The sequence below is a fragment of the Marinobacter sp. MBR-99 genome (assembly GCF_040547575.1).
Taxonomy (GTDB): Bacteria; Pseudomonadota; Gammaproteobacteria; order Pseudomonadales; family Oleiphilaceae; genus Marinobacter.
Genome location: NZ_JBEPPY010000001.1, coordinates 1 through 56673, shown reverse-complemented (window position 1 = coordinate 56673; position 56673 = coordinate 1). Strand labels below are relative to the sequence as shown.

General features: G+C 57.4%; 57 protein-coding genes (1 of these 57 only partly in view). 38 read left to right on the top strand and 19 right to left on the bottom strand.

Translation table 11 applies throughout. The annotated features are described in order from the left end of the window. On the bottom strand, nucleotides 1-2233 hold the 5' portion of the coding sequence (locus ABIE59_RS00285; RefSeq protein ID WP_354443208.1) for a DNA internalization-related competence protein ComEC/Rec2. 224 nt of this gene lie to the left of the window's left edge; the window shows 2233 of its 2457 coding nt (coding positions 1-2233); it begins with the start codon at nucleotides 2231-2233; its stop codon lies off the left edge, out of view. Nucleotides 2234-2313: 80 nt separating this feature from the next. On the opposite strand from ABIE59_RS00285, the gene ABIE59_RS00280 reads away from it, so the two are divergent. Continuing rightward, nucleotides 2314-2859 (top strand): DUF2062 domain-containing protein, encoded by a 546-nt coding sequence (locus ABIE59_RS00280; protein ID WP_354443206.1) that lies wholly within the window; start codon nucleotides 2314-2316, stop codon nucleotides 2857-2859. Here the strand turns inward: ABIE59_RS00280 and ABIE59_RS00275 are convergent. Then, a complete protein-coding gene (locus ABIE59_RS00275; protein ID WP_354443204.1) occupies nucleotides 2847-3554 on the bottom strand; it encodes an ABC transporter ATP-binding protein in 708 nt (235 codons plus the stop codon). The genes ABIE59_RS00280 and ABIE59_RS00275 overlap by 13 nt on opposite strands. Continuing rightward, the gene (locus ABIE59_RS00270) at nucleotides 3547-4791 is read right to left on the bottom strand and encodes a lipoprotein-releasing ABC transporter permease subunit (protein ID WP_354443202.1); all 1245 of its coding nucleotides are present in this window, start codon (nucleotides 4789-4791) and stop codon (nucleotides 3547-3549) included. The genes ABIE59_RS00275 and ABIE59_RS00270 overlap by 8 nt, the downstream gene beginning before the upstream one ends. A gap of 120 nt (nucleotides 4792-4911) precedes the next feature. On the opposite strand from ABIE59_RS00270, the gene ABIE59_RS00265 reads away from it, so the two are divergent. The 9 genes from ABIE59_RS00265 to infA all read left to right on the top strand — a co-directional run bounded on the left by ABIE59_RS00265 (nucleotide 4912) and on the right by infA (nucleotide 11747). Next, on the top strand, nucleotides 4912-5502 hold the full coding sequence (locus ABIE59_RS00265) for a PilZ domain-containing protein (RefSeq protein ID WP_354443200.1): 591 nt from the start codon (nucleotides 4912-4914) through the stop codon (nucleotides 5500-5502). Between the two features lie 101 nt (nucleotides 5503-5603). Continuing rightward, nucleotides 5604-5906 (top strand): hypothetical protein, encoded by a 303-nt coding sequence (locus tag ABIE59_RS00260; RefSeq protein WP_354443198.1) that lies wholly within the window; start codon nucleotides 5604-5606, stop codon nucleotides 5904-5906. Between the two features lie 99 nt (nucleotides 5907-6005). Then, the gene (locus tag ABIE59_RS00255) at nucleotides 6006-7058 is read left to right on the top strand and encodes an agmatine deiminase family protein (RefSeq protein WP_354443196.1); all 1053 of its coding nucleotides are present in this window, start codon (nucleotides 6006-6008) and stop codon (nucleotides 7056-7058) included. Further along, nucleotides 7055-7978, top strand: a complete 924-nt coding sequence (locus ABIE59_RS00250; protein ID WP_354443194.1) for a carbon-nitrogen hydrolase — start codon at nucleotides 7055-7057, stop codon at nucleotides 7976-7978. The genes ABIE59_RS00255 and ABIE59_RS00250 overlap by 4 nt, the downstream gene beginning before the upstream one ends. A 7-nt stretch (nucleotides 7979-7985) precedes the next feature. Then, on the top strand, nucleotides 7986-8897 hold the full coding sequence (locus ABIE59_RS00245; protein WP_354443192.1) for an AAA family ATPase: 912 nt from the start codon (nucleotides 7986-7988) through the stop codon (nucleotides 8895-8897). A gap of 152 nt (nucleotides 8898-9049) precedes the next feature. Continuing rightward, complete coding sequence (gene trxB / locus ABIE59_RS00240) at nucleotides 9050-10003, top strand: thioredoxin-disulfide reductase (RefSeq protein WP_354443190.1); 954 nt, start codon at nucleotides 9050-9052, stop codon at nucleotides 10001-10003. 16 nt (nucleotides 10004-10019) lie between these two features. Beyond that, a complete protein-coding gene (gene aat / locus ABIE59_RS00235) occupies nucleotides 10020-10733 on the top strand; it encodes a leucyl/phenylalanyl-tRNA--protein transferase (protein WP_354443188.1) in 714 nt (237 codons plus the stop codon). Next, nucleotides 10734-11447, top strand: a complete 714-nt coding sequence (locus ABIE59_RS00230) for an arginyltransferase (protein ID WP_354443186.1) — start codon at nucleotides 10734-10736, stop codon at nucleotides 11445-11447. It abuts the gene before it with no gap. A gap of 81 nt (nucleotides 11448-11528) precedes the next feature. Then, nucleotides 11529-11747, top strand: a complete 219-nt coding sequence (gene infA, locus ABIE59_RS00225) for a translation initiation factor IF-1 (RefSeq protein ID WP_058089554.1) — start codon at nucleotides 11529-11531, stop codon at nucleotides 11745-11747. Between the two features lie 78 nt (nucleotides 11748-11825). On the opposite strand, the gene ABIE59_RS00220 is transcribed toward infA, so the two are convergent. The 3 genes from ABIE59_RS00220 to clpS form a co-directional block, all read right to left on the bottom strand. Continuing rightward, nucleotides 11826-12875, bottom strand: a complete 1050-nt coding sequence (locus tag ABIE59_RS00220; protein ID WP_354443183.1) for a putative solute-binding protein — start codon at nucleotides 12873-12875, stop codon at nucleotides 11826-11828. A 210-nt stretch (nucleotides 12876-13085) separates the two neighbouring features. Beyond that, the gene (gene clpA / locus ABIE59_RS00215; RefSeq protein ID WP_354443181.1) at nucleotides 13086-15356 is read right to left on the bottom strand and encodes an ATP-dependent Clp protease ATP-binding subunit ClpA; all 2271 of its coding nucleotides are present in this window, start codon (nucleotides 15354-15356) and stop codon (nucleotides 13086-13088) included. 18 nt (nucleotides 15357-15374) lie between these two features. Continuing rightward, nucleotides 15375-15734 (bottom strand): ATP-dependent Clp protease adapter ClpS, encoded by a 360-nt coding sequence (gene clpS / locus ABIE59_RS00210; RefSeq protein ID WP_061330994.1) that lies wholly within the window; start codon nucleotides 15732-15734, stop codon nucleotides 15375-15377. A 344-nt stretch (nucleotides 15735-16078) separates the two neighbouring features. On the opposite strand from clpS, the gene ABIE59_RS00205 reads away from it, so the two are divergent. From ABIE59_RS00205 to ABIE59_RS00170, 8 genes are all read left to right on the top strand, one after another. Then, nucleotides 16079-16390 carry a cold shock domain-containing protein gene (locus ABIE59_RS00205; protein WP_354443179.1) on the top strand — a complete coding sequence of 104 codons (312 nt, stop codon included), beginning with the start codon at nucleotides 16079-16081 and terminating at the stop codon, nucleotides 16388-16390. Between the two features lie 132 nt (nucleotides 16391-16522). Continuing rightward, the gene (locus tag ABIE59_RS00200) at nucleotides 16523-17152 is read left to right on the top strand and encodes a pseudouridine synthase (protein ID WP_354443177.1); all 630 of its coding nucleotides are present in this window, start codon (nucleotides 16523-16525) and stop codon (nucleotides 17150-17152) included. A 2-nt stretch (nucleotides 17153-17154) separates the two neighbouring features. Continuing rightward, nucleotides 17155-17604: an NUDIX hydrolase gene (locus ABIE59_RS00195; protein WP_354443175.1), complete on the top strand. Its 450-nt coding sequence runs from the start codon at nucleotides 17155-17157 to the stop codon at nucleotides 17602-17604. Between the two features lie 50 nt (nucleotides 17605-17654). Next, nucleotides 17655-18833 (top strand): tRNA 2-thiouridine(34) synthase MnmA, encoded by a 1179-nt coding sequence (mnmA, locus tag ABIE59_RS00190; RefSeq protein ID WP_354443173.1) that lies wholly within the window; start codon nucleotides 17655-17657, stop codon nucleotides 18831-18833. After that, nucleotides 18830-19450: a high frequency lysogenization protein HflD gene (hflD, locus tag ABIE59_RS00185; protein ID WP_354443171.1), complete on the top strand. Its 621-nt coding sequence runs from the start codon at nucleotides 18830-18832 to the stop codon at nucleotides 19448-19450. Before mnmA ends, hflD begins: the two co-directional genes overlap by 4 nt. A gap of 80 nt (nucleotides 19451-19530) precedes the next feature. Next, nucleotides 19531-20898, top strand: a complete 1368-nt coding sequence (purB, locus tag ABIE59_RS00180; RefSeq protein ID WP_058089546.1) for an adenylosuccinate lyase — start codon at nucleotides 19531-19533, stop codon at nucleotides 20896-20898. A 14-nt stretch (nucleotides 20899-20912) separates the two neighbouring features. Further along, the gene (locus ABIE59_RS00175) at nucleotides 20913-22064 is read left to right on the top strand and encodes a ribosomal protein uL16 3-hydroxylase (RefSeq protein WP_354443168.1); all 1152 of its coding nucleotides are present in this window, start codon (nucleotides 20913-20915) and stop codon (nucleotides 22062-22064) included. A gap of 3 nt (nucleotides 22065-22067) precedes the next feature. After that, nucleotides 22068-23033, top strand: coding sequence for a GNAT family N-acetyltransferase (locus ABIE59_RS00170; RefSeq protein WP_354443166.1), 966 nt, complete (start codon nucleotides 22068-22070; stop codon nucleotides 23031-23033). Here ABIE59_RS00170 and ABIE59_RS00165 read toward each other — a convergent pair. After that, nucleotides 23022-24032, bottom strand: a complete 1011-nt coding sequence (locus ABIE59_RS00165) for a LysR family transcriptional regulator (RefSeq protein ID WP_354443164.1) — start codon at nucleotides 24030-24032, stop codon at nucleotides 23022-23024. The genes ABIE59_RS00170 and ABIE59_RS00165 overlap by 12 nt on opposite strands. A gap of 242 nt (nucleotides 24033-24274) precedes the next feature. Here ABIE59_RS00165 and ABIE59_RS00160 point away from each other — a divergent pair, with 242 nt between their 5' ends. Then, the gene (locus ABIE59_RS00160) at nucleotides 24275-25045 is read left to right on the top strand and encodes a hypothetical protein (protein WP_354443162.1); all 771 of its coding nucleotides are present in this window, start codon (nucleotides 24275-24277) and stop codon (nucleotides 25043-25045) included. A 110-nt stretch (nucleotides 25046-25155) separates the two neighbouring features. Beyond that, nucleotides 25156-27438, top strand: coding sequence for an ATP-binding protein (locus tag ABIE59_RS00155; protein WP_502915309.1), 2283 nt, complete (start codon nucleotides 25156-25158; stop codon nucleotides 27436-27438). On the opposite strand, the gene ABIE59_RS00150 is transcribed toward ABIE59_RS00155, so the two are convergent. Beyond that, entirely contained in the window at nucleotides 27389-27856 is a 468-nt protein-coding gene (locus ABIE59_RS00150; protein WP_354443158.1) for a MarR family winged helix-turn-helix transcriptional regulator, read from the bottom strand. The two genes, ABIE59_RS00155 and ABIE59_RS00150, sit on opposite strands and share 50 nt — an antisense overlap. A gap of 1 nt (nucleotide 27857) precedes the next feature. Next, nucleotides 27858-28343, bottom strand: a complete 486-nt coding sequence (locus ABIE59_RS00145; RefSeq protein WP_354443156.1) for a glutathione peroxidase — start codon at nucleotides 28341-28343, stop codon at nucleotides 27858-27860. A gap of 250 nt (nucleotides 28344-28593) precedes the next feature. Between ABIE59_RS00145 and ABIE59_RS00140 the strand changes: the two genes are divergently transcribed. The 3 genes from ABIE59_RS00140 to htpX all read left to right on the top strand — a co-directional run bounded on the left by ABIE59_RS00140 (nucleotide 28594) and on the right by htpX (nucleotide 31268). Further along, nucleotides 28594-29808, top strand: a complete 1215-nt coding sequence (locus tag ABIE59_RS00140; protein WP_354443154.1) for a pyridoxal phosphate-dependent aminotransferase — start codon at nucleotides 28594-28596, stop codon at nucleotides 29806-29808. Between the two features lie 11 nt (nucleotides 29809-29819). Then, on the top strand, nucleotides 29820-30293 hold the full coding sequence (locus ABIE59_RS00135) for a hypothetical protein (RefSeq protein WP_354443152.1): 474 nt from the start codon (nucleotides 29820-29822) through the stop codon (nucleotides 30291-30293). Between the two features lie 93 nt (nucleotides 30294-30386). Next, the gene (gene htpX / locus ABIE59_RS00130) at nucleotides 30387-31268 is read left to right on the top strand and encodes a protease HtpX (RefSeq protein ID WP_072677521.1); all 882 of its coding nucleotides are present in this window, start codon (nucleotides 30387-30389) and stop codon (nucleotides 31266-31268) included. Between the two features lie 75 nt (nucleotides 31269-31343). Here htpX and pdxB read toward each other — a convergent pair whose 3' ends face one another. Genes pdxB through ABIE59_RS00115 form a run of 3 tightly spaced genes read right to left on the bottom strand, consistent with a single transcriptional unit; the run spans nucleotide 31344 to nucleotide 34389 of the window. Continuing rightward, entirely contained in the window at nucleotides 31344-32498 is a 1155-nt protein-coding gene (gene pdxB, locus ABIE59_RS00125) for a 4-phosphoerythronate dehydrogenase PdxB (RefSeq protein WP_354443149.1), read from the bottom strand. Nucleotides 32499-32521: 23 nt separating this feature from the next. After that, entirely contained in the window at nucleotides 32522-33802 is a 1281-nt protein-coding gene (gene rhlB / locus ABIE59_RS00120) for an ATP-dependent RNA helicase RhlB (protein WP_354443147.1), read from the bottom strand. Then, entirely contained in the window at nucleotides 33799-34389 is a 591-nt protein-coding gene (locus ABIE59_RS00115; protein ID WP_354443679.1) for an elongation factor P hydroxylase, read from the bottom strand. The genes rhlB and ABIE59_RS00115 overlap by 4 nt, the downstream gene beginning before the upstream one ends. A gap of 132 nt (nucleotides 34390-34521) precedes the next feature. On the opposite strand from ABIE59_RS00115, the gene dsbD reads away from it, so the two are divergent. Continuing rightward, the gene (gene dsbD / locus ABIE59_RS00110) at nucleotides 34522-36414 is read left to right on the top strand and encodes a protein-disulfide reductase DsbD (RefSeq protein WP_354443145.1); all 1893 of its coding nucleotides are present in this window, start codon (nucleotides 34522-34524) and stop codon (nucleotides 36412-36414) included. 9 nt (nucleotides 36415-36423) lie between these two features. Here the strand turns inward: dsbD and tusA are convergent, their stop codons facing one another. Continuing rightward, a complete protein-coding gene (gene tusA, locus ABIE59_RS00105; protein ID WP_354443143.1) occupies nucleotides 36424-36666 on the bottom strand; it encodes a sulfurtransferase TusA in 243 nt (80 codons plus the stop codon). An 82-nt stretch (nucleotides 36667-36748) separates the two neighbouring features. Here tusA and ABIE59_RS00100 point away from each other — a divergent pair, with 82 nt between their 5' ends. After that, a complete protein-coding gene (locus ABIE59_RS00100; protein WP_354443141.1) occupies nucleotides 36749-37042 on the top strand; it encodes an antibiotic biosynthesis monooxygenase family protein in 294 nt (97 codons plus the stop codon). A gap of 11 nt (nucleotides 37043-37053) precedes the next feature. Here the strand turns inward: ABIE59_RS00100 and rlmM are convergent, their stop codons facing one another. Further along, nucleotides 37054-38130, bottom strand: coding sequence for a 23S rRNA (cytidine(2498)-2'-O)-methyltransferase RlmM (gene rlmM, locus ABIE59_RS00095; protein WP_354443139.1), 1077 nt, complete (start codon nucleotides 38128-38130; stop codon nucleotides 37054-37056). A 129-nt stretch (nucleotides 38131-38259) separates the two neighbouring features. Between rlmM and ABIE59_RS00090 the strand changes: the two genes are divergently transcribed. After that, entirely contained in the window at nucleotides 38260-40137 is a 1878-nt protein-coding gene (locus tag ABIE59_RS00090) for a sensor domain-containing diguanylate cyclase (protein ID WP_354443137.1), read from the top strand. Here ABIE59_RS00090 and ABIE59_RS00085 read toward each other — a convergent pair. After that, the gene (locus ABIE59_RS00085; RefSeq protein WP_354443135.1) at nucleotides 40104-40766 is read right to left on the bottom strand and encodes an alpha/beta family hydrolase; all 663 of its coding nucleotides are present in this window, start codon (nucleotides 40764-40766) and stop codon (nucleotides 40104-40106) included. The genes ABIE59_RS00090 and ABIE59_RS00085 overlap by 34 nt on opposite strands. A gap of 221 nt (nucleotides 40767-40987) precedes the next feature. Here ABIE59_RS00085 and ccoN point away from each other — a divergent pair, with 221 nt between their 5' ends. The 9 genes from ccoN (at nucleotide 40988) to ABIE59_RS00040 (ending at nucleotide 49654) form a co-directional block, all read left to right on the top strand. Beyond that, nucleotides 40988-42418: a cytochrome-c oxidase, cbb3-type subunit I gene (ccoN, locus tag ABIE59_RS00080; RefSeq protein ID WP_354443133.1), complete on the top strand. Its 1431-nt coding sequence runs from the start codon at nucleotides 40988-40990 to the stop codon at nucleotides 42416-42418. Nucleotides 42419-42431: 13 nt separating this feature from the next. Beyond that, entirely contained in the window at nucleotides 42432-43040 is a 609-nt protein-coding gene (ccoO, locus tag ABIE59_RS00075) for a cytochrome-c oxidase, cbb3-type subunit II (RefSeq protein ID WP_354443131.1), read from the top strand. Between the two features lie 4 nt (nucleotides 43041-43044). Further along, nucleotides 43045-43236, top strand: coding sequence for a cbb3-type cytochrome oxidase subunit 3 (locus ABIE59_RS00070; RefSeq protein WP_354443129.1), 192 nt, complete (start codon nucleotides 43045-43047; stop codon nucleotides 43234-43236). Further along, nucleotides 43233-44123: a cytochrome-c oxidase, cbb3-type subunit III gene (gene ccoP / locus ABIE59_RS00065; protein ID WP_354443127.1), complete on the top strand. Its 891-nt coding sequence runs from the start codon at nucleotides 43233-43235 to the stop codon at nucleotides 44121-44123. Before ABIE59_RS00070 ends, ccoP begins: the two co-directional genes overlap by 4 nt. A 128-nt stretch (nucleotides 44124-44251) precedes the next feature. Next, entirely contained in the window at nucleotides 44252-45685 is a 1434-nt protein-coding gene (gene ccoG / locus ABIE59_RS00060; RefSeq protein ID WP_354443125.1) for a cytochrome c oxidase accessory protein CcoG, read from the top strand. A 46-nt stretch (nucleotides 45686-45731) separates the two neighbouring features. Beyond that, the gene (locus ABIE59_RS00055) at nucleotides 45732-46247 is read left to right on the top strand and encodes a FixH family protein (protein ID WP_354443123.1); all 516 of its coding nucleotides are present in this window, start codon (nucleotides 45732-45734) and stop codon (nucleotides 46245-46247) included. Continuing rightward, complete coding sequence (locus ABIE59_RS00050) at nucleotides 46244-48691, top strand: heavy metal translocating P-type ATPase (protein ID WP_354443121.1); 2448 nt, start codon at nucleotides 46244-46246, stop codon at nucleotides 48689-48691. The genes ABIE59_RS00055 and ABIE59_RS00050 overlap by 4 nt, the downstream gene beginning before the upstream one ends. A 36-nt stretch (nucleotides 48692-48727) precedes the next feature. Next, on the top strand, nucleotides 48728-48967 hold the full coding sequence (gene ccoS / locus ABIE59_RS00045) for a cbb3-type cytochrome oxidase assembly protein CcoS (protein WP_354443119.1): 240 nt from the start codon (nucleotides 48728-48730) through the stop codon (nucleotides 48965-48967). Next, a complete protein-coding gene (locus ABIE59_RS00040; protein ID WP_354443117.1) occupies nucleotides 48968-49654 on the top strand; it encodes a sulfite exporter TauE/SafE family protein in 687 nt (228 codons plus the stop codon). Nucleotides 49655-49662: 8 nt separating this feature from the next. Here ABIE59_RS00040 and ttcA read toward each other — a convergent pair whose 3' ends face one another. Next, complete coding sequence (ttcA, locus tag ABIE59_RS00035; protein ID WP_354443677.1) at nucleotides 49663-50538, bottom strand: tRNA 2-thiocytidine(32) synthetase TtcA; 876 nt, start codon at nucleotides 50536-50538, stop codon at nucleotides 49663-49665. Nucleotides 50539-50644: 106 nt separating this feature from the next. Here ttcA and ABIE59_RS00030 point away from each other — a divergent pair, with 106 nt between their 5' ends. Genes ABIE59_RS00030 through ABIE59_RS00020 form a run of 3 tightly spaced genes read left to right on the top strand, consistent with a single transcriptional unit; the run spans nucleotide 50645 to nucleotide 53045 of the window. After that, complete coding sequence (locus ABIE59_RS00030; RefSeq protein ID WP_354443115.1) at nucleotides 50645-51298, top strand: TetR/AcrR family transcriptional regulator; 654 nt, start codon at nucleotides 50645-50647, stop codon at nucleotides 51296-51298. A 36-nt stretch (nucleotides 51299-51334) separates the two neighbouring features. Then, nucleotides 51335-51982: a DNA-J related domain-containing protein gene (locus ABIE59_RS00025; protein ID WP_354443113.1), complete on the top strand. Its 648-nt coding sequence runs from the start codon at nucleotides 51335-51337 to the stop codon at nucleotides 51980-51982. Between the two features lie 34 nt (nucleotides 51983-52016). Next, nucleotides 52017-53045 (top strand): polysaccharide deacetylase family protein, encoded by a 1029-nt coding sequence (locus ABIE59_RS00020; RefSeq protein ID WP_354443111.1) that lies wholly within the window; start codon nucleotides 52017-52019, stop codon nucleotides 53043-53045. 4 nt (nucleotides 53046-53049) lie between these two features. Here the strand turns inward: ABIE59_RS00020 and ABIE59_RS00015 are convergent, their stop codons facing one another. From ABIE59_RS00015 to ABIE59_RS00005, 3 genes are read right to left on the bottom strand one after another with little or no spacing between them, the layout of a single operon-like run. After that, nucleotides 53050-54069, bottom strand: coding sequence for a MalM family protein (locus ABIE59_RS00015; RefSeq protein WP_354443109.1), 1020 nt, complete (start codon nucleotides 54067-54069; stop codon nucleotides 53050-53052). Between the two features lie 22 nt (nucleotides 54070-54091). Then, nucleotides 54092-55717 (bottom strand): OmpP1/FadL family transporter, encoded by a 1626-nt coding sequence (locus ABIE59_RS00010; protein ID WP_354443107.1) that lies wholly within the window; start codon nucleotides 55715-55717, stop codon nucleotides 54092-54094. 38 nt (nucleotides 55718-55755) lie between these two features. Beyond that, nucleotides 55756-56610, bottom strand: coding sequence for a transporter (locus ABIE59_RS00005; protein ID WP_354443105.1), 855 nt, complete (start codon nucleotides 56608-56610; stop codon nucleotides 55756-55758). Nucleotides 56611-56673 lie beyond the last annotated feature (63 nt).

Sequence of the window (56673 nt, the reverse complement as noted above, 5' to 3'; positions counted from 1 at the left end):
AGTCGGGCGCGACAAGATTGACCCAGGGTGCAGAAGACGATGTTTTACTGCCGTGGTGTGGTGCAAGCACCAAACGGAAATCCACCGCCTTGCGTAACCACGGCACCGCGCCGGGGGCAAGCATCTCTGCCTCTACCCGTTTGCTGATATCCCCGGTAAGCAGCACGTCAGAGCCACTGGCGGCATGGTGAACCCGGACCACACAGGATGCATCGTTTCCGGTGCGTTCAGCGCGGGATTCCCAGAATTCGAACACCATACCGTGCCATTCGAACGGTTCTGACCAACACCCTTTTACCGATGCCCCCGGCACGTCGTCCAGAATCCCGGCCACGACTTCCGGCTCACCGCTCTGTATCTGCCCCACCTCTACGGCTTGCACCAACTGCACGAGGCCACCGGCATGGTCACTGTCACCGTGGCTGATCACCAGGCGATCAAGCCTGTTAATCCCCAGGGCCCGGAGGTTCGGAAGCAGTGTCGAGTCAACAGCCGAAAACACACCCCGTACTTCCGGCCCTGTGTCGTAAACCAGTGCCTTGCGCCCCACGCGCACCAGAACAGACAGACCCTGGCCGACATCCCAGACACGAATTTCCGGCGCCACCACCTCCGGATTAACGGCCGCAGGCCTTGTCAGCACCGCCATGGCCGCCCAGGCTCCAACCAACGCCACGGTCATCAGGCGAAATACCCTGTCAGGAAAGCGAAGCAGCGCAACCACCACAGCCGCCAATATTGCCAGCAACAAGGGAGATGCCTCTGGCGTTATTTCGGACACTGGAGCCGCCAGTTGCTCTACCCACTGCAGCCAGGCCATCAACGGCCCCAGCACTGCATCAAGCAGCAAACTCACCCAACCCGCCACCGCGCCACCGGATACCAGCACCAACAAAGCGCCTGCGAACAGCACCGGCATCACAACCAGCGATACCCAGGGAATCGCCACCAGGTTCGCCATCAAACCGGCGAGCGGCTGACTTTGCCCAAGCCCGGACAACAGTGGCCACAAGCCTGCAAACACCGCTAGTTGTGCCAACACAAGGCCGTTGAGCCAGCCGGGGCCTGACAGGCGCCCGCTGAATACCGCCAGCAAAACCGCCACCGCACCAAAGGACAACCAGAATCCCTGATCCAGCGGCGCGAACGGGTCAAGTAACAGCACCAGAAACAAGGCTGAGCAGAATGGCCGCCAGACACTGGCCTCCCGGGCCAGAAGCAGATACCAACCGCCAACCAGAACCATGATCAGGGCCCGGCGGGTTGGCACGGTAAACCCGGCAATCAGCGCATAGAACAGGCAACACAGGATAACCAGCGCAAAGCCTGCGATGCGCCTGCGACGCTCATCAAGCCGGTGCGCAGGCATGGACAAGGTGAATCGGCGGGCAACCAGGCCGGCACCCACCGCCACCAGTCCCAGGTGCAACCCTGATATCGCTACCAGGTGAATCGTGCCGGTTGCCCGGAGCGTTTGCCAATGCCGATCCGTTAGATAACCGCGATGACCAATCAGTAACGAGGCAATCAATGGGTATTCACTGGCATCGGAAAAACGCTGGTGGACCTGCTCAGCGACCGTTTGATGCCAGGCGTGGTACCGGCAATGCCAGCTACAATGCAGATCCTGGTCCAGGGCCACCGCCTGCACGCTTCCGGTAGCCCGGTAACCTTTCCGGAACAGCCAGTCCTCATAACGAAACCCCTCGGGGTTCAGGTTACCGTGCGGCCGTTTAAGAACCACTTCCAGCCTCAGCCGGTGGCCGGGCAGCGCCTGATCGCTTCGGCCATACCAGGAGAGACGCAGTCTGCGGGGAAGCACCTGTGCGGCATCCTGTTGGTCTTCACTGTACCAACTGACAACACACACGCTGAATCGCAAACTGTTGAAACTGCCACTCGTCGGAAGCTCACAAACATACCCTGAAAGTTCCAGACGCTTGCCTTCCATACCCGCCGGCAGTCGCTCCGCCAGGCGCGCTTCCGAATGCCAGCCAGCCCAGGCCAGGCCCAACAAAACCAGCGCCATTAACCGGACCAGGCGGCGCATGGCGCCATGGCTGATCAGGAGAGACACACTGACAACCAGCAGCCCGGCCAAAAACAGCCACCTGGACGGTGGTAAAAGCGTCAGTTGATACAGTAAGATAACGCCGCACGAGAACGCGACAATGCCGGGCGCGCCGACTACGCTGTGTTCAGGCGTTTGGTGAGTATGAAACAGACCGGACAATCCTTGTCCTCCAGTGCATTAGCCCGGCGCGCTCAGGGTGCCGGACGTTATCCATTCCGAAGCAACAGGCCGAACTTCCTATGCCCAAGAAGTTCATGAAACGGTATCTGCCTACCCCGGAAAAAGTGCAATCTATCGAATCGTTGCGCTTTCTGGGCGATATCCTTCATGAACCCAACCTGTGGCACATCAATCGGCACAGCGTCTCCCGCGCTTTCCTGATCGGGCTTTTTCTCAGTTTTATTCCGATGCCGTTCCAGATGGCGGCTGCAGCGGCCATGGCCATCTGGATCAACGCCAACCTGCCGTTATCCGTCGCTCTGGTTTGGATCAGCAATCCGTTAACCATGCCGCCCATCTTCTACTTCAACTACAAAGTCGGCGCCTGGATTCTGGACCGCCCCGTGCTGGCTTTTGACTTCCAGCTCTCCTGGTCCTGGCTGAGCAGCCGCCTGATGGAGATTGGAGTACCACTCTATGTCGGGTCAATTGTGGTGGCGACCGCTGCGGGTTGCAGCGCCTACCTGATCATCCAATACCTCTGGCGCCGTAAAATCCGCACTGACTGGCAGGTTCGGCGCTTATCCAGAAAAGCCCGCAAAAAGGCCCGCAATCAGGCCTCCTGAACCAACCGCCCCTGCTCCAGTCGCAATACCCGCCCCAGGCTGCGGGCCATCCGCATATCGTGGGTGACCATAACAAAGGCAATGCCTGACTGCGCTCGCAAATCCTCAATCAGAGCCCTGATACCTTCCCCGGTGTGCTCGTCCAGGTTACCGGTTGGCTCGTCCATCAACACACATTGCGGCTCGTTGACCAGTGCCCGGGCAATGGCCACCCGCTGGCGTTCACCACCAGACAGTTCTGAGGGCTTATGCTTCAATCGCTCGCCCAGGCCAACGCGGACCAACAACGCTTCGGCTTTCTGCCTTGCCACAGCCAGTGCCTGACCGCCCAGCGCGCAGGGCATCATCACATTCTCCAACGCAGTAAACTCGGGGAGCAGGTGATGGAACTGGTAGACAAACCCAAGATGGCCATTGCGGAACCGTGCCCGCCCAGCCTCCGACAAGCGGTGAATATCCTCACCACAGATATGAATCTGGCCGAATGATGGCCGGTCCAGCCCCCCCAGCAAGTTCAACAACGTGGTTTTGCCCGCACCACTGCTGCCCACGATGGCAACCGTTTCGCCTGCCGAGACCTCCAGGGAAATATCAGAGAAAATTGTCAGTGTCTCCGGGCCCTGGTCATAGGTGCGGGTAACCTGTCGGCAATCAATCACCAAAGGCTTGCTGGTGGTCATTTCCACTTCACTCATAACGTAACGCCTCTGCCGGTTCGACCCTGGATGCCCGCCATGCCGGATAGATGGTTGCCAGCAGACTCATCACCATTCCGGCACTGCTGATGATGGCCACATCCTGCCACTGCAACTGGGACGGCAGATAACTGATGAAGTACACGTCGGCACTCAGGAACTGGTGCCCCATCAACCCCTCAAGCCACGAAATAAAACCGCTGATATTAAGCGCACCGAAGATTCCGAGTGCGGTTCCCATCAGGGTGCCGAAGATACCGATTACAGCGCCCTGAATAATGAAAATTCGCATAATGCGCCCGGGGGTGGCCCCCATGGTTCGCAGAATCGCAATGTCTGCGGTTTTGTCGGTAACAACCATGACCAGGGTGGACACAATATTGAAAGCGGCTACGGCCACAATGAACATCAGCAACAGACCAATCATCGTCTTTTCCATCCGGATGGCCTGGAACAGGTTGCCATGAGTGCGGGTCCAGTCTGACACGTAATAACGCCCACCCAGATCCCGCGCAATCTGGTTGACCACTCTTGGCGCCGCAAACAGATCATCCACCAGAAGGCGCACACCCTCGGCACGGCCGCCGGTTCGCATCAGGCGCGCCGCATCATCCATATGAATGAGTGCATAGTTACCATCCAGTTCAGCGCCAACACTGAAGATACCTTTAACGGTAAAACGCTTGAGCCTGGGCAGCACCCCCGCCGGGGTTACCGAGGCCTCAGGCAGAACGACGGTCAGCTTGTCTCCAACCTGAAGCCTCAGGCTGTTGGCCATCAACCGGCCGATGATAATGCCGAACTCCCCGGACTTGAGCTGATCAAGGTTGCCTTCGATGAAATGGTTCTCAATGATCGATACCGTGGCTTCCTGCTCGGGCACAATACCGCTAAGCATCACCCCCCGAACATCACCGCCGCCGGTCACCATGCCCTGGCCCTGAATAAAGGGCGCGGCCGCCAGCACCCGTGGATGCTCCTGAACCCGACGATCAATCTCCTCCCAGTCTTCCAGCGGGCCCGACGCCCCCTGAATGGTGGCGTGGGGCACCATGCCCAGAATGCGCTGCTTCAGCTCCCGATCAAAACCATTCATGACGGACAGCACGATGATCAGAACCGCCACGCCAAGCATCAGCCCGAGCATGGAGGTCAGGGAAATGAAGGAAATAAAGTGATTACGCCTCTTGGCTGCGGTGTACCGCAAACCGATGTAGAACGATAAGGGTCTGAACATGGGGAGGTGCCTGTCGCTACCTTCTGGCCTGTCGTGGTTTGGTACCCCGGACACTCGCGAGCCTCCGGGAAACTGCTAAACTACTCTTTACCAATAAAATTTCAGCCCGCCGGAGACAAAATGCCAGGCTCGCCCATTACGCCCCCAACCGCGGATACCAATGCCGAACGACGCGAGTATTTCCGGATAGAGGACCATATTGGCCTTGAAATCCGCCGTCTCTCCGGGAACGCTGACAGCGAGCAGGATGATCCGTTCAACGGATCGCCACTGGAAAGCCTGAAAGCTGAATTCCGCCGGCTCGACCAGGACGTAAAAGCGCACCTGGCCAGCCTGGCGGAACGTGACCGGTTACTGACCGGATTGATCAAATCCCTGAACAGCAAGCTCGACACGCTGGCGCGCATTATCGCCTTTGAGCAAAATCCGTTGCAACCGGAAGACTGGCAGGATGTGACTCTCAGCGAGGGCGGCCTGTCGTTCTCCAGTAGCACTCCTGCCTGGAACCGGGGTGACCGTATTGCAGTGCGCATGACCCTGCCACCGGAGCTCTATCAGCCCCAGGCCATTGCGCTCGTTCTGAGCTCGGATGCCGATGACCGGGGCGGAGCAAGGGTTCACACTGAGTTTATCAGGCTGGATGACAGTAGCCGCCAACAAATTGCCCGCCATGTGATGCGTTGGCAAATACGGCAACGTCAAAAAGAGTAAACTTCGAAAAACACTGACTTTTGCCCGTTTTTTCGGGATATTACGTTTTATCCATGTCCCGCGGAATTGTTCGCGGTAACCAGGCATTAATGGAGAACCCAATGAAGAACAAGCGAAACCTCATCACCGCCATGACACTGGCGTCTCTGATGTCTGCCGGACTGGCAACCAACCTGCACGCCGAGCAGTTGAAGATTCCCGTTGGCAGCCAGGCTGATCGCAGTCAGATCAGCCTGCCAACGACCGGCATGACTCAGGCAACGGTTCGCAACCGCTGGGGTGCCCCGCAGGATATGCAGGGACCGGTAGGCGAGCCTCCGATCAGCCAGTGGCATTACCCCGATTTTATCGTCTACTTTGAGCACGACCGGGTACTGCACACTGTCGTCAAACGCAAACGCTGATCCTCCCGGACAAAGGTTCAATTTTCTCTGTCGATGGCCTGACGTTGCGGCAATGGTCAGATAGAATGGCGGCTTTTGCGAACCAAGGTGACGAATACAGTGACTTCCAAGCGAGTGTTGCCTGCGGAGTGGACTCCCCAGAGCGCAGTCATGTTGACCTGGCCACATCCCGGCACTGACTGGGCCGGTATAATGGATGAAGTTGAGCCTGTTTTCCTGAACATTGCCCGCCAGGTTCTTCGTTTTGAGCATCTGCTGATCAGCTGTGAATTCGTGGCGCGGCTGCAGAAGCTCGGTCAGGAGCTGAACCAGTTCGCACAAGAGAACGGCCTTCCCGGGCGTGTGGTTACGGTCCCTGCACCCGCTAACGACACCTGGGCCCGGGACCACGGCCCGATCACGGTCGATACCGGCGACGGCCTCACCTTGCTGGATTTCCGTTTCAATGCCTGGGGGGGTAAGTTTCCCTGGGAAAAAGATAACGCGCTGAACCAGCACCTGGCGAATGCCGGCGTCTTCGGCAAACATCGTTTGCTGCCCGTGGACTTCGTTCTGGAAGGCGGCTCCATAGAATCCGATGGCCAGGGCACGCTTCTGACCACCAGCGAGTGCATGCTGACTCCGTCCCGCAACCCGTCCATGGACCGGTCAGCCATCGAACAGCTACTGTCGGAATTGCTGGGGGCGGATCGCATTCTCTGGCTGAACCATGGCTACCTCGCCGGTGACGACACAGACAGCCATATCGATACCCTGGCCCGGTTCTGTGCGCCCGACCATATCTGCTACGTTGCCTGCCCGGACGCAGCCGATGAACATTACAGTGCACTGGCAGCCATGGAAGAAGAGCTGCAGCAATTCAGGCAACGAGATGGCAGCCCCTACAGACTGACTGCCCTGCCCTGGCCGGATGCCATCCATGACGATTACGGAGAGCGCCTGCCTGCCACCTATGCCAATTTTCTGATCATCAATGGTGCGGTTCTATTGCCGGTGTACGAAGTGCCGCAGGATCACGAAGCCGCCCGGATCATGGCCGACATCTTCCCTGATCGGGAGATCATCCCGATCAACTGCCGCCCGCTGATTCACCAGCACGGCAGCCTTCATTGTGTCACCATGCAGATTCCCGCAGGAGTGGTCACGACATGACTAGCCGCCCCCAAAGTCCACAGCTCAACATTGCTGCCATCCAGCAAAAATGCACCGAGGATAAGGCTGCCAGCCTCGCCACATCAGAAAAGCTGATCCGGGAAGCCGCCAAGGGCGGTGCACAACTGGTGGTGCTGCAAGAGCTGCACGCCACGCTTTATTTCTGCCAGACTGAAGACACAAGCGTTTTCGAACTGGCGGAGCCCATTCCCGGCCCCACCAGCAACCGGCTGGCAGATCTCGCAAGAGAGCTGGGAATTGTACTGGTGGGCTCGATTTTCGAACGGCGCATGAACGGTGTTTACCACAATACCTCCGTGGTGTTTGATACCGATGGCAGCCTGGCAGGCATCTACCGCAAGATGCACATTCCAGACGATCCGGGCTTCTATGAGAAATTCTATTTCACCCCCGGGGACGCCCGCTTCAATGATGGCCGTAGTGGTTTCACCCCGATCCACACCTCGATTGGCAAATTGGGCGTTCTGGTGTGCTGGGACCAGTGGTACCCGGAGGCAGCCCGCCTGATGGCACTGGCCGGTGCCGACATCCTGATCTACCCCACGGCGATCGGCTGGGACGTGACCGACGATCCCGAGGAGCAGGCCCGGCAACTGGAGGCCTGGGTCACGGTGCAAAGGGGCCATGCCGTTGCCAATAACCTGCCTGTTATTGCGCCCAACCGGGTTGGCACTGAACCGGACCCCATCGGCCAGGGCGATGGCATTCGATTCTGGGGCAACAGCTTCATCTGTGGCCCCCAGGGAGAATTTCTTGCCAGGGGGGATGACCACAGCGAGTGCATCCTGACAGCCAGCCTTGATCGCAACCGGACCGAATCCGTTCGGCGTATCTGGCCGTATCTCCGTGATCGTCGCATTGATGCCTATGAAGACATTCTGAAACGGGTACGGGACTGAGGCCTGCATGAAACAAAAGATGGACAGCGTTGTTGCCGAGCTCAACAAGATACTGTTGGGCAAGGACACTCAGGTGCGCCTGGCCCTTTGCGGATTGCTTGCCCGCGGCCACCTGCTGATCGAGGACATTCCCGGGATGGGCAAAACCACCCTGTCCCACGCCCTCGCCAAGATCATGGGCCTGAGTTACCAGCGCATCCAGTTCACCAATGACCTTCTGCCGGCCGATGTCCTGGGTTATTCCATGTATGACAAACAGGCCGGCAGCCTGGTCTTTCACCCCGGCCCGATCTTTGCCCAGGTCGTTCTGGCAGACGAAATCAACCGGGCATCACCCCGCACCCAGAGCGCCTTGCTGGAAGCCATGGAAGAACGACAAGTGTCGATAGAAGGCGAAACCCGGCCTCTTCCATCTCCTTTTTTCGTGATCGCTACCCAGAACCCGATTGAACAGGGCGGCACCTTCCCGTTGCCAGAATCCCAGCTTGACCGGTTCCTGATGCGGCTGCGTCTGGGTTACCCAGATCCAAAGGCCGAGCGGGAACTGCTGGAAGGTGAAGACCGCAAAACCCTTACCGACAGGCTTCATGCAATCCTCCCCCATGACGAGTTACAGGCACTGCAAGTAGCTGTGGATGAGGTTAGCGCCAGCCCGACTCTGCTGGATTACCTCCAGCGGCTGCTCGAACAAAGCCGCCGGATGCCAGGCCTGCTGTATGGGCTCTCCCCCAGGGCCGGCCTCGGGCTGCTCCGGGCCGCCAAAGCCTGGGCGCTGATGTCGGGCCGAAACCACGTGCTGCCAGACGATATCCAGGCCGTATTCCCCTCTGTTGCCGAGCATCGCCTCGAGCAGGGCGAGCCCGGCAAAAGCAAAGAACGGGTCCGGCAGTTGCTCACCACAGTCTCGGTGCTTGAATAATTCCGCAAAGCCCATATAGCGAAGCTTAATTGGCCGCATTATCGGAAACGAATGGCAGCCTGGTTATTTCATGTTAGCCTTTCGACTTCTTAATTAATCAACAGTCCGCACGGCCGGGCTGAACCTGTATCCTAAATATCAGCGAGCATTCCATGAGCGAAACCCGACACTCCCGACTGATCATTCTTGGTTCCGGCCCGGCCGGTTACACCGCTGCCGTCTACGCTGCCCGCGCCAACCTGAACCCAACACTGATTACCGGTATTGAAGTGGGCGGTCAGCTCACCACCACCACCGATGTGGACAACTGGCCGGGCGATAACGATGGCGTTCAGGGCCCGGAACTGATGCAGCGCATGCAGATGCATGCTGAACGCTTCGAAACCAACATTATCTACGACACCATCAACGAAGCTGACCTGAACAACCGCCCGTTCCGGCTGAAAGGTGATGGCGGAGAGTACACCTGTGACGCCCTGATTATCGCCACAGGCGCATCTGCCATGTATCTCGGGCTGGAATCCGAGGAGAAGTTTAAAGGTCAGGGCGTGTCGGCTTGCGCCACATGCGATGGTTTTTTCTACCGGAAACAGAAAGTGGCCGTGATCGGCGGCGGCAATACCGCGGTTGAGGAAGCACTGTATCTCTCCAACATTGCAGACGAAGTAACCCTGGTTCACCGTCGAGACAAGCTGCGAGCTGAAAAAATTCTTCAGGACAAACTGTTCGAGAAGGCCAGTAACGGCAATGTGAACATTGTCTGGAACCACACGCTCGACGAGGTGCTGGGTGATGCTACCGGCGTCACTGGTATGCGTATCAAAAGCACCGAGGACGACAGCACCCGGGATATCGACCTGGCCGGGGTATTTATCGCCATTGGCCACAAGCCCAACACCGGCCTGTTTGAAGGCCAGCTGGAGATGGACAACGGCTACATACGCATCACCTCTGGCCTTAATGGCATGGCAACTCAAACGAGCATTCCCGGTGTCTTCGCTGCGGGCGATGTGGCCGACCACGTATACCGGCAGGCGGTAACCTCTGCAGGTTTTGGCTGCATGGCCGCCCTGGATGCTGAAAAATTCCTGGATCAGCAAGACTGACCCAGGAAGTCGCAAGATGACGTCGCTACCCTGGCTGGACCCGGAGCAGCTCTGGTTCCCCCCGGCAGACGAAGCACTGGATGACCCGGACGGCCTGCTGGCCCTGGGTGGCGACCTGTCATCTCAGCGGCTGTTACTGGCCTATCGCAACGGTATCTTTCCCTGGTTCAGTGACGACCAGCCAATCCTCTGGTGGTCGCCCAATCCAAGGTGCGTGCTCTTCCCCAACGAGATTCACATATCCCGTAGCCTGCGGCGGACTCTGAATCAGCGTCGTTTTGAAGTCACTGCCGATCAGTGTTTCAGCCGGATCATCCGTCTGTGCGCGACTACCCGTGCCGAAGGAACCTGGATCACCGATGACATGATCGGCGCCTATACGGATCTGCACCGGCAAGGCATCGCCCACTCCATTGAAATCTGGAACCGACAGGGAGAACTGGCCGGAGGCATGTACGGCCTGGCTTTGGGGCGGTGCTTCTTCGGTGAGTCGATGTTTTCCCTGGAAACCAACGCGTCCAAGGTACTTATGGTACACCTTGCCAACCAACTGTCGGCCTGGGGCTATCAGATGATGGACTGCCAGGTTGAAAGTGATCACCTGCTGAGCATGGGCGCCCGAACTATTCCGAGGGCAGAATTTTTATCTATACTCAGGGCATGTGTGGATCGGAAAGCGGACCAGCCAGACTGGACATTCACCTGGCGCTGGCCCGGCCCGGAGGCGTGAATGAGCAACCTCAGAACCCTGGTTTTCTTTGCAACACCAGCCCATGACTGCAGCTATCTGCCAGACCGCGAAGCCACCACCATGTTTGTGGACCCAAGGGCCCATATCGACAAGAAGCTCTACAGCCAGTTGACCGCCCTTGGTTTTCGCCGCAGCGGCTCACACTACTATCGCCCTCACTGTGAACACTGCAATGCCTGTGTGCCGGTGCGCCTGAAAGTGGATGAGTTCAAACCCGATCGCAATCAACGCCGGGTGCTGCGCAAGAATGAAGACCTCAGTTGCAGACTCTTACCAGCCGCCTTCAGCGAGCGCTACTATCAGCTCTATGCACACTATATAGAAGAACGTCATCAGGACGGCGACATGTACCCACCCTCCCGGGAGCAGTTCATGTCGTTTCTGGTGGAAGGGGCAACAGACTCCTGGTTCCTGGAGATTTCCCTGGAGGGTGAATTGGTGGCGCTGGCCGCGGTGGATCTGCTGGACGATGGCCTGTCGGCCATCTACACCATATTTGCCCCGGAACTGGAGCACCGTAGCCTGGGAACCTTTGCTGTGCTATGGCAGATCGAAGAAGCCCGCCGGCGGGAATTACCCCACCTTTATCTGGGGTACTGGATCAAAGAATGCCGGAAAATGAACTACAAAACCCGCTTTACCCCTATTGAAGCCCTGCGCGACGGCCACTGGCGAGAGATGCAATTGGACTGAATTTTGCCAAACGTTAAGAAATCAGGCAGAATTGCGCAATTTAAAATCACCGAAAGTATTCCCGAACGAGGTTTTTACTGAATGGCGAAATCAGATGTCATTGAAATGGAAGGGGTTATTATCGACACCCTTCCCAACACCATGTTCCGCGTTGAGCTGGCCAACGGTCACGTTGTAACCGCTCACATCTCAGGAAAAATGCGCAAGAACTACATCCGCATCCTGACAGGCGACAAGGTCAAGGTTGAGCTGACTCCCTATGACCTGAGCAAGGGCCGCATTGTGTACCGCGCCCGTTAATGCTCCAGTGACATCTGAAAAGCCCCGCAATTGCGGGGCTTTTTTGTTAGGCCCGGTCGTTCCGGCGTTTGCTGAACATCATTCGCGGTTCTGATCCGAACACTCCATGGCACCCGGGTTTGTGTAGCAACGTATCTTGCGCAGAATCGTCATCATATCTTCGTGATAAACAGCGGCGGCCAACTGGGCCTCTTGCCCTTTATTCGACAGCAGATCTATGCGGACCTGCCTGAGCATCTCCTGATACGCCCGCATGTCCTCAGGCCCGATATCCACCCACCGATCATCGGGTATACGGTCTTCGAACTGCCGTATCACCCTGATGGCATCCGGGTACAGCCGGGCCATCAACTTGCGGGACTCCCGGACAAACTCCGGGCTGAATGTACCTTCCCGCGCCACCAGTTGTATCGTCACCTGGCCGACCGGGTAGCGAATGATGCCACCCCGATCGCCTGCCCCACGGAACATTTCAAGCACCTCCCAGGCCGCTGCCGGTGCATAGCTCATGTCAGCCTGGCCTGAGTTGAAAACCCGGGCAAAGTTCGAGATCTTCGCCGGCACCGGCTCGGCCCCCACAAACTCCACCATATGTCGGGCATCATGGTGGCCTTCAAAAACCGTGATGCGCTTACCCTTGAGCGCTTCAACGTGGTTGATGGCCCGGTCGTTGACGAACAGATATGCCGCCCCCATGGGCGCGACACCAAGCACCTCATAGCCATCCTGGCTCAGGTGCCTCGCGATACGCGGGCTGGCAAGGCCATGCAGCAAGACCCGCAAGTCTTCATAATAAGGCACCGCACCGATGGCGCTGATCGAACCGGTAAAATCGTTGAAATGCCGCACCCCCATATCGGTGAGTGCCACCAGGTCACACTGGCCCTCGCGAAAGTCCCTGATGGCCAGGTCTTCATCTGTGTAGGGCTGCATCACCATAGATGTACCTGCGGACACTGCGCCGCGCTGGTAATCACGAAGCAACTGATAGACAAAGCCGTTAGCGCCGGCCACATCAAACACGCAGAACTGCTTTCTGTCGGTAGCCGCCAGTGCCGGGCGAACCAGGAGCACCAACAGACCAAAAATCACTGCCAGGGTAAGGGGGAATTGACGGAACGTCCTCATTGGGCTGCTTCCTTATCGTTGTTATTGGCAAACCGTGGCAAATCACCACGAATTCTTTGCCTTAAACTGACAGAAGTTGCCCCGAAATGGATTGACAGCACGGCCAGGCGCTGAGGCCTGCTTCGGTCAACCGGTTTACAGCCGGCGCCCACACAAAAAAACCGCTGCCGGGCACAGCCCAACAGCGGTTTCCATTACCAGCGATTGCGGTCAGACCGCTTCGGCTGGCTCATCCTCATAGTCAAAGACCAGTTCATCACCCTTCAACTGAATGAACACGTCTCCACCCTTCTCCGACAACCGGCCAAACAGAATCTGCTCTGCCAGCGGCCGCTTGATCTTGTCCTGGATAAGGCGCGCCATCGGCCTGGCACCCATAGTGACATCGTAGCCCTTCTCCGCCAGCCAGGATTTGGCGGCATCGTCCACGTGCAGCACCACGTGCTTCTCATCCAGCTGGGCCTGAAGCTCGGTCAGGAACTTGTCGACCACGTGGGTAATGGTGGCCTTCTGCAGGTCAGCAAACTGGATAATGCCGTCGAGGCGGTTACGGAACTCCGGCGTGAAGGTCTTGGTGATCACTTCCATGCCATCGGTGCTGTGATCCTGCTCGCTGAAACCAATGGAGCGGCGAGCCATGCTCTCGGCACCGGCGTTGGTGGTCATCACCAGAATCACGTGACGGAAATCGGCCTTCCGACCATTGTTGTCCGTCAGCGTGCCGTGGTCCATCACCTGAAGCAGCAGGTTGAATACTTCCGGGTGTGCCTTTTCGATCTCATCCAGCAGCAACACGCAGTGTGGGTGCTTGTTCACCGCCTCGGTCAACAGGCCGCCTTGGTCATAGCCAACATAACCGGGAGGCGCACCGATCAGGCGAGACACGGTATGCCGCTCCATGTACTCGGACATGTCAAACCGCACAAGCTCTATGCCAAGCACCTTCGCCAGCTGTTTGGTCACTTCTGTTTTACCAACCCCGGTGGGGCCAGCAAACAGGAAGGCACCTTCCGGCTTCTCCGGCGCCTTCAGGCCGGCGCGGGCCAGCTTGATCGCCGTGGCCAGCGACTCGATGGCCGGATCCTGACCAAACACCACCATTTTCAGATCCCGCTCCAGATTACGCAGCAGATCCTTGTCGCTGGTGGACACATTCTTAGGCGGAATCCGAGCGATGTTCGCGACCACGTCTTCAATGTCGGTCACATCAATGGTTTTCTTACGCTTGTCTTCCGGCTGCAGGCGTTGTCTCGCACCGGCTTCGTCAATCACATCAATGGCCTTGTCCGGCAGGTGTCTGTCGGTGATGTAGCGATCCGCCAGTTCAGCCGCCACCCGAAGCGCCTTGTCGGTGTACTTGAGGTCATGATGCTTCTCGAAGCTCGGCTTCAGACCTTTGAGGATCTGGTAGGTATCCTCCACACTGGGCTCGTTCACGTCGATTTTCTGGAAGCGACGGGCCAGGGCACTGTCTTTCTCAAAGATTCCACGGAACTCCTGGAAAGTGGTGGAGCCGATGCAACGCAACTCTCCGGAGCTCAGCATGGGTTTGAGCAGGTTGGAGGCATCCATCACCCCGCCCGAGGCCGAACCCGCACCAATAATGGTGTGGATCTCGTCGATGAACAGAATGGCGTGCTTTTGCTTCTTCAGATCGCTGAGCAATCCCTTCAGGCGCTTTTCGAAATCACCCCGGTACTTGGTGCCTGCCAGCAGGGCGCCCATATCCAGGGAGTACACCACCGCATCGGAGATAATTTCAGGCACCTGTCCATCCACAATGCGCTTGGCCAACCCCTCGGCAATGGCGGTCTTGCCAACACCAGCCTCGCCCACCAGCAACGGGTTGTTCTTGCGGCGGCGCACCAGTATCTGGACCACCCGCTCAACTTCGTGCTCGCGGCCAATCAACGGGTCAATGCGGCCCTGGCGGGCCTGTTCGTTCAGGTTGGTGGCGTAGCTCTCCAGAGGTCTGGACTGGGCGCCTTCCTCCCCTGCCTCCTCGTGGGCAGCATGGTCGGCACCCTCCTGATCTTCCGCTCCCTGAACCCGGGAAATACCGTGAGACACAAAATTAACCACATCAATACGGGCAATGCTCTGTTTCTTCAGAACATACACCGCCTGGCTCTCCTGCTCACTGAAGATCGCCACCAGAACGTTCGCCCCGGTTACTTCTTTCTTGCCAGAAGATTGGACATGGAATACCGCCCGCTGCAGCACTCGCTGGAATCCCAGCGTTGGCTGGGTTTCGCGCTCACTGTCAGTGCTCGGAATTAATGGTGTGGTGGAGTCCACAAACTCGACCAGTTCATCTTCAAGGCGCTTCAGATCCGCACCACAGGCTTTGAGGACACCCACCGCCGATTCGTTATCGAGGAGAGCCAGCAACAAATGCTCGACCGTCATGAATTCATGGCGCTTGTCACGGGCATTTTTGAAGGCCGTATTCAGCGTAATTTCAAGATCTTTGCTCAGCATGGGCCACCCCGCCGTCTATCAGTCCGCACGTTCAATCTCGCAAAGGAGCGGATGCTCGCATTCCGAAGAATACTGGTTCACCTGTGCCGCCTTTGTTTCCGCGATGTCACGGGTATATACCCCACATACGGCTTTTCCCTGCGTATGGACGAGCAGCATCACCTGCGTCGCCTTTTCTTCGTTCATTCCGAAGAACTTCATCAGTACATCCACCACGAAATCCATGGGTGTGTAGTCGTCGTTCAGGAGCACAACCCGATACCGGGCCGGGCGCTTCAGAGCTGGCTTCTCGGGCGCAACGCTTACACCTTCATGGCGCCCGGGCTGTTCGTCCTCCCCCTGATTGAATACTAGTAGAGAATTCTCAATTGTCCGCATGGTTCTTTTTACCGGTTATTCGGTTTCCTGAGTAAATGTGGTTGCCCGCAACCCGGTTTTCAAGCGAAAGCCCGGTTCAAGCGTGAGTTATTTATCAATACGGACATGATACCGCTTCCGGACCTTGTTGAACCACTCATTCGGACACTACTGCCCCTTGACTCAGGCCCGGGTTTGGCCGACAGTTAAGATGCATTGTAAAATAATGTAAATCTGTGCAACCGGCATGTAACAGGAAGCGATACCTGCCATGCCGACTCGCACCACTTATTGCCCGGTGCGTCCGGGTTTCAGGCAGCAATTCCAATAATAAGAGTGACAGCAAAGGAACAGGGGAGTTCATCATGCCTAGAGGCAAGGTCAAATGGTTCAACAACGCCAAGGGATACGGCTTTATCATCGAAGACGGCTGCAGCGATGATCTGTTCGCCCACTTTTCTTCGGTGCAAATGGACGGCTACAAAACGCTGAAAGCTGGCCAGGCGGTCACTTTCGAGAAAAAGCCCAGCGATAAAGGGGTTCATGCCGTCAATATCGTCCCTGACGAAACCCAGGCGAAACAGCCCTCGGAGATAGGGGCCCAGCCGTCTGAAGCGTCCTCCGGGGAGCAATCGTCACGCCGGGACGGGTATCCGCCCAGAGCCGTTAACGCCTGAGCAGGCGCCTTGGCCAATCACTCTCACCTGCCAGTTCATCTGGCAGGTACGTTTTTTTGTGCTTTTTTCACAGGGTTTTATCCTTTACGCTTGCCGCTTTCGAGCACCCGTTAGCAAGACAGGACCCCGTGCATGGCGGAGCTGATTCTTTTCAACAAGCCATTTCAGGTGTTAAGCCAGTTCACCGACGAACGCCAGAATAGCCCCCGCGCAACACTCGCCGACTGGATCAGGAACCCGGGCTTCTACCCGGCCGGCCGACTCGATTACGACTCCGAAGGCTTGCTCCTGCTGACCAATCACGGCCCCCTGCAACACCGAATCGCTGCACCAGACAACAAGATGCCAAAAACCTACTGGGTTCAGGTGGAGGGTGAGATCTCCCCCCAGGCCATTGAGCAGCTTTGCCAGGGCGTGAAGCTCAAAGATGGAATAACCCGCCCCGCCACAGCCCGCCGGATGAACGAACCGGCCATCTGGGCCAGGGTTCCGCCAGTCAGGCACCGGGAAACCATTCCGACCAGCTGGCTGGAGCTCACCATTACCGAAGGCCGCAACCGCCAGGTACGGCGCATGACTGCCGCCGTAGGCTACCCTACCCTAAGACTTATTCGGTACCGGATTGGTGACTGGACACTCGACAATCTCGAGCCCGGGCAGTATCGGCTTGAGACCGTGCACCTGCCCGACAGCCCGGCAACCGGAAAACCGAAATCCGGCCGCCCGAAATCCAGACCATCCAGACACAGGAGACCTCGTTAACCATGACCTGGAAACCCCACGCTACCGTCGCGGTTGTTGTAGAAAACCAGCAGGGCCAGTTCCTGCTGGTTGAAGAAGTCAGCAACGGCAAGGTGGTTTTCAATCAGCCTGCGGGCCATATTGAAGAAAACGAAGCCGTGCTGGACGCCGTGCGCCGGGAAACCCTGGAAGAGACCGGCTGGCAAGTGGAGCCTCAGTTCTTTCTGGGCGTATACACCTACAAGGCGCCAGCCAACGGCGTCACCTATTACCGTTTCTGTTACGCCGCGCGGGCCATCAAACAGATCACAACCGAACTGGACACCGGCATTATCGGGCCGCACTGGCTCAGCATTGAAGACATCCGGGGCCTCGGCGACAAGCTCCGAAGCCCGCTGGTGCTGCGCTGTATCGAGGATTACCGAAATGGCCGGCAATTCCCCCTTGATGTGGTGGTGGATGAACAGACGTAACCACCACAAGATGGTAAAATCGCCGTTTTTAACCGGCTACCGAAAGGCTCATGATCCAGAATCCTGAATCCAGCACTCCCAAGAACACCCGCGTGATTGTCGGTATGTCCGGCGGCGTGGATTCCTCCGTTGCCGCCTGGCTGCTGAAAGACCAAGGCTACCAGGTGGAAGGCCTGTTCATGAAAAACTGGGATGAAGACGACGGCACCGAATACTGTACCGCCATGACCGACCTGGCCGATGCCCAGGCAGTGGCCGATGCCATTGGCATCAAACTGCATACCGCCAGTTTTGCTGCCGAATACTGGGACCGGGTATTTGAACACTTTCTGTCTGAATACAGCGCCGGCCGCACCCCCAACCCGGACATCCTGTGCAACAAGGAAGTAAAATTCCGGGCCTTTCTGGATTACGCCGTAACTCTGGGTGCGGACTATATCGCCACCGGCCACTACACACGCCAGCGCCCACTCAACGACGGCAGCGGCAAGGCGCAACTGCTCAAAGGCCTGGATCCGAACAAGGATCAAAGCTACTTCCTGCACGCGGTGTCCGGTGATCGTATCGCGCGCACCCTGTTCCCGGTGGGTGAGCTGGAAAAACCGGAAGTCCGCCGTATTGCCGAGGAACAAGGCTTTGTTACCCACGACAAAAAAGACTCTACGGGTATCTGCTTCATCGGCGAACGCAAGTTCACTGACTTTCTCAAACAGTACCTGCCGGCCCAGCCCGGCAACATCGAAACTCCGGATGGCAAGGTAATCGGCAAGCATCAGGGCCTGATGTACCATACCATCGGCCAGCGACAGGGCCTGGGCATTGGGGGCCTGGCCGAGTTTGGCGACGAGCCCTGGTATGTGGCTGAAAAAGACCTGTCCCGCAATGTTCTGATTGCCGTTCAGGGCAAGAACCACCCACTACTGTTTTCCCGCGGCCTGGTGTCTGGCGCTATTGACTGGGTAGCCGGCGAGCCGCCCGCAAACAGCTTCCGCTGCAAGGCAAAAACCCGCTATCGCCAGCCGGACCAGGACTGTGAGGTCACCGTTATCGAGGGCGGAGTCAAAGTCGTCTTTGATGACGCCCAGCGGGCCGTCACCCCCGGCCAGTCAGTGGTGTTCTATCAGGGTGAAGTCTGCCTGGGCGGCGGGGTGATCGAACAAACCTGGCGAGACGATGAAGCACTGCCGGCACGGTTGGAGAAAATGGTTGATGCAGGGGCAGGCGCATGAGCAAATCCTTGCACGACCAGACCCTGGCATTGGCCGGCCTGTTTCAGGCGGCCGCACTGGTGCGACAGATTGCCCACAATGGCAGTTGTAACGACGAGTCTCTGGAAACCTGCATACGCTCTCTGTTCGCCACCGATCCTGCGTCCACCCTGGATGTTTACGGGGGCGAATTGTCTGACATCCGTGAAGGCCTGGAGGCCCTGTCCACCTCACTGGCGCAGCAGAGCCGTCCACAGGATGTCGAGATACTGCGCTACGTGCTGAACCTCGTTCATCTTGAGTCCAAGCTCAAACGCGACGGCGACATGCTTGACGTGATTGGCAAACGTATCGAGCAGGCACGGCACACGGCCAGCCACTTCGGATATACCCACAGCAACCTGATAGGCAATCTGGCATCCATTTACACAGACACCATCAGCACGTTCCGCCTGCGCATCCAGGTCAGTGGCAACCCCCAGGTGCTGCAGCGGGAAGAGAATGCGGCAAAAGTTCGCGCCCTGTTGCTGGCCGGTATCCGCTCGGCAGTGCTCTGGCGACAGAGCGGCGGCCACCGCTGGCAACTGATCTTCAAACGCAAGAAGGTCATCATGCACGCCCGGGAGTTGCTGCGCTGATTCACGGCGCCCGCTGGTGTATCATTAGCGCCTTCATATTCTCCGATCCGATTTTTCTTTGATGAACTGAGAGGTTTTCGATGGAACTCACCGCCCTGACCGCCATTTCTCCGGTCGATGGCCGCTACGGCAGTAAAGTCAGCGTATTTCGCAGCATCTTCAGTGAATACGGCCTGATCCGTAACCGGGTAACCGTCGAAATCCGCTGGTTGCAGAAACTGGCCGCTCACCCGGCCATTACCGAAGTGCCAGCATTCTCCGACGAAGCCAACGCCTTCCTGGACAAAATGGTCAGCGAATTCAGCCTGGCCGACGCGGAGCGCATCAAAGACATCGAACGCACCACCAACCACGATGTCAAAGCGGTCGAGTACCTGATCAAAGAAAAGATCGCCGATGTGCCCGAGCTGCACGCGGTGACCGAGTTCGTTCACTTTGCCTGCACCTCCGAAGACATCAATAACCTGTCTCACGGGCTGATGCTGCGCGAAGGCCTGGACCACGGCCTGTTACCGGCCATGGACAAAGTCGTCGACAAACTGGCCGAACTGGCCAAGGAACATGCCGAACAGCCCATGCTGTCCCGCACCCACGGACAAACCGCGTCTCCCACCACCGTCGGCAAGGAACTGGCCAACGTGGTGTATCGCCTGCGCCGCCAGTTGATGCAAATCCGCGAAGTGGAAATCATGGGCAAGATCAACGGTGCGGTCGGCAACTACAACGCCCACCTGTCTGCCTATCCGGATGTGGACTGGGCAGCCAACGCCGAAGAGTTCATTGAGAGCCTGGGCCTGGACTGGAACCCGTACACCACTCAGATTGAGCCCCACGACTACATCGCCGAACTGTATGATGCCATTGCCCGCTTCAATACCATCCTGATCGATCTGGACCGGGACATCTGGGGTTACATCTCCCTGGGCTACTTCAAGCAGAAGACAGTGGCCGGCGAGATTGGCTCCTCCACTATGCCCCACAAGGTAAACCCCATCGACTTCGAGAACTCCGAGGGCAACCTGGGCATCGCCAACGCGCTCTTCAGCCACCTGTCTGCCAAACTGCCAATCTCCCGCTGGCAGCGTGACCTGACTGACTCCACCGTGCTGCGTAATCTGGGCGTGGGCTTTGCTCACAGCCTGATTGCCTATGAGGCTACCCTGAAAGGCCTGGGCAAACTGGAAATCAACCCGGCACGCCTGAACGAAGACCTGAATAATGCCTGGGAAGTGCTGGCCGAGCCGATCCAGACCGTGATGCGCCGTTACAACATCGAAAAACCCTACGAAAAGCTCAAAGACTTGACCCGTGGCAAAGCCATGAGCCCGGAAGTCATCAAGAATTTCGTGGAAACACTGGATATTCCGGAGCACGCCAAGGCGGAACTGCGCGCCCTGACGCCGGACACCTACATTGGCAATGCCGTCGAACAGGCTGGCAACATCTGAACCGGAGCAACACCATGGACATGCTTGGCGGACTGACAGCTTCTGAATTTCTGCGGGACTACTGGCAGAAAAAGCCGCTGGTTATCCGTCAGGCTTTTCCCGGCTTCCAGTGCCCGGTCAGCCCGGACGAACTGGCCGGCCTGGCCTGCGAGGAAGCGGTGGAGTCGCGCATCGTGATCGAGAACGATGCCGGTAAACCCTGGCAGTTGCACAACGGGCCCTTCACCCCCGACCGCTTCAGTGAACTACCGGCACAGGACTGGACTCTGCTGGTTCAGGGCCTGGACCACTGGGTACCGGACATTGCCGACCTGCTCGACAACTTCCGTTTTATTCCCAACTGGCGCCTGGATGACATCATGGCCAGCTACGCCCCGAAAGGCGGCAGTGTCGGCCCCCACTACGACATGTACGATGTGTTCCTGCTGCAGGCACAGGGGCACCGCCGCTGGACCTTTGGCGGTCACTGCGATCACAAGTCGCCGCGTGTCGAGGGTACACCCCTGCGTATTCTGAGCAGTTGGGATGGTGAAGTAACCGTGACCCTGTCGCCGGGAGACATGTTGTATCTGCCCCCGGGCATCGGCCACCACGGTGTGGCGGAAGACGACTGTATTACCCTGTCGGTCGGTTTTCGTGCCCCGACCATCGACGACATTCTCACCAGCTTTACCGATTTCCTAAGCCAGAAAGAAAAAGCCGCCGAGCATCTGGATGATCCGGATTTACAGGTGCAGGACAATCCCGGCACCATCGGTCCGGAAGTGATCAACCGCCTGGATACTGTCATCCGTGAGCAACTGAGCGACCGCCGCAACCTGGCCCTGTGGTTCGGCCAGTTCGCGACCGCCCCGAAAAGCATGGATATCGTGGTACCTGCGGATGAACCCGCAGAAGCAGAAGATCTGGCTGAAGCCATCCGCGCCGGCGAGCAACTGCGCTGGAACGAGGGTTCCCGCTTCGCCTATCATGAACTGGACAGTGAAACTGCCCTGTTTGTGGATGGCGAGCAATACCTCCTGAAAGGCGATGCCCGGCCACTGGCACCGCTGCTCTGTGCCGGCGCCCGGATTGACATGGCCGCACTGGCTGAGCTTGCGGGTGACGAAGCCCTGCTTGGCCTGCTCACCAATCTCTACAACCAGGGCTCGGTGTACTTTGAGTAAGCCATGAACCTGAGATTCCGAAAATACAGCTGGCAACTGGCGCCGTCATCCATCAGGGACATCCGCCAACGGGTGTTTATTGAGGAACAGAAAGTGCCGCCAGAGCTGGAGTGGGACGATACCGACGAGATTGCTGACCATTACCTGGCCGTGGATGACAGCAACACTCCAGTGGCTACCGCTCGCCTGTTCTCAACGCTTGAAGAGACCGGTTATATCGGTCGTATGGCGGTGTTACCGGAGTATCGTGGCCAGGGGGCTGGTGATGCCCTGCTCAGACACCTGCTGGCCGAATCCGCTGGTCGCTTCCAGGAACTGAAACTCTCCGCCCAGCAGCACGCCACCGGATTCTACCAACGCTTCGGCTTTCACATCTGCTCGGATATTTATGATGATGCAGGCATCCCCCACCTGGATATGCGCTGCCTGGCTCCCACACTAGCCAGCCAGACCGGTGATCAACGCGCGAAGCCACTGATTCTTGGCGAGGATTCCGAAAGCTGGCTGTTCGGTGATGAAAGCACCATGCTGGAACTGATGGACTCACTGGTAGCGCAAGCCGGCCAACGCATATGGCTGTACGATGACGTGCTTGATCACGGCCTCTATGACCGCTACCCGTTGCGAGAACTGATCTCAGCAGTGGCTAGACGGCACCGGTTGAGCGAAGTTCGCATCCTGATTCACGATGACAAGCCGTTGGTTAAACGCAGACACCAACTGGTAGAGCTGATGCGACGGCTCACCAGCCGGATTGAACTACGCTTGGTCAACACCGATTACCCGATGGAAAACCAGCCGTTCCTGCTGGCCGACCGCCAGGGTGTGCTGTACCGCCACGATTTCAATAAGCCAGAGGGCTTCGCCAACTTCGCCAACCCGGGCCGGGTCAAGCTCATGGAAGAGAGTTTCCAGCGCATGTGGGACGCCGGCCGGGGCTCTCTGGAACTGCGGGAACTACCGCTCTGAGTGCAGCCCCGGGACAAGCTGGGGCGACTCGAACCTGGCACCGAAGGGTGCAAATTCGTCGTCCACCTCTTCCGCCACCTCGGCAATCAGCTTCCGCAGCCATTGATGATCGCTGTTGTGCTGCAGCAACGGGCTCCAGGCCATTTTCAGCTCGAACGGCGGAATCTCGAACGGCGGAACCTTCACCACCAGGTTCGGGTTGTCTTTCTGCAGCCAGGCCGCGCGCGACGGCAAAGTGGCGATCAGGTCATGCTGTTCCGCCAGCAGCATGGCCACCTGGTAATGCCGGGTGAAAACCGAGATCTGCCGTTTGCGCCCCATTCGCCCAAGGGCTTCGTCTACCCACCCCAGCCGCTGGACATCCTTGGGGTTCACCCCCACCCCCACACCGAAGCCGGTTTTACTGACCCAGATATGGCTGGCATCCAGATAGGTATCGAGCGTAAATGGCTCCTTGAGAATGGGATTACGGGCATTCATCAGGCAGGCAAAATACTCGATCCACAGGGTTTTCTGGTGGAACGACTGAGGAATCTTGTCGAAACGGTTGATAGCCATATCCAGCCGGCCCTGTTCCACATCCAGAAAGCTCACGTCGCTGGGGGTCAGCACGTCCAGAGTAACGTGGGGCGCCTCCTGGCGAATCCGCCGCAATACCCTGGGCATCAGACAGGATTCCGCGTAGTCACTCGCCATAATACGGAATACCCGTTGGCTCTCCTGGGCGGCAAAGGGGGTTTTCTCCTGCACCGCCTGTTCAATGTCCGAGAGAATGCCACGGACTAAAGGCTGCAGTTCCCGGGCCCGCTCCGTGGCTGTCATGCCTTCACTGGTGCGCACCAGCAACGGGTCGCCAAACAGATCCCGTAACCGGCGCAAGCCGTTGCTCATGGCCGGCTGGGTAATGCCCAGATGATTGGCTGCCTTGGTGACATTGCGCTCACGCAACAACACATCAAGGTATACAAGCAGATTGAGATCAACCCGGGAAATATCCATTCGTGATTCCTGCCAGACAGTGAACGGGCGCCGGTTTGGCCTGCCCTGCATTCATCGGTTTAATATACAGCAATCAGTAAATTCATTAAATGAATGAAGTATTTTCTGTACTTACAACCGGAAACGGACGACCACCCAGATTTCTGCTAGGCTTTCAGAGCGTTACCCAATAATATCTGATAATACGAGGCGCGCCTGCCAAGGCGGTCCGCTCACTGCAATCCGGAGCCATTACCGACACCATGGACACTACCACCATTGTGCTGCTGCTTGCGGCGATCGTCACCGTCTCGCTGGTCATTATTGTCATCAGTCAAATGCGCGAAAAGGCGCGGATTGAACGGGTTCGCAAGATGACCGCCCGGGAAGACGAATACAATCGTGCCTACCGCCTGTTCTCGGAAATACCGGCCCAATACCTCTCCCCTGACCTCAAGTTGCTACTGCTCAAACGCATGGAAGAAGCGTGTCATGATCTGGCTGCCCTTAAGTCTGATCAACCGGTAAGCGACTGGCTTGAAACCATTAAACAGACCAGGAAACAGGTGCTGGAAAACAATGATAACCGGGCATCGGTCAGGATCGACTCCCCGGAGAAAGCAACCTACGTCAAAGAACTGCTGCAGAGCCTGTTCAAGATGATCGAGGCTATGCACAAAGCCGGTCGGCTCGACACCGCCAGCGCCAAGAAGAACCTGAAGCACGTGCTGTTTCTGGTGCACAAGACCCACGCCGACCTGCACGTTTTCCAGGCCCGGGACCATATCCGGCAGAACCAGATCCGCAAAGCCATCCACGCTTACCATCTGGCCAGCACGGAAATGGGTAAGTCCAAGGACAATCCGCTGGCCATGAAAGCCGTCAAGAGCTTCAGAACACGCATCAAGGAGCTGGAAGCCAGCCTGGCAGACGGCGGCACCCAGACCGAAAGCCACTCAAAACTTGACCGCGAGTGGGATAATTTCCTGCAGGATGATGACACATGGAAGAAAAAGGCTGATTACGACGATTGAGGAGCGGGACATACCACACTGACCAGCCACAAGGACGACCATTCACCGTGTTAAAGAGCTTCCGGCAAAGACTTTCCTACCGCCTTACCCGCGACACCGTGCTGGTAGCTATGGCTCTTGGTCTGGTTCTGAACCTGATTCAGATTACCCTCGACTATTTCTCGGCAAAAGACGCCATGGAACAGGACATACGGGCGCTGATTGAGATCAGTAACAGTCCGGCGTCCCAGATTGCCTACAACATCGACGTCAGACTGGCTGAGGAGTTGCTGGATGGCCTGTTGCGTCACCCGGCAACCATAGACGCCCGGATCGTCGACAGCGACGGCCAGACCATGTCGGCCGCCAGCCAGAGTAGCCCGATCTCCCGATACCGCTGGATCAGCGATCTGCTGTTCGGCTCCAGCAGCGTGTTCAGTACAGAACTCCGGGTACCCCAGCTGCAAGACCTGCCGCTGGGCCACCTGGTTGTCACCATAGATACCTGGCATTACGGCTGGCAGTTCCTGCAGCGCGCGGTCAACACGTTCGTTATCGGACTGCTCAAGAGCCTGGTGTTGTCGGTTGCGCTGCTTGGCATTTTCTATTTCGTGCTGACCCGCCCCATGCTCAACGTGATTGAGGCATTAAGTCGTGTCAGGGCAAGTACCCCGGAGAAAGTCCGGCTACCGGTGCCTGCAAACCATCGTTTCGATGAAATCGGCACCATGGTCGGCATCATCAATGAGCACCTTGAACACATGGAAGGCAGCGTGGCCCAGTTGAGGGCAGCCGAGAGCGCCATGAAAAACTACTCCAGCCAGCTGGAGCAGGAAGTGGAAGACCGAACACGGGAGATTTCTGAAAAGAACCAGGCCCTGCAACGGGGTAATCGGGCCCTGGTTCGCGCCAAAGAAGATGCGGTAAGACGCGCCCGGGCCCGGGCCAACTTCCTGGCCAGCATGAGCCATGAGATCCGCACTCCGCTGAATGGCGTGCTGGGAATGCTAGGCCTGGCACTGGAAAGCGAACAGGACGCAGGCCAGAGAAATCGTCTGGAGATTGCCCTGAACGCCGGCGAGAGCCTGCTGGGGCTGCTCAATGATATTCTTGACATCTCGAAGGTCGAGGCCGGAAAACTCAACCTTGAGAACATTCCATTCAGCGTTCGCGACCTGGTCGAGGAATGCTCAACCCTCCACGCCCAGCAGGCTCGCCGCAAACACATCAATCTTGTCAATGAAACCGACCCGATGTTACCCGAACAGTTTCTGGGCGACCCGACACGTACTCGCCAGATCCTGAACAACTTGCTGAGCAACGCGGTCAAGTTCACGGACGATGGCCATGTCAGGGTGCGCGCCACCTACTCCGGTGGAAGTCTTCGCATGGAGGTTATCGATAGCGGCATTGGCATGTCCAAAGAAGGTCTACACCGGATCTTTTCACCCTTTTCACAGGCCGATACCGATACCACCCGACTATACGGCGGTACAGGCCTTGGCCTGACGCTTTGTCGCCAGCTTGTTGAACGGATGCACGGGCAGATACTGGTGGATTCCAGTGAGGGTGCCGGCACACATTTCACCGTCACCCTGCCCCTTCCGGTGCATGAACCGGCGCACCCCAGACTGCCTGAGATGGCTGCCAATAGATTGTGTGAGACCGGCGTTGCCATGGCCATACCTCAGGATCACCCGCACCGGCTGGCGATCGAATCACAACTGCGAGCATGGGCAATTCCGGTTCGCAGTGCCAGTCGTCACCCAAAGGGCATCCTGCTGGTAGCCGCAGAGCCAGGTGACGAAGATTACAGGGCCTTCGCTGACGGCTGGCAGGGAATCGGCGTTATACTGGCCGACAGCAGTGGCTCAGTCAGTTCCGACAAAACCGGCCAGTTTGTTCTACCGCTACCACTCAGGCGAGCCGAACTCTACCAATGCCTCTGCGCCGCAGCAGGATTACCAGACAGCGCCAGCACAGAACCCCAGGGTCAGCCCACCGCGGCAGCGAAGACCGAGAGCCAACTCACGCTGTTGCTGGTTGAAGATAATCAGGTCAATCAACTGGTTGCCAGCAGCCTGCTGAAAAAGCTGGGGCATCGGGTCGATCATGCGGAAAACGGCCAGCGGGCCCTGGAAGCGCTGCAAAAGCGCCGTTACGACCTGGTTCTGATGGATTGTCAGATGCCGGTTATGGACGGCTATGAAGCAACCCGGGCGATCAGACGCAATCCGGAGTGGCAGACATTACCCATCATTGCAGTTACCGCCAACGTCATGCAGGGTGACCGGGAGGATTGCCTGGAAGCCGGTATGAACGATTACATCACCAAACCTTACAAGCGTGACGAGCTCAGGGCTGTTATTGATCGTTGGGCGCCGAGTGCTCCAGAATCTCAAGCAGACTCCTGAGTTCGTGCCGGAGAGCGACCATCCTTTCCGGAGCCACATCCAGGCCGCACACCAACTGGCCGGGCACCTGACGAGCCGCCTCCCGCAACCGCCAGCCGTCCTCGGTCAAACTCAGTCGAACAACCCGCTCATCGGTTGCCTGCCGCTGCCTGATTACCAGACCACGATCTTCCAGCCGCTTCAGGAGTGGTGTCAGGGTGCCGCTATCAAGCCGCAACCGGGCTCCCACATCCGATACCCGGGCGGCCTCCTCACCCGAGCCATGCTCCCAGAGCACCAGCATGACCAGATACTGTGGGTAGGTCAGCCCCAGCTCAGCAAGCAGGGGGCGATACCGTGCTGTGACCGCCCGATTCAACGCGTAGAGAGCAAAGCAGATCTGGTTATCGAGCGCCAGCATCTGATCATCGGCGCTCATCTCAGAGCAGCTCCTCGATATCGGCACGAATGTCTGCGGGTTTCGCCGTGGGTGCGTAGCGGCGGATGACCTGGCCATCCCGGTTAACCAGGAACTTGGTAAAGTTCCATTTGACCTTCTCTGACCCCATCAGGCCCTTGGCCTCCTTCTTCAGGAACCGGAACAGCGGATGAGCCCCGTCTCCGTTCACATCAATTTTGGCAAACATCGGGAAGCTGACGCCATAATTCAGGGAGCAGAATTGACTGATGGCATCCTCATTTGCGGGGTCCTGATTCATAAACTGGTTACAGGGAAAACCCAGTACCTCAAAGCCCTGACCACCGAGTTGATCATGCAGCGCCTGTAAGCCCTCAAACTGCGGTGTAAACCCGCACTTTGATGCGGTATTCACAATCAGCAAGACCTTTCCCTTGTAATCGGCCATTGAGGCTTCATTGCCCTTGATGTCACGAACACTGAAGTCGTAAATGGATTCGCCAGACATACGCTTGCTCCTGTTGATGGTTCTCATGAACTTTAATTGTGCACAATTTAATTGAACAAAACCACAAGCGAAACTGTCATTACAGGCCAGACACCCGGAGTTCACTTTCGAAAACCGCCGCAAACTATCCGTATTTGGCCACAATTCAACACATTTGCCCCTGTTGTCCCGGGCCTCCCCTCCGCTAGAATAGGATGCTTCCGTTTACCGGAGCCTCTTTCAGACTGTTTGTTAAGGACGCCAGCAACCCATGCAGAACTATTTCAAATCCGCCAAGCTCGACAATGTGTGCTATGAAATTCGCGGCGTGGTTCTGCGTGAGGCGCGTCGCCTTGAAGAAGAAGGCCATCGGGTTCTCAAGCTCAACATTGGCAACCCGGCGGCGTTTGAGCTGGACGTGCCGGAAGAAATCCAGCAAGACGTCATCTACAACATGCATCAGGCCCAGGGATACGTGGAGTCCAAGGGGCTGTTCTCCGCTCGAAAAGCCGTGATGCATTACTGCCAGCAACGGGGTATCGCCAAGGTCGATATCGACGACATTTTCCTGGGCAATGGCGTCAGTGAGCTGATCGTCATGTCCATGCAGGCACTGTTGAACACCGGCGATGAAGTGCTGATTCCGGCACCGGATTACCCACTCTGGACCGCTGCCGTTACCCTCTCCAGCGGCAAGCCGGTGCACTACCGGTGCGATGAGCAACAGGGCTGGTTCCCGGACATCGATGACATCAAGAAGAAGATTACCCGCCGCACCCGGGCCATTGTTCTGATCAATCCCAATAATCCCACCGGCGCGGTATATTCCGAAGAGCTGCTGCAGCAGGTCATCGAACTGGCCCGACAGCACAATCTGATCATCCTGTCAGACGAGATCTACGACAAGATCCTGTACGACGGCACCCAGCACACCTCTATTGCTGCCCTGGCCGATGACGTTCTGTTCTTCACCTACAACGGGCTTTCGAAGAACTACCGGGCGGCCGGCTACCGTTCCGGCTGGATGATTATCAGCGGCGCCAAGCATCGCGCCAGGGACCTGATCGAGGGCATCGAGATGCTCTCCAACATGCGCCTGTGCGCCAACGTGCCGGCGCAGTTGGCCATCCAGACGTCATTGGGTGGCTACCAATCTATAAATGATCTGGTGGCACCGGGCGGCCGGCTGTATGAACAGCGGGAAACTGCCTGGCGCATGCTCAACGACATTCCCGGCGTTAGCTGTGTCAAACCCCAGGGCGCCCTGTACCTGTTCCCGAGACTGGACCCGAAGCACTTCCCGGTGGTCAACGATGAAAAGCTGGTGCTCGACTTGCTGCTGCAGGAGAAAATCCTGCTGGTTCAAGGGTCCGCTTTCAACATTGATGACAGACAGCATCTGCGCGTCGTTTTCCTCCCCCGGGAAGATACCCTGGCAGACGCCATGGGCCGCCTGGGCAATTTCCTGGAGCATTACCGCCAGTAACCGGAGCTGATATGGCCGACATACATGTCGAGGAGTTCTACAAGGACGTCGCTATTGCGCTGATCCAGCTTTATGCCGCATTCCCGAGAAGGATCAACCTGTTTGTGGAAGACATCGCCGGGCCAGACGAGCCAGATGAGTTTGGCCTTCACAGCAAGCGACACATGGCCTGTTTCGGCGCGCTTCTGTGGCTCTCAGAGGAAGGCCTGTTGCGCTACGTCGACACCATTCGGCAGGAAGCCCTGGACCAGGCCGTTCTGACCCGCGAGGCGTTTGTGCGCCTCAGTGCTCCGGCGCCCCAGGCGCTGATACGGGAGCTGAATGCCTCCAGTGCTGAAGCAGAACTGCCACCTTCCGTACAAAAGGATCTGTCAACCTATATCCACCTGCTGAGATCGGCCCTCAAGAGTGGTAGTTCCAGCCGTATCAGCCTGGCCGTTCAGTCTTCTTTCTTCATTGATTCCGGCGCAGGGAGCGTGCATTAAATACAGGTAAGGCTCTTGAAGGAGTGAACCCGGACCACATATATCGGTCAGAAAGGCAACCAGTTTCAGGGAACGTTAACACGGGAATAGACTATGCGGATTTTGTTGTTTCTGGCCACCAACCTGGCGGTCATCCTGGTCGCAAGCTTTACCTTGCGACTGCTGGGCGTTGACAGCTATCTGGCCCAACAGGGCATCAACTACGGCTCGCTCCTGGCGTTTGCTGCCGTATTCGGCTTTGCGGGTGCCATCGTCTCGCTGTTGATTTCCAAACCCATGGCCAAGTGGAGCACCAAGGCCCGGGTTATCGACTCCCCCAGAACACCGGCCGAACGCTGGCTGGTGGACACAGTGGCAGAGCTTTCCAAGAAAGCGGGCATCGGCATGCCTGAGGTTGCGATTTTCCCCGCCTCCCAGTCCAACGCGTTTGCGACCGGCTGGAACAAAAACGACTCGCTGGTGGCGGTCAGTGAAGGGCTTCTGCACCGGTTCAACAAGGATGAAATCCGGGCCGTACTGGGCCACGAGATTGGCCACGTAGCCAACGGTGATATGGTCACGCTGGCGCTGATTCAGGGCGTGGTAAACACCTTTGTCATTTTTGCATCACGGGTCATCGGCTCCTTCGTCGACCGGGTGGTGTTCAAGAACGAAAACGGCCATGGTATTGGCTTTTTTGTGGTCAGTATCGCCGCCGAGATTGTCCTTGGCATTCTTGCCAGCACCATCGTGTTCTGGTTCTCCCGCCGCAGGGAGTTCCGGGCGGACATTGCAGGGGCCCAGCTGGCCGGCACCGGAGCAATGATCAGCGCGCTGGCTCGCCTGAAACAGGAAAGTGAAGTGCCGGATCAAATGCCCGACACTCTTCAGGCCTTTGGTATCAACCGTGGTGCCAGGGCCGGGCTGGCAGCCTTGTTCATGACTCACCCGCCACTGGAAGATCGCATCGCAGCCTTGCAGAACGCCAGGGTGTGACAGAAATTCCTGTGCAGAAAACAAAGGGGGGCGCTATCAGCGCCCCCCTTTGCATCTGCAATCAGGTCACGTTGGTCAGATTTTGAGTTTGCAGCCCAGTGCACGGAAACTGTCCTGCAGCGATTTACTGGTCCCTTTGAGCTGAACCTTCAGGCTGGAGCACTCCCGGCGCACCGGATAGTCACGGCGCAGGCGGTCAAACGCCAGAGCCCGTTGCTCAGGATTACCCCGCATGGCCAGTCGCAGCCGGGCATCATCCCGCCTTGGGTCGTAACAGACCCGAAGCGCGGTACGAATGGCGTCGTCTTCCTCAGCGGAACTGGTAAACGAGACTTTACTGACCGCGGGTTCAGGCAAAAACTGACCCGCTTTCTTGCGTATGGGCAGCCCCAGGAACTGGCACAACGCCTGGTATACCATTTCCGTACCCTGCATCTTGCCCTCGAGGCTATAGCCGGCAATATGGGGGGTTGCCAACCACACTTTCTCCACAAGGTCGGGACTGATGCCCGGCTCTTGCTCCCAGACGTCCAGCGCCACCAGTGGCGCATCAGCTTGCTCCAGGCGGCGCATCAATGCCTCGGAATCAATCACCTCGCCCCTACCACCATTGATCAGCAGCTGATCCTGGCCGATCAAAGCCAGCTCCGGGTGTGACACCATATGCCAGGTAGCGTGAGGCTGATTGCGGGTCAATGGTGTATGCAGGGAAACCACATCACACTCCAACGCTTCTGCCAGGCTGCAATAGGGCGTCTCTGCGCCGGATTCCCGCTCCTGTCTTGGCGGGTCACACAGGCGTACCTCGAATCCGAGGCGTCCCAGACACTGGGCCAGTTGGCCACCCACATTACCAACACCAACAATACCAACCTTCAGAGATGTCCAGTCATCCAGACCGCGACGTTCAGCAAACAGCGACACCACTGACAGTACATACTCCGCCACGCTGCTGGCATTGCATCCGGGGGCAGCGGCAAAGCCGATGCCCTGCGTCTGCAACCACTCAAGGTCTATATGATCGGTGCCAATGGTCGCAGTACCCACAAAACGAACCCTGGTTCCTTCCAGCAACTCGCGGTTAACCCGGGTTACCGAGCGAACCAGCAGAATATCGGCATCGGCCACCTGTTCGCGAGTCAAGGTTCTGCCTGTAACCCGGCGAATCTCTCCGATGTCACCGAAGAAGGCGTCCAGTAACGGAATATTCTCGTCTGCAACAATCAGCATGGGCCTGGCCTCCCGCGACCGGATCAGTTACGCCGTGGGCGTTGACCGCGCCCGGCCGGTCCACGACCGCCCTGGGGCCTGCGGCCGCCGCGTTTTCGAGTAATCGGAGGGTTATCCATCGTGGCCATCAGGTCTTCATCCGGAACCGCAGTTTTCAGCTTCTGGCTGATGTACTTCTCGATCTCTGGCAGCGCGAAAGAATCATCCTCGCCGGCGAAGCTCACCGAGACCCCGGTCTTACCCGCCCGGCCAGTGCGGCCGATGCGGTGCACATAATCCTCGGCGTTCTCAGGCAGGTTGTAGTTGAATACGTGGGTCACGCCATTAACGTGAATGCCCCGGCCTGCCACATCGGTAGCCACCAGCACCTGGATCTGCCCCTTTTTGAACTGGTCCAGCGTTTTCAGCCGTTTGTTCTGGGCGATCTCGCCCGACATCAGGGCCACTTTCACGCCCTGGTTTTTAAGGTCCTCCTCAAGATCCCGACATTGGTCACGACGGTTGGCAAACACGATGGCTTTCTCAACCTCCGGGCGCTTGAGGTAGTTCACCAGCACCGGCAGTTTGTCGTCGTCCGACACCAGGTAAACCGTCTGCTCTACCCGCTCGGCGGTCTTCTGCTCCGGCTCAATTTCAACAAACTCTGCATTGCGGGTCCACATGGACGCGAGGTTGAGTACGTCCTGGTTGAAGGTGGCGCTGAACAGCAGGGTTTGGCGGTCATCTTTTTCGGTGCACTTGCGGATAATGCGTTTGACGTCGGGGATGAACCCCATATCCAGCATGCGGTCTGCTTCATCCAGGATCAGGATGTCGATCTGGTCCAGAAACACGTCCTGGGAACCCAAAAAGTCAATCAGCCGGCCCGGGGTTGCCACCAGAATGTCGACAATCTCATTCTGCAACTGCTCACGCTGCTTGTCGTAGTTCATGCCGCCCACCACGGTAACCACATTGTGGCCGGTGTACTGGCAAAGCTGCTCTGCGTCTTTGGCGATCTGCATGGCCAGTTCACGGGTTGGAGCCAGGGCAAGCACCCGGGGCTCCGAGGCAAACCGGTCTTTTTCGTCCACTGGCGTTTCCAGCAGTGTCTGTATCGCAGTGATCAGGAACGCTGCCGTTTTGCCGGTACCGGTCTGTGCTTGGCCGATGAGGTCTTCGCAGGCCAGGGTCCACGGCAGGGTTTCAGCCTGAATGGGCGTACAGTATTCGAATCCGATTTGACTGATGGCATCCAGCAGGCGCTTGTCCAGGTTCAGATCGCTGAAGCGCAAATCGCCGGTATGTTTTGGGTCAGATGTCATAGAGGCTCTAATATCCTTGAGTGGTCGTATTCGGGAGCCGTGGGCGCCACGCGGCGCTTGTCCTGATGCCAGCATTGCTGGATTCTGTCGGCCGTCCCGTAGAAAGACGTGAGTGTATCGAAAAATTGCCGGGCTCTTGGTGGCAGGCCCCGGGCCATATATTCAGAAACCTGCAGACAGACGTTAGCGCGGAAGGCCTGCTCATCGGCGGCACCGCTGCCGGCAAGGTTATCAACGCTGATATGAAAGCGAGTGCCGGCGGCCAGGGAAAACAGCCATTCAATGGCCTGGGGCTTTACCTCCACCTGTTCGAACGCCTGCTGCTGTTTCAGGCTACGCCCATCCGGACAATACCAGTATCCATAATCGTGCAATGTGCGCCGATGCTCACCGGCTATACACCAATGGGCGATTTCGTGGAGGGCACTGGCAAAAAAACCGTGGGCAAACACTACCCGGGCAAGTCCGTCTGGCTCGCTGGCAGGCAGGTACTCCGGTTCGTCACTGCCCCTGACCAGAATGGTCCGGTAGGATTCCCGGAACAGGTCGTTGAACAGCATGATAAGATCGTCTGGATTGTGATTCATCGGTTGGCTATTGTGCGACTTTAATGCAGGCAATACCAGAGGGAACTTTGACACCTCGGTGATGTCTTTGGCAGCAAGGCAACGAACCATACAGCCGCCTTTTTTGAAAACACCCAGGATAACGAAGCATTCATGACAGCTATTCCGGCCCACTATCTACGACTGCGACGACCACTTACCCAGTTCTTGGCTCTTGCGGCCCTGCTGTTTGCCATGCTTCCTGCGGTCGCCCAGGCCTTTGGCGGCTCAGGCAACTCCCTGTTTGGTGGCGGCAACAATGGCTTCCTGCCCGTAGACGAAGCCTTGCCCTTCAACCACCGCACCGAAGGCGACAGCGTTATCCTGTCCTGGGATATCGCTCCGGGCCACTATCTCTATGAGAGTCGCATCCAGATCACCCCGACCACCGACGGCATCAGCATTGGCGAACCGGAATTCTCATTGCCCGGCACCCTGACCGAAGACGAATATTTTGGCGAGATGATGGTGTTCTTTGATCCGGTCGAGGCTCGCGTACCGGTCATCCTGCCTGAGGGGATAACGGAAGCGGAACTACAGGTCAGCTACCAGGGCTGCGCCAAAGCGGGCCTGTGTTATCCGCCGCAGACGCGGGACGTTCTCTACTACCCAGGCAAGAGCGGCAGCCAGGGCAATTTATCAATACCGGCAGCCAGTGGCGACTCCAGCGGCGGGGCATTCAACACGGCTGACAATACGTCCTCTGCGACCGGACTGGCCGGCTTCCTGTCCAGTCAGTCCATGTGGATGATTGCCGGCGTGTTCTTCCTGCTGGGGCTGGGGCTGACGTTCACCCCCTGCGTCTTGCCCATGGTGCCGATCATTTCCACCATGGTTTCAGGCCACAATACGCGCACAACCGGGCATGCGCTGTTGCTGTCGGGCAGCTACGTGCTCGGCATGGCGCTCACCTACGCTGCCGCGGGGGTGATTACCGGACTGCTGGGCGCCAGCTTCAACCTGCAGGCACAACTCCAGTCACCCATGGTGCTCGGCATCTTCGCCGCTCTGTTCGTACTGTTTGCCCTGGCCATGTTTGATCTGTTCGAAATTCAGCTACCCCGCTTTATTCGGGAACCGCTTAACGATGCCAGCCAGAAACTGACAGGTACCCGGGTGATCAGCATTTTTGGTATTGGCTCCTTGTCGGCTCTGATTGTCTCTCCCTGCGTTTCCGCACCACTGGCTGGCAGCCTGCTTTACATCTCCACCACCCAGGACGCCGTCATCGGTGGCGTTGCCTTGCTTGCACTCGGCCTCGGCATGGGGGTTCCACTGATCCTTGTGGCCGTTGGTGGCCGTAAGCTACTGCCTACCTCCGGCCATTGGATGACCGCCGTCAAGCATTTTTACGGTGTCATGCTGCTGGCCGTTGCCATCTGGCTTGTCGAACGGATAGTGCCGGCCTGGGCAGGCCTGACTATGTGGGGGCTACTGGTGGCCATCACAGGCGTTCAACTGGGCGCCTTTGATGCTGCGAGGGCTGGCTGGGAACGAACACGCAAAGGCCTGGGCCTGGTAATGTTCGCCTACGGCCTGGCTCTTCTTGCGGGGGCTGTCACTGGCGCGAACGATCCTTTGCGGCCGCTGGCTCCATTTACCGCCTCAGCGGGCCAGGTACCGGGCGGCGCCAGCCATGCGGACTTCCAGCGTGTCAAAGATCCGCAACAGATTCGAGTGATGCTCGCCCAGGCCAGCGCCAACCAGCAACCTGTGGTGCTCGATTTCTATGCAGACTGGTGCGTGTCGTGCAAGGTTATGGAGCGAAACGTGTTCAGCGATCAGGACGTGATCCAGGCGCTGGCGCCCTACACTCTGTTGCAGATCGACATGACCGACAACACCCGAGAGCAACAGGCCCTGCTGGATGAACTCGGGCTCTTCGGTCCGCCGGCAATTCTGTTCTACCGAACCAACGGCGAGGAACTACAGGAAGCGCGGGTACTGGGGGAAATGAACCGTCGGCAGTTCCTTGAGCATCTTGGCAAGGTAGCGCGAGAAAGCTAAGCGGTCTGCTCAGCCGGCACAACGGCGGATGAGAAAATGAAACTCGCCGTCCAACTCCTGATGACTCAGCAGTTCATGACCCAGGAACTGGCAAAAACGGGGTATATCCCGGGTTGTAGAGGGGTCAGTCGCAACAACGCGCAACACTTCCCCTATGCCAACATCGTTAATCCGGGTGTGCAGCAACATGACCGGTTCCGGGCAGAACAGCCCTCGAGCATCAAGCTCGGCGTTATACTCCAGGGTTGTCAAAACAGCCACCTCCAGTTCTCGTGATTTTCAGAATCCGATGCTAAATTATTGTTTACAGCAACGAAAATAAAGGACCAATTGCATGATTCGGGTTTTGATTGAACGACACATCGCAGAAACTCTGGAAACCGCCTACGAGGAGCGGTCCCGCCTGGTATTGCAGCAGGCCGTGGGTGCACCGGGTTTTATTTCAGGTGAGACTCTGGTCGACAGCCATGACCCGAACCACCGTATCACCCTTGCCAACTGGCGTTCAGAGGCTGACTGGGATCGCTGGTACCATTCCCAGGAGCGGCGCGAGCTGATGGCAGAACTGGTGCCCATGATGGACCGTGATGAAGTCATCACAGTACTTGAGCAAAGCCCCATGCCCTGAGCCGGTAAGGCTCAGTCCAGGCGTTCGATGAAACAGGTGATTTCCTCTCGATCATGATACAGATGGCGGGCCCGCACGTGGCAAGTCAGGCCTGCCTCCTCAATACCGCGCATCAGTATGTCCTGGCATATCAGCCATTCGTCGTAGCGTTTCTTCATCGGTAACTTCAGGTTGAATACCGTGTATCGGCAAAGCCTTTCTGACAGCCAGTCCACTGCCATTCGGGAGGTTCGGCGCGGCTTGTCAACGATGTCGCATACCATCCAGTCGACCGCACGCTTCGGACGCCAGGCATAGCCATCGGCCTCAACGTGCTCAACATGCCCACTGGCCATGAGCTCGGTATTCATCGGGCCATTATCAACAGCGGTGACCATCATGCCGTGATTCACCAGTTGCCAGGTCCAGCCGCCCGGGGCAGCTCCCAGATCCACAGCTTTCCTGCCACCGCCCAGATAGTCCAGCCATCGATCTTCCGGCAGAAACACCTTCCAGGCCTCCTCGAGTTTCAGCGCCGAACGGCTGGGAGCCGAAGCGGGCAACCTGAGCCTTGGCACTCCCCCTGGGAACGGCGATCGGTTACCGGCGAGGCTGTATCCAATCACGGCTGTGCCAAAGTCTGCCAGCAGTATTTCCAGACGGGTCCTGGTTTGTGCATCCGCCGATTCCTGAAGCAATCCCGCGCCCCGCAACCCCTTCGATAACGGCGCCACCCACTTGCGGGAAAAGTTGCCCAGGTCGCGGTCCTCGTTGCTCTCGGGTAAACGCACCTCTACCCGGGCACAACCACTACCAGCCCAATCCTGATCTCGCAAAAACGCCACCACAGCCCCTACTCGATCCTGAACAGGCAACGCGCAGTCGCCCAGGATAATGAACCAGTCCCGGACAAACACCAGCTCTTCCAACGGCAGGCGGCCCATAAGCTCTTCCGGGCTCTCCCCACTGCCGATGCTAAACCGAACCAGCCCGGCATTCCTGACCGGCTGAAAGTAACCAAATACGCCTCTCAGAGTGGCCTGGTCCGTCACTTCCTGGCCCGCCTCGGCTTCGAATCCAGGGCGGCACACCAGCATAACCTGTTGCATTTATCACCTTTTCAATCACAATTGTCAGGAATCTGACACCCTGACAGATAAGAAACTTGAACCTGTTTAACAGCAGGATTTGTTTACGCTGGCTACACTTCCGCCTTCATTCGACATGGGATTCCGGTGATGACGCCTCGATTCTGCGCCCTGCTGATGCTTGGCATGCTGGCCCTTGCCGGCATCGTGCCCGGCCACAGCCTGGCGGCGGAACCGTGCCCGACCCTTCAGGCCACCAATCCCGAAGCCCGGAGCGCGATTAATTATCACCTGTGCTTCCACTCCGCACGCCCAGGTGAGCCGGCCCACGCCGCCAACAGCGCATCGGAGTTGCCGGCCGATATGCCCTGGACCCCTGCCAACGGCCATGACCTGGTGTTCAGCCACACAGACGCCGTATACTGGATTCAACTGACCGTACACAATCCGGGCACCGACCGGACGCTCTGGTATCTGAAGCTCAACTACCCACTGCTGGACGAAATTACCTTCTGGCAGGACCGCCACCAGCCGGGAAACTCAGATGTTACCACCGAGGCCGCACCGCCGCTGACCACAGGTGATTCACTGCCGTTTGCCACCCGGGGCATAGATTACCGTTATTACCTGCTGCCGGTCACCCTGGATCCGTCAGAACGGCGAACTATTACCATCCGGGTTCACAGCAGTGGTGCGCTGAATGTACCTCTCGCCCTGATGACACCGGAAGAGGTCATTGCAGAAAGCAATCACCTGACCTTGATTCACGGCCTGTTTTACGGAGCGCTGCTGATACTGGCGGCCTTCAACCTGCTGCTTTTCTTCAGCTCCGGCACCCGGTACTACTTTTACAATTCTTTCTATATCAGCTCCATGGCGATGTTTCTGTTTGCCATGGGTGGCTTCGCAAATCAGTATTTCTGGCCGGAAAGTGCCCAACTGGCGAACTTATCGATCCCACTCACGCTGGTCATCTGCTCAGCCGCCATGACTCTGTTTGGCTGGTCATTTCTTGATGTCAGTGCCGGCACGGTTTCAGAGTCCGTGCTCCGAGGGCTGGTCTGGTCTGCTGTGGGCTTGCTGGCCCTGACCTTCGTGCTGCCCTATTCGAAAACCATCCTGCTGAACACGGCTTATGCTCTGGTGGTGATTGCCGCGTTGTCTGTCATTGCCACTATCCGCTGGCGCCAGGGCTATCTCCCCGCGTTCTGGTACATCGCTGCCTGGATGATCATGGTGGTCGGCGCCCTGGCTTATGCCCTCGCGGCCTTTGGCTACCTCGGCGACTATCTCGCCCGCGAGGTCATGATGCAGGCCGCTGTCGGGGGCCAGGTTATCCTGCTGAACTATGCGATGGTGCAACGCTGGCGCCTGCTGAATCAGAAGTTGCTGGATATCGAGCACCAGGCACGCACTGAGCTGGAGTTCAAGGTTCACGAGCGCACGGCACAGCTGCGCAACACCATGCGGGAACTTGAGCAGGCGAACCGGAAACTGGCATCTCTGAGCCTGAACGACGCCCTGACAGGACTACACAATCGCCGGCACATGGATAACCTGTTACCGGAACTCTGCCGTGAAGCTCGCCGAACCGGCCAACCGTTGTCACTGGCGCTGGTTGATGCCGACCACTTCAAGCGAATTAACGACACCTGGGGCCATGATTTTGGCGACAAATGCCTCAGACATATCGCCAACTGCCTGAAGGACCAGATCAAGCGACCACGGGATGTCGCCGTCCGGTTTGGCGGCGAAGAGTTTGCCCTGCTCCTACCCGGCACAGACGCCACCGGCGCTTCAAAATTGTGCCAGGATATTCTCGAGGCGATTCGGGGCTCCCATATCACCGCTCCGGATGGCGCCGACATCAACCTCACCGTGAGCGCCGGAATCGCCGTTCTTGGCAGCGAAGAACTACCAGATAGCTTGTTCCGGCGCGCTGACAAAGCGCTCTATGCAGCCAAAGCCGCCGGCCGGGACGGAATCTCCCTTGCTCAACGCAGTTCCGAGCCCGCCAGCAACTCCTGAGCAAAACGGCTGGTTTCGCAAGCCGCCCGCTTAATGAGCGTCGCCTGGCTTTCGGGATGCCTTGCCGGCGTCTTGAAGTCATGGTTTCCACCATCCAGCCAGCACAGCCGGTTTAGCCCCCTCATCTTACCCCGGGCCGCAACCTCCTCCGGCTTGCCAAAAGGGTCCCGGGTTCCCTGTATAATCATCATCGGGCAGTCAACGGTCGAAAAATGATCAGTACGCCAGCGATCCAGCTTGCCGGGGGGATGGAAAGGATAGCCATAGCAGATAACCCCGGAGATATCTGGAGCCTGCTCGCTGGCCAGCACTGAGGCAACCCGACCGCCCATTGATTTACCGCCCACCAGGATCAGGCAATCCTTGCCCAACTCAGTTCTTACCCGCGCCACTTCGGCCCGGAAGGAGTCCAGCAACACGGGCATTCTGTCCGGTGGCCGTTTACGGCCGTCTTCACGTCGCCGAACCATGTAAGGAAACTCAAAGCGCACCGTTGCAATACCCTGCTGCTCCAGAGCCGCCGATAGCTGATCCATAAAGGGAGAATCCATGGGTGCGCCGGCCCCATGGGCCAGCAACATGACACTTTTGGCGCCTTTACCATAGTCTTTGGTCGTAATCCGATTCACAACGTTCACCTCTTGGCTGTCAGACGGTATCATTAGTGACCGAGCAGAAACCTTCAAGGTGCTTCGGCAACCCGGCTCGGGCCGTGCAAACTATTGGCCAAACTGCTGATTCCAGCGCATTTGACGAATGTCAGGAGTTGACCTGAATCATTGCAAAGGCCTAATGGTTTCTCCATACTTGCGCCCGCATAATTCCCCATCCTAAACCCATTGGTAAGGCTATGAGCACAGTAAATGCAAACCTGACATACAACTACAAGGTGGTGAGACAATTCGCCATCATGACAGTGGTATGGGGTATTGTAGGCATGGCTCTGGGTGTGTTGATTGCAGCACAGCTGGTTTGGCCATCCCTCAACCTCGATCTGCCCTGGACTCACTTCGGTCGCCTGCGGCCGCTGCATACCAACGCCGTCATCTTCGGCTTTGGCGGAAGTGCCCTGTTTGCTACCTCGTACTACGTTGTACAGCGGACCTGTCAGGCTCGCCTGTTCTCTGATGGTATGGCAGCATTCACGTTCTGGGGCTGGCAAGCGATCATTGTATCTGCAGCCATCACCTTGCCGCTGGGCATTACCTCTGCCAAGGAATACGCCGAACTGGAATGGCCGATCGATATCGCCATTGCCGTCGTGTGGGTAACCTACGCACTGGTGTTCTTCGGCACCGTTATGAAGCGCAGCACGCCACACATCTATGTGGCCAACTGGTTCTATGGCGCCTTCATCATTACCGTTGCGGTTCTGCACATCGGTAACAACATGGCCCTGCCAGCGACAGCCTTCAAATCCTACTCTGCATACGCCGGTGTGACCGATGCGATGATGCAGTGGTGGTATGGCCACAACGCCGTTGGCTTCTTCCTGACTGCCGGCTTCCTGGGCATGATGTACTACTTCGTTCCCAAGCAGGCCAACCGTCCGGTTTATTCCTACCGCCTGTCTATCGTCCACTTCTGGGCACTGATCACGACCTACGTATGGGCCGGCGGCCACCACCTGCACTACTCTGCCCTGCCTGACTGGGCACAGACTGCAGGCATGATCATGTCCCTGATTCTGCTGGCGCCATCCTGGGGTGGTATGATCAACGGGATGATGACTCTCTCTGGTGCCTGGCACAAACTGCGCACCGACCCGATCCTGCGCTTCCTGGTGGTATCGCTGTCCTTCTACGGTATGTCTACCTTCGAAGGCCCGATGATGTCTATCAAAACCGTTAACGCCCTGTCTCACAACACTGACTGGACTATCGGCCACGTCCACTCTGGTGCCCTGGGCTGGGTGGCCATGATCAGTATCGGCGCAGTCTACCACCTGGTTCCAAAACTTTGGGGCGTGCAGGCCATGTACAGTACTGCAATGATTAACGTTCACTTCTGGCTCGCGACCGTCGGAACCGTACTGTACATTGTTGCCATGTGGGTCAACGGCATCATGCAAGGCCTGATGTGGCGCGCAGTCAACGAAGACGGCACGCTGACCTACAGCTTCGTTGAGTCCCTTGAGGCGTCCTACCCCGGCTATTTCGTCCGGTTTGTCGGCGGCGCCATCTTCCTCGCCGGCATGCTGATCATGGCTTACAACGTGTACATGACCGTGCGCCAGAAAGAAGCCGCAGCAAAGGACAACGCTGCCGTTCAAGCGGCGTAAGGGGAGAGACCAGATGAGACATGAAATTGTAGAAAAGAACCTTGGCCTGATGATCGTCCTGATTATCTTCGTCATCAGCGGCGGCTTCCTGGCCGAAGTAGTGCCCCTGTTCTTCCAGAAAGATGTTAACCAGCCGATTGAAGGCCTCAAGCCCCTGTCTGCACTGGAACTGGAAGGCCGGGACATTTACATCCGCGAAGGCTGTCACGTGTGCCATACCCAGCAGATCCGCCCGTTCCGGGCGGAGACCGAACGTTATGGCCACTACTCCGTAGCGGGCGAGTTTGTTTACGACCGCCCGTTCCTGTGGGGCTCCAAGCGTACTGGTCCTGACCTGGCCCGCGTGGGCGGTCGTTATTCCGATGCCTGGCAGCGCCAGCATCTTTACGATCCCCGCAGTGTAGTGCCTGAGTCCAACATGCCGGCTTTCCCTTGGCTATTCGATAACCGTGTTAAGCACACCACCATCGAAGCCCGAATGAGAACACTGCAGACCCTCGGCGTACCGTATACGGACGATCAGGTTGCCAGTGCCGCCTCAGACATTGAGGGCAAGTTTGAAATAGAAGCACTGGTCGCATACCTGCAACAACTGGGTACTGTGATTTCAGACAAACGGTGATCCCATGGATATTAATGAGTTACGCGGCATTCACTCGCTGGTCATCATGGCAATGTTTTTCGGCATCATCTGGTGGGCGTTCAGCGCTCACCGCAAGAAGGCGAACGAGGAAGCGTCAAAGCTGCCCTTCTCTGATGACGACGATGAAGTAGCCAAGCGTACGCTCGAACAGGAAAAAACGGAGAAGAAACAATGAGTACCTTCTGGAGCATCTGGATCAGCGTGATCGTGCTCGGTACCATCTTCGGCTGCTGTTGGCTGCTCTGGGCCACCCGCAAGAGCCAGACGACCGATACCGAAACCGACCGCACAATGGGCCATTCCTTCGATGGCATCGAGGAATACGACAACCCGCTGCCGAAGTGGTGGTTCTACCTGTTCATCGCAACCTGTGTGTTTGCACTGGGATACCTGGCGCTCTACCCGGGCCTGGGTAACTTCAAGGGGATCCTGGGCTGGACCTCCGCCAACCAGTGGGAAGCAGAAGTGGCACAAGCGGATGCCAGGTATGGTGAAATCTATGCCCAGTTTGGCAACACACCGATCCCTGAACTGGCACAGAACGAAGACGCGATGAAGATCGGTCAGCGTCTTTATGCCAACAACTGCTCGGTGTGTCACGGTACGGCCGCCCGGGGCCAGGTGGGCTTCCCCAACCTGACCGACGACGACTGGCTGTGGGGCGGTGAGCCTGACCAGATCTGGCATAGTATCGCCAAGGGTCGTCAGGGCAACATGCCGGCCAAAGGTGTGATGCCCAACATGACCAGTCAGCAGGTGGACCAGGTGGTCAATTTCGTCCTCAGCTACAGTGGCCGGGAGCGGGATGCGGAGGCTGCCAAAGCCGGTGAGGCTGTTTTCCAGCAGGCCTGCGCCGCCTGTCATGGCGCGGACGGCACCGGCATGACGGCCATGGGTGCTCCGAACCTCACAGACAACATCTGGCTGTATGGTTCCACCTACGAGTGGATTCGCGAGACCGTCGAACACGGTCGTCAGAACGAGATGCCTGCTCAGGAAGGTCGTCTGTCAGACGATCAGATTCAGATCCTGGCTGCCTACGTTTACAGCCTGTCGAACTGAGCCAGACCGGCCGGGAACTTTTCCGGCCCGGTCTTCTCAACCCTGCACCTGCCCGGCGGGTGCAGGCTTGAGAAGATCAGCTGACCCTCGAGGCCCGCTCCCAGCACTACACCTTTCGGGAGATACCCATGAGTAATGAAATTCCGGTCACCCAGGTAGAACCTTCCTCCGAGCCCCCCAATAAAAACGACAAGCCGGAAACCGTCGACCTCTACGCCAGCCGTAAAAAGATTTACGTCAGAGAAGTAAAAGGCACATTCCAAAAGATCCGCAACGTCAGCCTGACGCTGCTCATGGGCATGTATTTTCTGTTTGTCTGGCTGACACTCGATGGCCAGCCCCTGATTCATTTCGATCTGCCGGCACGGGAATTCCATCTTTACGGTGTAACCTTTTTCCCGAAAGACTTCTTCCTGCTCTCTGGCATGTTGATCATCTGTGCCTTTGGCCTGTTCTTCATTACCACCCTTTTTGGTCGGGTGTGGTGCGGCTATACCTGCCCGCAGACCGTCTGGACATTCATCTTCATGTGGATTGAGGAGAAAGTCGAGGGCAGCCGCAACAAACGTATTAAGCTCGACAAAGCGCCCAATTCACCAGAAAAGGTCGCGAAGAAGACCATCAAGCACAGCTTGTGGCTGTTCATTGCTTTGGCTACAGGCCTTACATTTGTTGGCTATTTCTACCCCATACGCGAACTGATCATCGACCTGTTCACGCTCCAGGCCAATGGCTGGGCCTATTTCTGGGTGGCGTTTTTCACCGTTGCCACCTACCTGAATGCCGGCTGGATGCGTGAACAGGTCTGCCTGTATATGTGCCCCTATGCCCGCTTCCAGTCGGTGATGTTCGATCCGAACACCCGCATCGTTTCCTACGATCCGAACCGGGGCGAACCCAGAGGCGGGCGCAAGAAAAGCGTGAACCCTGCGGATGTCGGCCTGGGTGACTGCATCGACTGCGGCCAGTGCGTTCAGGTATGCCCCACCGGCATCGATATCCGCGACGGCCTGCAGTATGAATGCATTGGCTGCGCCCTGTGTATCGATGCCTGTGACGAGGTTATGGAGAAAATGGACTACCCGAAGGGTCTTATCCGTTACACTACGGAGAACGAACTGGAGGGGAAAACCTCGAAACTGCTCCGTCCGAGAACCTTTGGCTACGGTGCCGTTTTGCTTCTGATGATTGGGGCCATCATTTTCACGCTGGTCACCCGGGTGCCAGCAAAAATGGATGTGTTGCGTGACCGCGGCGCCCTGTTCAGCTTCAACGGCGAAGGCCGGGTGGAGAACTCCTATACAGTTAAGATACAGAACATGTCTGAAGTGCCTCAGACCTTCAACCTGTCTGTTGAAGGCCTTGACGGCATCCGGATTCTGACCACCACCAGTGTCACCGTAGCGAGTGCGGAGAACCGTTCACTGCCCACGGTTGTTGATGTGCCGCCCGAGTCGATACCGGATACCAACAACACCATACGCTTCTACGCAGAATCCGAGACAGACCCATCGCTGATTCTGGAAACTGAAAGCCGATTTGTTGGTCCAAGGCCGCGATGATGTTCGCGGTCTTACAACCGATACACTGTTAAGAGTTGACTGAGAAATGACTGAGAATACACCCGTTGCTCCGTGGTACCGCCAGCCCTGGTTCTGGTTTTTGGCCATTTTCCCTCTGGCAGCCATTGTCTGGGGCCTAACCATGCTGGTGTTCGCCTCCAGCCTGCCGACGGCCATGGTCACAGATGACTATTCCAAGGAGGGTCGTGGCATTAATATGGCGATAGCCCGTGATCAGAAAGCCAGGGATCTCGGCCTCAAAGGCAGCCTGTCTTTTACCGAGCGCGCCGCTAATCTGGATCTTCAGGAGACAGAGGGTGCAGCGGATTACCCCTATCTGATACTCAACCTGTATCACCCGACGGTATCTGAAAAGGACCGCACTATTCAGATGCGCAAGGTTGGTAACGGTGAGTACACGGGCAACCTGCTGGAGAATATGGATGGTCGCTGGTATTACGACCTCCAGGGGCCCGAAAACGACTGGCGCCTGAAGGGGGAGTTCTGGCTGCCCTCTGAAAATGCCGTTACGCTGAAAGCGGCCAGCTATACTCAGGGGTGAACACCCTGACCTGCTTCCATTGCGGAGAGCCAGCGGAGGGCAACCCGTCAATCACGCTGGAACTTGACGGACAAACCCGGCACTTCTGCTGTCAGGGTTGCAGGGCTGTGTGCGAAACCATTCATAGGGAAGGCCTGACCGGTTTCTATCAATTTCGGACAGAGCCAGCCGTTACACCCCGCGAATTGAGTCGATCAGAATCTGACCGCATCCGGGAGCTGGACCACCCACTGGTGCAGAAATCGTTTGTTGCGCCGGTCAAGGGTGGCCAGGAAGCCAGCCTTCTTATCAGCGGTATCACCTGCGCTGCCTGTATCTGGTTGCTCGAAAACCACATGAAACAGAAGCCAGGTGTCCTGTCTTTCTCAGTGAATCACAGTACCCAGCGTGCCCGACTGGTCTGGGCCCAGGACCAGACCAGCCTCAGCGATCTGCTGATTGCCATCCATCAGCTTGGCTTTACCGCCCGCCCCTATCAGGCCGACGAAGCAGAACAGACCCTGAAGGCCGAGCACCGTACCATGCTGATCCGGTTGCTGGTTGCAGGTGCCGGATCGTTTCAGACCATGATGCTGGCGTTTCCGCTCTATTTTGAGTTGGTCAGCGAGCTTTCTCCGGAGTTTGTCAATTTTTTCCGCTGGTTCAGCCTGATCGTGGCAACACCGGTATTGCTTTATAGCGCTCGGCCGTTCTTCGAGAATGCCTGGCGCGACCTGACCACCAGACATCTGACGATGGACGTGCCGGTGGCCATTGCTATCGGGCTGGCCTATGGCGCCAGTGCCTGGGTTACGGTTTTCGGTGGCGAAGAGGTGTATTTCGAATCCGTATGCATGTTTACCTTTTTCCTGCTGCTAGGGCGCTACGTGGAAGTCCAAGCCCGTTATCGTGCAGGCCTCACGGGCGGTGCCCTGGCGGGATTTCAACCTACCGTCGCCGCCATGGTGCGCGATGGCGAGACAGACATAGTTCCGACCCATGAAGTGAAAGCCGGGGACATCATTCGTGTACGCCCAGGCGAGACTCTGCCAGTGGACGGGGAGATTGTTTCCGGTCAATCCACCCTCAACGAAGCGGCCCTGACCGGCGAATACCTGCCAGAATCCCGTGGTCCCGGTGACACCGTACATGCCGGCAGCATCAACGGCGAAAATCCGCTGGATATCCGGGTCGTCAAAGCCGGTGCGGAAACCAGACTTTCCGGCATCCTGCGGATACTGGACAGAGTGCAGTCCGAGAAGCCCCCTGTGGCTCGCCTGGCCGACCGGATTGCCGGGAAATTTATTCGCCAGGTACTGATCCTGACGCCTCTTGTCTGGGGTGGCTGGGTTCTGGCCGGTGCCGGCAATGCCTTTGATATCGCCTTGTCTGTGCTTGTGGTCACGTGCCCTTGCGCCCTGTCCCTGGCTACACCAACGGCGCTTACCGCTGCCACCATGCGTTTGCGCAAACTCGGCTTCCTCCCGACGAAGGGCCATACGCTGGAATCCCTGAACAGCATCGACACCGTGGTGTTCGATAAAACCGGAACCCTGACCCGTGGCGAGCTTACCCTGACCGGTAGCCAGGCTTTTGGCGATATGGATCAGGCCAGTTGCCTGAAACTCGCCGCTGGCCTGGAAAAATACTCCGAACATCCAATCGCCAGGGTGTTCCACGAATGCGCCTCGGTGGCTGTGGAAAATGTGAACAACCATCTGGGCGGTGGCTTGTCTGGAAGCTTTAAAGGGCAACCGGTGTTTATCGGTCACAAGGCATTCGTTGAACAGCATACCTCCGCTCCATCGCCCCATACGAAAACCGCTTCAGGCATGGAAATCTGGCTTGCCACCGCAGACCAGTGGCTTGCCAGCTTCCAACTGGATGATCAGATCCGCGAAGATGCCGGGCAAGCCATCAAGGCACTCAATCAGTCCGGAATACGGACCCTGCTCCTCAGTGGTGATCGATCGGCTCATGTCCAGCAGGTTGCTGAGGCACTGGGCATCAAAACGGCGATTGGCGAAGCCTCACCGGAGCAGAAACTGGAAGTGCTCGATCAGCTTCGTGCTGAAGGTCACAAGGTAATGATGGTGGGCGATGGCCTGAACGACCTGCCCTCCATGGCCGGCGCGGGCATCTCGGTAGCCATGGGCTCCGCCGCCGACCTGACTCAGCTAAAAGCCGATGCGGTGCTGATGAACGGTCAGCTGATGCAACTGCTCGAGGCTATCAAGGCAAGCCAGCAGACCCGCAGGATCATTCGGCAGAATATGCTCTGGGCGCTTGCCTACAACGTGGCCGCCCTGCCCCTCGCAGCAGCAGGCTTGGTCACCCCCTGGATGGCGGCCATCGGTATGTCGGCCAGTTCTCTATTGGTCGTACTTAATGCCTTGCGGCTGGGTTCATCCTCAAAGAGGTCCGGCCAGGAACCTGATACAGTTGGCTCTCATGCCACGGCTTGATACCGTAACCATCTACTTATCGTTTAGGAGCGCATTGTGCAGATAGTCATGTTCCTGGTCCCCCTGATGCTGATGCTGGTGGCACTGGGGGTATTACTGTTTTCCTGGGCGGTGAAGAATGGCCAGTACGATGATCTGGAAGGTCCTGCGCACCGGATTCTCTACGACGACGACAAAGATATGATTCCCGACGAAGCTCGTCAGGATAAAGCCACTCCTGATGACGCCGACCCAGAGCTCTCATCGAAACAAAACGACCCGGACCGCAAAGCCTGAATGCAGCCAGAACTTTTTCTCAGTTACTCCAGCGCTTTTCTGATCGGGTTACTGGGCAGCACCCATTGTCTGGGGATGTGCGGTGGGATCAGCGCCTCGCTGTCCATGGCGCTGCCGGTGGGCAAAGGCTTTCGGCTGCGTCAGAGTATTATGTTGCTAACCTTCAATCTGGGCCGCGTGGGCAGCTACGCACTGATTGCCACTTTGATTGCCATTTTCAGCACCAGCGCGGCGGGCCAGTGGCGCTGGGCAGCACTGTTACTGATGACCCTGGCCGGGCTGCTGCTGATCTTTATGGGGCTGTCGATGGGCCAATGGTGGCAGGGGATCCGCTTTGTTGAGAAAGTGGGTGCCCCAGTGTGGAAACGCCTGGCACCATTGACCCACCGCTTTATTCCGGTCAACAACCCCGGCCAGGCCCTGGCCTTGGGCGCACTTTGGGGCTGGTTACCTTGCGGTCTGGTCTACAGCACCCTGGGTTGGGCAGCTCTGCAACCTACCATTGGCTCTGCAGCCCTGACCATGCTGTTCTTCGGGCTTGGCACCCTGCCGTCGATGCTGGCAACCGGTTACGCCGCCAACTGGATTCGCAACCTTCAGGGCAACCGGGGTTTCCGCAGAATCAGTGGCGCCTTGCTCATCCTGTTTGGCTTATGGACACTGCCGTTCCAGGCCCTCATTCACTGAACTGACCCTCAGAGATTCAGCACATCCAGACGACCGTAGTCCGGTTCAGGGCTGGCCGTCTGCACCGCCTGGCGCTTGCCCCCCAACCGTTTGCCTTCCTTGAAATCGTATAGATTCGGATCAGCCAGGTGCGAAGGCTCTACATTGCACAGCGCCCGGAACATGGTTTCAAGGCGGCCCGGATGCTGCTTGTCCCAGGTCTGGAACATGTCTTTGATTACCTGGCGCTGAAGATTCTCCTGGGAGCCGCACAGATTACACGGAATAATGGGGTATTCACGCAGGGAGGCGTACCGGGCAATGTCCTTCTCGCGGGCATAGGCCAGCGGACGAATAACGGTATTGCGGCCGTCATCACTGTGCAATACCGGCGGCATGGACTTGAGCTTGCCCCCGTAAAACATGTTCAGGAACAGGGTTTCGAGCATATCGTCCCGGTGGTGGCCCAAAGCAATCTTGGTGACACCGTGCTCTTCCGCAAAATTGTAGAGAATTCCCCGGCGCAAGCGTGAACACAGTCCGCAAGTGGTCTTCCCTTCAGGTACTTTTTCCTTAACAATACTGTAGGTGTCTTTTTCGATGATGTGATACTCGATACCCAGAGTTTTCAGGTATTCCGGGAGCACATGCTCAGGAAAACCCGGTTGTTTCTGATCAAGGTTCACGGCAATCAGTTCGAAGTTGACCGGTGCACTTTTCTGCAGGTTCAGCAGGATATCCAGCATGGCGTAGGAATCCTTGCCCCCCGACAGGCAGCACATGACCTTGTCGCCGGCTTCAATCATCGAAAAATCGGCAATGGCCTGCCCGACTTCCCGGCGCAGGCGTTTCTGCAGTTTGTTCAGTTCCAGTTTCTGGCGACGATCAAGGTCAGAAACAGACATCGGTTCGGGATTGGCGGTCATTGCTTGGGACATACTCTCGCACGTTCACAGGATAAGTGAGCGGGCAATTATACGCGTCACAAAGTATCAGGGACAGGATAGCGACATGGATATGTTGAAATTGAGCGACGACGTTGGCGGAAAACGGGCGCTTAACCGGATTCGCAACCGTAATGCAATACTGGTCGCAGCCAGGGAGTGTTTTCGCGAAAATGGCTACGACAACTCCACCATCCGCGACATGGTCCGCCGTACCGGCCTGGCAGCAGGCACTTTCTACAATTACTTCTCCAGCAAGCAGGACATCTTTGCCGCCCTTCTGACGGATTTCCTCAGCCACCTGAATGGAGACATAAGCCGCTACCGCCGGACCGCCAGTTCAACTCGAGATTTTATCTACTATGCCTACCTGGCACTCTATTCTGCCACCGCCAGGGATCCGGTGATCTATGAACTGGCACACCAGAACCAACGCGCATTGCGGGATCTGTTCGGCTCCGACATCCTTGGCCTGGCCATGTTGTCACTGGAAGAAGACGTTCGTGACGCCATAACCAGAGGCCTGCTTCCGGATCTCGACTCGGAGTATCTGTGTGCCGCCTTCTTCGGGGTCGCCTATGACATCAGTACACTGGTGGCCAGGCGAACACACCAGGCTCCGGAACTCGGCCAACAGGAAGCCGAGAAGGCGGCCCGTTTCTCAACCCAGCTGTTCCTGGGTGGTCTGCCCGCCATGGCCAAGCTTTCAAGCCAGGGCTGAGTCGCATACCATGGAGTCATGATGACTTCCCGAAACATGACCGCAACTGAACCGGCGACCACTGTCGCCAGCTCCGAACTGAAATGGCTGGAGCAGCATACCGAGCACTTGCTGGTGGCAGTGGAGCATGAACTACGCCAGGTGGAGCCAGGCGGATTAAGTGAGCTGGAGCTGATCAAGGCGCTTCAGGCAGAACCCTGGGCGCTGATTGGCAGCGTCAATTACCACGAACCGGATCAGCTCTACCCGGTGCATTTTCTGCTCTTTCACGTACTCTACCGACTGCGGGACCAACTGGCTCCCGGTGGGGAGTCGCTGCTGATTTCACCGTTGCGCCTGACCATTACCAAGCAGCAAACCGTTGCTGGTGATGGATTGCCGGGGGAAGAAGACAAACTCAGGGCGTTCTATCTGGATCTGTCCCAGTATCATATGCCCGAAGCAACCATCCACCAGATGATGGATAACTTCTGGCGTGGGCAGTGCCGCACACGGCCAGACCTGTCGGCGGTATCAGAGGCCGCCGGAACACTCGGTTTTACCGAACTGCCTGAACACTTCTCTCCGATCAAACAGCGATTTCGCAAGCTGGTGATGCAGGCTCACCCTGACCGTGGCGGCAATACCGAAGCAGTCCAGAAACTTAATGAGGCCTTTTCGGTCTTGAAAGCACACTACGCATAATCCATTTAACCGATATTCAGGACAGACGACGATCATGATCAAACGGTTTACGTTCCTTATGATGATCACCGCCCTCTCCATGGCGGGCGCCAGCGCAAAAGCGGATCTGGTGGTTCTGCAATACCATCACGTGGACGACAGTACGCCGGCATCAACCAGTACCTCCCGGTCACTGTTTGAAGCCCAGCTGCAGATGATCGCAGACCTGGAACTGGAGGTGGCGCCGCTTCTGGAAGGTACCCGGCAGGCATTGGCCGGCGATCTGGATAGCCGCCAGCAGATTGCCATCACGTTTGACGATGCCTATGAATCCGTCTATAGCGCAGCGGCTCCCCTTCTCGAACGTTTCGATATGCCCTATACGATTTTCGTGAATACTGATGCCATCGGTTCAAGGGGCTACATGACGTGGGACGAACTCAGGGAACTGGGTAGCCATGAAAGCGTGACCATTGCCAACCACAGCACAGACCATGGGCACCTGGCACGCAAGATTGATGAACCCGAAGCCGTGTGGGCAGAACGGGTAACCCGCAGCCTGGATGTTGCCCAGAAGGTTCTCAAGGAAAGACTGAACGTTGAAGAGCCGATGTTTGCCTATCCTTACGGCGAGTATGACGAAGCCCTGGAAGCCAAACTGGCGGAGCGAGGCTGGTACGGCTACGGGCAGCAATCCGGTGCCATTGGCCGTTGGTCACACGAGACACGCCTGCCCAGGTTCCCCATGGCCAACCCATACGGCCAGCTTGGTAGCCTGAAAGACAAGCTATTGAGCAAAGGCTTCCCCGCCCCTGCCAAAGACCTGCCAGACGGTATTCTGGATAAAAACCCGCCCCTACTGACCTTCCCACTGGGCGACAAACTGGATGCCAACCGGCTCACCTGCTTTGCCACCGGCCAGGGCCGGATCGACTTCGACGTGGTTGACGGCGTCGTCCGGGTTCAGGCTCCCAAAGCCGGGCAAAGCCGGCGCTTCCGCTACAACTGCACCCACCCCGCCGGCCAGGGCAGCTTCTATTGGTTGTCACAACAATGGCTGGACCGGTCGAAACCCGAAGACTGAGCGGTTAATCTTCGAAGGTGGCGATACCGAACTCCCCAAACCGGACGTGCGGTATCGCCTTCGGACCCTGTCGGGTCTCAACAACGGTTTGAGCCTGCAAGTCCTGCTCACGGGTATAAAGCAGCAGCCAACGCTCACCCTGGCCCGGGAACACCGGCACCCAGGCCTCCAGATAACCCCTTCGGCGCCAGGTCTCTGGTGAGTAATCCATGACCAGATCGGTCACCAGCCGGACGGGCTGAAAATCCTTGTCGAGAAAGGCCAGGCTTGGAATAACCAGGCCGTTGTGATCATAACTTCTCAATCGGGCCACAAAGGCCGGCACGGTGGCTCGGGTAGGCAAGGCTATCAACTGGAACGGCGAGCGACCGGTGTCAAAATCATGTTCCGGGGACGACGCCTCAAGCCTGACGCCGAATTCACGCCCCTCTTGCCAGGTCTGAGTGGAGCGGGACGACAGACTGCCACAACAGTGACGACTGAACGCTTCAAACTCACTTTCAGGTTCCTGCTCGACGCCCAGTATGGCAAAGGCATCCGGATCGTAACCCTCCACTGGCTCGGCAAAGGCGCTTTCACCTCGGTGATAAACGCTCGCGGGGCTCAACTCTACAGGCGCCGCAATCAGGCCCTTCTCAACGTCGCTACGGGTGTCGGGCGAATAGTAGCTGACACGGACATTGCCACCGGCATCCCGCCAGGTGAAATAAGGCTGTCGCTGACCAGGCCGAAGATTGCCGGCTTTGTCCAGCTCATCGCCGTCGGGGTAGCTGTCGAGAGTGTACTCGTTATCCTGCGCCAGCTCGGACGCCTCGTGTTCTGCCGTGGGCCGGGTTTGCTCTGCTTGTGACGACGCCGGCCTGGCGTCTGAGTCTGGAATGCGGGTGTATTGCACACGGCCCTGCTCATCCACCCAGGAGAAATAGCCTTCCCGTTCCCCAACGGGCGCTCCGGACGACTGGCAGCCTGCCATCACCATCGTCGTCATCAACGCCACAAGGCATCTCAGTTGACCCGTTGTCATACCTGTTTCCCGCCAGCAACAATCAGAACTTGGTCCGGAAGCTCAGCCCCGCCATGACCACCCGCAACGAGGTTTTTATATCCAGACCGGCATAGGGGTTATAGATGATGTTGGTGATGTTGTCACAGTTCACGTTACAGCTGGTGTTGGCCGGAATGGTTTCAATGGAATGCAGGTAGGAAAGATTCATGTCGATCTCGGTTTTTTTGTCCCACTTGTAACCCATTCCGATACTGTAGAGGTTGGCACCGCCGAACGGCGCCATGATTGAGCGCTGGTCATCGGGAATGACTGAGTCCCGTATCTCGACACCTGCCCGCAAATCCAGTCGTGATGACGCATGGAATTCAGCCCCAAACGCCCAGTTCCACTGACTCTTGAAGCCCAGTGGCAGGCGGAGGGTATTCGGCGTCGCGTTATCCGGCGACAGAATCCGCGCGGCGTTCAGGAACTCCAGATTACGGTCAAAGCGGAACACGAAGGCATCCCACTGGGCGTAATCTGTCCAACCCACATCGGCATTCAGCGTCAGCCTGGGGTGAACATCGACACTGATACCGGTCTGGAAATGCTGCGGATACACCAGATCCATGCTGACGTTACCCGCTTCCCGGGGGGCCCCCGACGGCAGACTCAGGATGGCTGAGGTAATGGCCCCCAATACCGAACCATTAACGCTCTGCCAGAAACCGGACCAGTCATCGGTATACTGGATCTCAAAGGTTCCTTTGAGGTTCATATCCGCTTCGGAGGTATAACTCGCCCCCCAACGGAACCAGTCATTCGGCTCCCAGAGCACACCCAGGGTGTAGGTTGGCGAAATGGTTTCCTGTACATTGATGCTCAACGCACCAATATCATCCCACGGCCCCACATTACCACCACATAGCGCCAGCCAGGGCTGTAGGGGCTCATCGCCACTCTCACAGTTGAACGCATCCTGAAGCACTTCCGCGACACCCAGCAACATGTTGGGGGCACGCATATACTGATCGGCCGCAATACCCATGTGTGACAGGTGAATACCCGCACCCACCGACCACTGGTCATTGATTTCATAACCAACGCTCGGCGACAGATAGGTGGTGCGCTGCAGTGCCGTGGCCTGGGGCTGGTAACGGCCCGGGTCATCCTTGTCCCGATAGAAACCTGCTGCCAGTGGTAGATAGAAGGCATTGGCAAAGGTCAATTTTGACCCCGGAGGGTTAATACTGATGCCCGCTGAAGGCGCAACGGCCGGCCCAGGTGGCGCTTTCAGAATCCCGAACCCCGGCACGTAAAGTGCCACGTTGTTGGTGTGACTGTGAGTATTGGCCACGGGATCCCGCTGCTTACCCGTGTTCGGATCGATCTCGAGCCCGTCGATACCGAAGATTTCATAACCATCCGGTGCGATGAAATCGGCATCGATATCCAGATAAATACTCAGCAGATTGACCTCAAGCTGACGATCTTTCAGCCTCGTCAAACCCGCCGGGTTGTAATGAATGGCCATGATGCCGGGGGGATCCGCCGTCACCGCGTTTCCCAACGCCAGAGCTTTGGGATGAATAGTAAGGTTCTGGGCCAGCTGCGCATGTGCGCCACAGGACAGGGTTGCAGCGATAACGGCTCCCAGAAGCTGCCTTTTTTGGCTGAAATGTGCCATGAAGTTCTTCCCTTCCCTTAAATCGTCTGCAGCTCCAATCACTCTTTGAGGCCGGAGAAATTAATGGGCAGGGATACACCCAGGGAGAAATCCGGAGCATCTTCGGTCAGCCCGATGCCCAGGCTGGTGTTGACGATGGTGGTGTCACTCACCCGGGTACCCAGGGACATGCTCAGAAAGCCGGTCATCTGATCTTGTGCAACGGCTTGATCGCCATTGCGGAACGTGAGCACGGTTTCGTCGCTGTAACTGAGCTGGGCTGAAATGCTCAGGGAAATGTCGTAGGACAGCGAGTAGGCAAAACCGGCGGAACCGGACAATCCGAAGCCGGGCTCAACCTTGGTCAGCAAACGAGCGCCCCGGACCTGTTCCAGATCGTCCTCTTCAATATTGTAGGTAGCACTGACCGAGCCGAAGACCACCACAGGGTCCAGTACCTTGGACATACTGAGGCCGCCGCCGATGGAGTAATACCCACTGCCCGTAGAAAGCTGCTCCTTGATGTCAATTTCGTAGGGACTGACACCGGTTTTCGAGGTCAGCGTTCCGAAGAAGGTGGTTGATACCTTGCCCGGCACGTAAGCGAAGGGCTGCCAGCGGCCGGTGAAGGAGATGTCGCCGAAGTCATATACGGACAACTCATCCTCCGTGTCGTATTTCACCACCAGTGGAATACGCGTGCCGATGGTCAGGTTATCCAGCAGGCCGTAGTCGTATGAGAAGGAATTGGTAAAATTGTGTGTGGCCGTGGGCACAACATCGAGGTTGCGTACTGAGCCGTTGGTAATGGCCAGGTCCAGTCGCTGGTCACCTGTGTAGGAATAGTCAAAGGAATAGTTAAGGGAGTGAGTGCCCTTTTTCGAGCCTGTAAACCAAATTGTGTAACTGCCCACGACTGAGTAATCTTTTCAAAAGGATACCATCGTGGGTACACAAGTGGACCAAGAAAAACTCAA

Excerpts from the sequence above, each read along its gene's own strand:
- ccoN (WP_354443133.1), top strand. The coding sequence starts at position 40,988 with ATGAGCACAGTAAATGCAAACCTGACATACAACTACAAGGTGGTGAGA.
- dsbD (WP_354443145.1), top strand. The coding sequence starts at position 34,522 with ATGACAGCTATTCCGGCCCACTATCTACGACTGCGACGACCACTTACC.
- ABIE59_RS00030 (WP_354443115.1), top strand. The coding sequence starts at position 50,645 with ATGGATATGTTGAAATTGAGCGACGACGTTGGCGGAAAACGGGCGCTT.
- ABIE59_RS00100 (WP_354443141.1), top strand. The coding sequence starts at position 36,749 with ATGATTCGGGTTTTGATTGAACGACACATCGCAGAAACTCTGGAAACC.
- ABIE59_RS00245 (WP_354443192.1), top strand. The coding sequence starts at position 7,986 with ATGAAACAAAAGATGGACAGCGTTGTTGCCGAGCTCAACAAGATACTG.
- ABIE59_RS00220 (WP_354443183.1), bottom strand. The coding sequence starts at position 12,875 with ATGAGGACGTTCCGTCAATTCCCCCTTACCCTGGCAGTGATTTTTGGT.
- ABIE59_RS00015 (WP_354443109.1), bottom strand. The coding sequence starts at position 54,069 with ATGACAACGGGTCAACTGAGATGCCTTGTGGCGTTGATGACGACGATG.
- ABIE59_RS00165 (WP_354443164.1), bottom strand. The coding sequence starts at position 24,032 with ATGGATATTTCCCGGGTTGATCTCAATCTGCTTGTATACCTTGATGTG.
- htpX (WP_072677521.1), top strand. The coding sequence starts at position 30,387 with ATGCGGATTTTGTTGTTTCTGGCCACCAACCTGGCGGTCATCCTGGTC.
- ABIE59_RS00205 (WP_354443179.1), top strand. The coding sequence starts at position 16,079 with ATGCCTAGAGGCAAGGTCAAATGGTTCAACAACGCCAAGGGATACGGC.
- ABIE59_RS00115 (WP_354443679.1), bottom strand. The coding sequence starts at position 34,389 with ATGAATCACAATCCAGACGATCTTATCATGCTGTTCAACGACCTGTTC.
- ABIE59_RS00135 (WP_354443152.1), top strand. The coding sequence starts at position 29,820 with ATGGCCGACATACATGTCGAGGAGTTCTACAAGGACGTCGCTATTGCG.
- trxB (WP_354443190.1), top strand. The coding sequence starts at position 9,050 with ATGAGCGAAACCCGACACTCCCGACTGATCATTCTTGGTTCCGGCCCG.
- ccoO (WP_354443131.1), top strand. The coding sequence starts at position 42,432 with ATGAGACATGAAATTGTAGAAAAGAACCTTGGCCTGATGATCGTCCTG.
- ABIE59_RS00010 (WP_354443107.1), bottom strand. The coding sequence starts at position 55,717 with ATGGCACATTTCAGCCAAAAAAGGCAGCTTCTGGGAGCCGTTATCGCT.
- ABIE59_RS00170 (WP_354443166.1), top strand. The coding sequence starts at position 22,068 with ATGAACCTGAGATTCCGAAAATACAGCTGGCAACTGGCGCCGTCATCC.
- purB (WP_058089546.1), top strand. The coding sequence starts at position 19,531 with ATGGAACTCACCGCCCTGACCGCCATTTCTCCGGTCGATGGCCGCTAC.
- ABIE59_RS00250 (WP_354443194.1), top strand. The coding sequence starts at position 7,055 with ATGACTAGCCGCCCCCAAAGTCCACAGCTCAACATTGCTGCCATCCAG.
- ABIE59_RS00145 (WP_354443156.1), bottom strand. The coding sequence starts at position 28,343 with ATGTCTGGCGAATCCATTTACGACTTCAGTGTTCGTGACATCAAGGGC.
- ABIE59_RS00260 (WP_354443198.1), top strand. The coding sequence starts at position 5,604 with ATGAAGAACAAGCGAAACCTCATCACCGCCATGACACTGGCGTCTCTG.
- ABIE59_RS00150 (WP_354443158.1), bottom strand. The coding sequence starts at position 27,856 with ATGAGCGCCGATGATCAGATGCTGGCGCTCGATAACCAGATCTGCTTT.
- ABIE59_RS00040 (WP_354443117.1), top strand. The coding sequence starts at position 48,968 with ATGCAGCCAGAACTTTTTCTCAGTTACTCCAGCGCTTTTCTGATCGGG.
- clpA (WP_354443181.1), bottom strand. The coding sequence starts at position 15,356 with ATGCTGAGCAAAGATCTTGAAATTACGCTGAATACGGCCTTCAAAAAT.
- ABIE59_RS00055 (WP_354443123.1), top strand. The coding sequence starts at position 45,732 with ATGACTGAGAATACACCCGTTGCTCCGTGGTACCGCCAGCCCTGGTTC.
- infA (WP_058089554.1), top strand. The coding sequence starts at position 11,529 with ATGGCGAAATCAGATGTCATTGAAATGGAAGGGGTTATTATCGACACC.
- aat (WP_354443188.1), top strand. The coding sequence starts at position 10,020 with ATGACGTCGCTACCCTGGCTGGACCCGGAGCAGCTCTGGTTCCCCCCG.
- ABIE59_RS00175 (WP_354443168.1), top strand. The coding sequence starts at position 20,913 with ATGGACATGCTTGGCGGACTGACAGCTTCTGAATTTCTGCGGGACTAC.
- ABIE59_RS00275 (WP_354443204.1), bottom strand. The coding sequence starts at position 3,554 with ATGAGTGAAGTGGAAATGACCACCAGCAAGCCTTTGGTGATTGATTGC.
- ttcA (WP_354443677.1), bottom strand. The coding sequence starts at position 50,538 with ATGTCTGTTTCTGACCTTGATCGTCGCCAGAAACTGGAACTGAACAAA.
- ABIE59_RS00200 (WP_354443177.1), top strand. The coding sequence starts at position 16,523 with ATGGCGGAGCTGATTCTTTTCAACAAGCCATTTCAGGTGTTAAGCCAG.
- pdxB (WP_354443149.1), bottom strand. The coding sequence starts at position 32,498 with ATGCTGATTGTTGCAGACGAGAATATTCCGTTACTGGACGCCTTCTTC.
- mnmA (WP_354443173.1), top strand. The coding sequence starts at position 17,655 with ATGATCCAGAATCCTGAATCCAGCACTCCCAAGAACACCCGCGTGATT.
- ABIE59_RS00230 (WP_354443186.1), top strand. The coding sequence starts at position 10,734 with ATGAGCAACCTCAGAACCCTGGTTTTCTTTGCAACACCAGCCCATGAC.
- ABIE59_RS00025 (WP_354443113.1), top strand. The coding sequence starts at position 51,335 with ATGACCGCAACTGAACCGGCGACCACTGTCGCCAGCTCCGAACTGAAA.
- hflD (WP_354443171.1), top strand. The coding sequence starts at position 18,830 with ATGAGCAAATCCTTGCACGACCAGACCCTGGCATTGGCCGGCCTGTTT.
- rlmM (WP_354443139.1), bottom strand. The coding sequence starts at position 38,130 with ATGCAACAGGTTATGCTGGTGTGCCGCCCTGGATTCGAAGCCGAGGCG.
- ABIE59_RS00160 (WP_354443162.1), top strand. The coding sequence starts at position 24,275 with ATGGACACTACCACCATTGTGCTGCTGCTTGCGGCGATCGTCACCGTC.
- ABIE59_RS00155 (WP_502915309.1), top strand. The coding sequence starts at position 25,156 with ATGGCTCTTGGTCTGGTTCTGAACCTGATTCAGATTACCCTCGACTAT.
- rhlB (WP_354443147.1), bottom strand. The coding sequence starts at position 33,802 with ATGACATCTGACCCAAAACATACCGGCGATTTGCGCTTCAGCGATCTG.
- ABIE59_RS00270 (WP_354443202.1), bottom strand. The coding sequence starts at position 4,791 with ATGTTCAGACCCTTATCGTTCTACATCGGTTTGCGGTACACCGCAGCC.
- clpS (WP_061330994.1), bottom strand. The coding sequence starts at position 15,734 with ATGCGGACAATTGAGAATTCTCTACTAGTATTCAATCAGGGGGAGGAC.
- ccoP (WP_354443127.1), top strand. The coding sequence starts at position 43,233 with ATGAGTACCTTCTGGAGCATCTGGATCAGCGTGATCGTGCTCGGTACC.
- ABIE59_RS00265 (WP_354443200.1), top strand. The coding sequence starts at position 4,912 with ATGCCAGGCTCGCCCATTACGCCCCCAACCGCGGATACCAATGCCGAA.
- ABIE59_RS00070 (WP_354443129.1), top strand. The coding sequence starts at position 43,045 with ATGGATATTAATGAGTTACGCGGCATTCACTCGCTGGTCATCATGGCA.
- ABIE59_RS00090 (WP_354443137.1), top strand. The coding sequence starts at position 38,260 with ATGACGCCTCGATTCTGCGCCCTGCTGATGCTTGGCATGCTGGCCCTT.
- ABIE59_RS00020 (WP_354443111.1), top strand. The coding sequence starts at position 52,017 with ATGATCAAACGGTTTACGTTCCTTATGATGATCACCGCCCTCTCCATG.
- ccoG (WP_354443125.1), top strand. The coding sequence starts at position 44,252 with ATGAGTAATGAAATTCCGGTCACCCAGGTAGAACCTTCCTCCGAGCCC.
- ABIE59_RS00195 (WP_354443175.1), top strand. The coding sequence starts at position 17,155 with ATGACCTGGAAACCCCACGCTACCGTCGCGGTTGTTGTAGAAAACCAG.
- ABIE59_RS00280 (WP_354443206.1), top strand. The coding sequence starts at position 2,314 with ATGCCCAAGAAGTTCATGAAACGGTATCTGCCTACCCCGGAAAAAGTG.
- ABIE59_RS00140 (WP_354443154.1), top strand. The coding sequence starts at position 28,594 with ATGCAGAACTATTTCAAATCCGCCAAGCTCGACAATGTGTGCTATGAA.